The sequence below is a fragment of the Enterobacter cloacae complex sp. AR_0002 genome (assembly GCF_001922365.1).
Classification (GTDB): domain Bacteria; phylum Pseudomonadota; class Gammaproteobacteria; order Enterobacterales; family Enterobacteriaceae; genus Enterobacter; species Enterobacter hormaechei_C.
This window is the reverse complement of sequence record NZ_CP018814.1, coordinates 1,381,555-1,438,256: the sequence shown is the minus strand read 5'-3', so window position 1 is coordinate 1,438,256 and position 56,702 is coordinate 1,381,555. Positions and strand designations below refer to the sequence as shown.

The following is a 56,702-nucleotide window of genomic DNA, read 5'->3' as shown; positions in this document are numbered from 1 at the left end:
CTGACGATCTGGAGCGTGGCACGCTTATACGCGTTTTACAGCGCTATAGCCTGCGGATGGACGGACTGTACCTCTATTATCCACACCGCAACGTGTCCCCGGCGCTGAGAGCGGTGATTGATACGCTGAAAATTTAGAGTGCCTCTGCGCTACGGTCTATACAGCCCCTGCGTTTGTGATACGCTACTATTTTATATAGCGCAGCTCAACTAAGGCTCTGAAATGACAAAAATAACGCCAGAATATACGGTAGTTGACTTATCACGTTGGGCAAGAAAGGAACACTTTGAAGTATTTCAGGGCTTTGCTCAATCTACATTTAACCAAACGGTTCAGCTGGACATTACCGTGCTGCTAAAGCATATCAAAGAGGTTGGCTGGAAATTTTATCCTGCGATTATTTCCCTTATTTCTCACGTCGTAAACCGGCATCCGGAATTCCGTATGGCCATAAAGGATGATGAGCTTGTAATATGGAATGAGGTTCATCCAAGCTATACCCTTTTCCATAAAGAGACGGAGACGTTTTCATCATTATGGAGTCACTTCGACGGGAATATTCATCACTTTCAGAACGTTTATGCAGAAGACGTTTCTCGCTATGGTGATAATCTTGCCTACTGGCCCAAAGAAGAGTCCCGGGAGAATATATTTTTCATATCTGATATTCCGTGGGTCAGTTTTAGCAGTTTTAACGTCAACGTCGCTAACATGCGGAATTTTTTTGCGCCCATGTTCACGTTTGGAAAATACTATAACCAGGATGAAAAAGTCTTGTTGCCTTTCGCCGTTCAGGTCCATCATTCTGTTTGTGATGGCTTCCATGTAGCCAGGATGATCAACGAGTTGCAAGAGTTATGTGATAATTTACCACACCATTCAGAGGCGCCGAACGTGTGATTCACGTGTTTTTAACATACGTCTGACGAGAGGAAATGCTGTAACCAAATTTTACGCCAGAACAGATTAAAATATTCAATCGCATTGTTTTCGAGAAGATCGAAATAATGCATGATTAAGCCGCGAGCCGTTTCCGGCCCGCGGCGGCAGGACAGGTGATGAGACGTTCTGACGATCAGGCGGCTTTGACGGCCCGGATTTTTTTGGTGCTGTCCGCATCTGATGCTGTTTTATCCGTTTCAGCATTGAGCTCGGGAAGCTTGCTGGTACGCAGGATATGCTGCACGGACTCTTTCTGCTCGGCGAGATAAAGACCTAGGTTCTCCGCCTGCGTTTCATCCATCTGCATTCCGCTTTGCAACAGCCAGTCGGTAAACGCTTCTGCCATATCGAGCAGTTTGTCGTGAGCGTCAGCCTCTTTCTTACTGGCAAATGTCATTTTTTCTTCACCTTTTCTTACGACAACAAATTTTGTTTCAACAGCCATTGTGCACCCCCGTATACTGTAATTATATACAGTATAGCAGTTGTGACGTTGTGTTGCAGCAAAAATGTGCGAGCCTGGCCTGCACAACGGGTGGACAAGCCAGGTGCTGTTATCGGTACAGCGTTTTTTCGGCAATCGGGATCAGCAAAGTGGACTGCCATTCCGCCAGCGTCAGCTGGGCAAGTTTACCCAGCGCGGTGTAGAACGGATGGGCCGCGTTTTCAACGAATACGCTAAGGAAACGCGTGCTCCATGGCAGCAGATGCCAGGCAAGAAGCTGGTCGCGTTCTGTTTCGCGACCGTTCTCGGCAAGCCATGCCGCCAGCATCAGCAACGTTCCGAAATGATCTTCAGGCTCATTCTGCTGCATCTCAAAGGCGATATGGTTTTCACGCATCCACTGACGCAACGCGAGGGTCGAATCGCCAAACAGCACTGACTCGCGATCAAGCCAGACCGAGCCCCACGGGGGGGCGGGCAGGGCATACGGGCCAATAAACAGACGCTGCCAGGCGTCTTTCAACGCTTCATCCGATGGGGTCTTAAACATACTGGCGACAGGCAGCAGGTTTTCCTCCGCCAGCGGCCAGTCCTGAACCCAGTCACCTGCGGTCAGGGCACTCACCAGCGGCGCGATCTGCTCGCTGTCTGGGGCGAAATAAAACAGCGCGCCCAGTACCCGGGCGCTGAACGCGAACGATTCGCGGTGTGAGACATCATTCATTACAACTTTCCTTACTTGCGCGCGGGTAGCCCCGCGCACCTGTGTTAACCTGCAATTGCTAACCCTGCGGTCATATGCAGACCATAAAATAGCCCACGGCCAATCAGTTCACCCAGCGCCACCAGAACGACACCTGCAAACAGGCCGAGTGTTTTTGGCTCCTGACGACGAATAAGCGGGCAGATCCAGCAGCCTAAACCCGCCGCCAGCAACGCGATGCGCCATACCTGAAGCGAACCATAATCTGGCAGCAGGGCGCTGGCCTGCTGGATGGAACTCTGTATCGTCCCCAGCGTATTGCTTTGCAACACGACGACCGCCACGCAGACGATAATTGCCAGTACGCTGACAGACGCGGCAAGAGTACCTTTGAATGTCACGTTTGCGACGCGTAGCAGCAGTGCGGCCAGCAGAGGACCAGCAAGGACCATCGTCAGGAAGAAGCTCAGCGTGGTGTAACCCGTATACCAGGTCGGGACAGTCTCTATCTGATAGACCCGGGTCATCGCCCAGACAAAAACGATACCCAGAAGCTGGCTGACAACCAGCCAGATTTTGCCCAAAGCTGGGGGCATTTTACCGATAACCGACACCAGCCACCAGAAACCGCCCACGGCAAAGAAGAGCGAACCCGCCGCGATCTCATTACTCAGCGCTGACGCGCCCACGCGGTTAAGCGAGTTGAAGGCACGCAGCGGGGAGCCAAGATGCAGCACCGAAGCCATAAACCCAATACCCATTACCAGCCAGAGAAAAAACAGGCTGCGCACGATGCGCATTCTGGCCTTGTCATCATTTTCCTTAAGCCAGACGAAGCCCATCACGATTAACGCGCCGGCCACGCACTGCCCGAAAACGGTGAAGATCATCAGCGGCCATTCATGCCATCCACTTCCCATCTCACACCTCCTTCGGGTTTGCCAGGTAGCCGGTGGTGTCCCCCGTCGGACGGCTGTTGGCGTTAGGTTTAATCACAATACTCGGCTTTGTGAAGTGCGCAGACGGCAGCGGCGCGACGGCAGCAAGCTGGCCGTGTTTTTTGCGCAGCTCCTCAATCGGGCCAAAGTCCAGCGCGCGCAGCGGGCAGGACTCGACGCAGATGGGCTTTTTGCCGTCCGCCACCCGGCTGTGGCAGCCGTCGCACTTGGTCATGTGGCCTTTGGCGGCATTGTACTGCGGCGCGCCGTACGGGCAGGCCATGTGGCAGTAGCGACAGCCGATGCAGACATCCTCGTCCACCACCACAAAACCGTCGTCGCGCTTGTGCATTGCCCCGCTCGGGCAGACCTTGGTGCAGGCCGGATCTTCGCAGTGGTTGCAGGCAATCGACAGGTAATAGGCGAAGACATTCTGATGCCAGACGCCGTTATCCTCCTGCCAGTCGCCGCCCGCATATTCATAAATACGACGGAAGCTAACGTCCGGGGTCAGGTCTTTGTAATCCTTGCAGGCCAGCTCGCAGGTTTTGCACCCGGTGCAGCGGCTGGAATCAATAAAAAATCCATACTGGGTTGTCATCGGTTAATCCTTATGCCTTCTCGATCTGCACCAGGTTCGTGTGCTGCGGGTTGCCTTTCGCCAGCGGTGACGGGCGGTGCGTGGTCAGGGTATTGATGCAGGAGCCGTGATCGACACGATCGCCGTTCATGTTGGCGTCATGCCAGGCGCCCTGGCCCATCGCGCTTACGCCGGGCATGATGCGCGGGGTGACTTTCGCAGCAATGCGCACTTCGCCGCGGTCGTTGAAGACGCGCACCATATCCCCAGTTTGATACCTCGTTGCTCTGCATCCACAGGGTTAAGCCACACCTCCTGGCGACAGGCGGCCTGGAGCACATCTACGTTGCCGTAACTGGAGTGGGTACGGGCTTTAAAGTGGAAACCGAACAGTTGCAGCGGGAATTTGCTGCGCTCGGGCGCGTCCCAGCCTTCAAAGGTTGAGGTATAGACCGGCAGCGGGGTGATGGTTTCGTCTTTTTGCAGTTCCCAGGTTGCCGCAATATCCGCCAGCTTGCTGGAGTAGATCTCGATTTTGCCCGACGGGGTTTTCAGCGGATTGGCATCCGGATCGTCACGGAATTTTTTATAGGCCACAAAATGTCCATTTGGATCTTTGCGCTTATAAATACCCATTTTTTTCAGCGCGTCGTAGGACGGCAGCAGCGGATCTTTGGCGACCATTTTGGCGTACAGGTAGCGCAGCCACTGCTCCTGCGTACGGCCTTCGGTGAATTTCTGATGGATATCCGGTCCGAGGCGTTTCGCCACTTCGCTCATGATCCAGTAAATGGGCTTGCGCTCGAACTTCGGGGCGGTAACCGGCTGGAGGAAAATCAGGTATCCCATGTTGCCGGCGTAATCGTTGGGGATGATATCTTCCTGCTCGACGGTCATCAGATCCGGCAGAACAATATCGGCATACTTCGCAGACGAGGTCATGAAGTTATCAATGACGACGATCGTTTCGCACTTGCTCTCATCCTGCAAAATGTCGTGAGTTTTGTTGATATCGGAGTGCTGGTTGATGATGGTATTACCCGCGTAGTTCCAGATGAACTTGATCGGCACATCGAGCTTATCTTTGCCGCGTACGCCGTCGCGCAGGGCGGTCATCTCCGGTCCACGCACGATGGCATCCGTCCAGCTGAAGCAGGAGATTTGCGTTTTCACCGGATTTTCCGGCAGCGGCATGCGTTCGATGGTGATGGTGTAGGTCGATTCGCGTGCGCCGCTGTTACCGCCGTTAATGCCGACGTTGCCGGTCAGGATCGGCAGCATGGCGATGGCGCGGGACGTTTGCTCCCCGTTTGCCTGACGCTGCGGGCCCCAGCCCTGGCAAATGTAGGCCGGTTTCGCCGAACCGATTTCACGGGCCAGCTTAATGATGCGTTCGGCAGGGATGCCCGTTATGCGAGACGCCCAATCCGGAGTTTTCGCGGTTTTGTCATCACCCTGGCCGAGAATATAGGCTTTGTAATGACCATTAGCTGGTGCGCCTTCCGGCAGGGTTTTTTCGTCATAACCCACGCAGTATTTATCGAGGAAAGGTTGATCGACCAGATTTTCATTAATCAGCACCCACGCAATACCTGCCACCAGCGCGGCATCGGTGCCCGGACGAATCGGGATCCACTCGTCTTCACGCCCTGCGGCAGTGTCGGTATAACGCGGATCGATAACGATCATCCGCGCGTTTGACCGTTCGCGCGCCTGCTCAAGGAAGTATGTGATCCCGCCGCCGCTCATGCGCGTTTCCGCCGGATTATTGCCGAACATCACCACCAGTTTGGTGTTTTCGATATCCGATGTGCTGTTGCCGTCGTTGCTGCCGTAGGTGTAGGGCATTGCGCAGGCGATCTGCGCGGTGCTGTAGGTGCCGTAGTGGCTGAGGAAGCCGCCGTAGCAGTTCATCAGGCGCGCGACCAGCGAGGCGTAAGGGGAGGAACGGGTGATGTTGCCGCCTACAATTCCGGAGGAGTAGTTAATGTAGACCGCTTCGTTGCCGTATTTTTCGACCACGCTTTTCAGACTCGTGGCGATGGTGTCCAGCGCTTCTTCCCAGGTGATACGCTCAAACTTGCCTTCTCCGCGTTTGCCCACGCGTTTCATCGGATAGTTCAGACGGTCTGGGTGATTGATGCGACGGCGAATTGAACGGCCTCGCAGGCAGGCGCGAACCTGATGGTTGCCGTAAACATCCTCGCCGGTATTATCCGTTTCAACCCAATAGACTTCGTCATCGCGAACGTGCAGACGCAGCGCACAACGGCTACCGCAGTTTACCGAGCAGGCGCCCCAGACGACTTTGTCATCTGCGGGCTGAATAGCGGACTGCACAGCGGCGGCGGCGCTTTTTAGACCAAAAGGTAATGCGATCCCACCGGCGGCAAGCGCCAGAGATCCTATGGCAGTAGATTTAACCAGAGTTCGACGGCTTATCCCGCCGTGATGTTCAACTTCGGACATGACTCACCCCATCATTGTTAATAATTATTTTCACCCGTGACTACAACCGGGCTAATGATGGGGGGAGTGTTACTTATTTAGAGGTATTAAATATTAATCCTCGTCAAATCAGGTGAATTGAGTGGGGAAATCATTGCGGCTCAGCGGGCGCATTCTCCTGCGTACCTGCGCCGCTCACCGGGTAGTTGCCGCTACTGGTGCGGGTATACAAAATTTTGAAAGTATCGTTGGCACAATGCCCAACGACCTGCGCATCCGGCTGATCGGCCTGATCGTTCGGGACGATGTTCAGGGTAAAGCCAGACTCCGGTACGCCGTTGTTGATAATCTTCTGCTGAATGTCGCTTTTCACGCGCTCGCAGGAATCCGGGGCCGCAAGAAGAGCGGGTGAAGCACTCATTAACAGCAGGGCGGTAATCCAGGGTAACCGTTTCATCTGTAGCTCCTTTTCACTGTGTAGACTGTAAGCATAGCAGGGCTAGGGTAAGCTTTTGTTTTTGGGTCTGTCTTTCTGAATTGTCCTGGTGGTGCTGAAACGCGCTGTAATCAAAAAGAATAATAAGCTTACCCTTTCCCTTGATTAATTATTGTATTGAACAGTGGCGTAATCGCGCGTCGATAACGGTGGCGAAGCTTTGCAGCTAAAGGTCTTTCCCGCATCAGCAACTCCCAGATTTCTTTCTTTTTGGCATCTAAAGCAGCATCGCCTTTCGATTCATTAATAGTCGAGGCGTTCGCTTCTTCGGAAAGACGTACTGGAAAAGGCACGATTGAATGAATTTTCGCTAAAGATAAATCTTCAAACAAGGTCCATTTGTCAGAAACCATCCACACAGGATATAGGTTTTGAAGGAGATTACTGGCAGCTTTTTGATTAATAATATAAGCGTGAGCAGTCGTGGCTTGTTGAGTTTTATGAATGCTATATGAGCCGCTTATGCTTTTAAGAGGCTTTTTGTAATATTTATTAACTCGACTAAGAAGTATAATCTCAGGTTTAGTCGCGCTAAGCGTTACGTTGTCGAGTATTTCACGTAAATCATTATTTATTACAACATCATCTTCGAGGATGAGAGCTGCGTCGATATTTTCATATATTATTTTTTTATATATTTCCTGATGACTTAATGCGCAACCAACTTCACCCGGGAGAAAAGCATAATTTACCTCGCGCGTAACATTTTTGCGTTCAGCTTCAGCCATTTTCCGACCATCAATTGCTTCGATAAATTCGTGTGCTATGTTCAGCTTTAATAGTTGAGATTCCATTTTTGCACGACGTTCGAGCGAGTGTTTGAGATTGATTATAAAAGTTCTCATCCTTTGAACGTTCCTTAAAGACTGTTTGACTGGACTACATCTACATTCTTACATTTTACCAGTATTTGAATCAATTCAACATCGTTACCATACTATTTGCTACTATAAGTGCCACTATCCTTTCATCCTTTTGGTAAATGATGTGAACAAATACGCAGCGATAACGCTACTGGCAACGGTACTGGTGGGATGCGACAACAACACCGCGCCGCTGTCATTTACGCCGGAGATGGCGAGCTTTTCGAACGAGTTTGACTTTGATCCTCTGCGCGGGCCGGTGAAGGATTTTACCCAGACGCTGTTTAACGATAAGGGTGAAGTCTCTAAACGTGTGACCGGCACGATGTCAACGGAAGGGTGTTTCGATACGCTGGAACTGCACGATCTCGAAGCGAATACGGGCGTTGCGCTGGTGCTGGATGCTAACTACTACGTCGATGCGGAAACCCAGCAGCAGAAGGTAAAGTTGCAGGGGAAATGCCAGCTGGCGGAACTGCCGTCTGCCGGCCTGACGTGGGACACCGACGATAACGGGTTTGTGGTTGCAGCGCACAGTAAAGAGATGGAAGTGAAGTACCAGTATGACGCCGACGGCTACCCGCTGGTTAAAACTACGGTTTCCGGCGACCAGCGTTTATCGGTCAAGTCGGTGCCTTCGGAAGATCTGCGCAAGCGCATGGATTATACGGCGGTAAGCCTGTTGAACGATAAACCGATGGGCAATGTAAAGCAGAGCTGTGATTACGATCGCCACAACAACCCGGTGAACTGTGAGCTGCTGATAACAGATGACAGCGTCAAACCTGCCGTTGAGCGCAAGTACACCATCAAAAACAGCATTGAATATTATTGAGAATAAAACCGCGCAGGTTACTGCGCGGTGGGTTTAAGCAGGCTGGCGGAGGAGGACTTATGCCCGGCCAGATGCTGATGCTGGAAAATGCACATGCGTATGGTGTTACGGTATTCGCCGTTAATAAAGAACTCATGGATCAGTTCACCTTCCACCATAAAGCCCAGCTTACGGTAGATATGAATCGCTTTTTCGTTCTCTTTGTCGACGATAAGGTAAAGCTTGTAGAGATTCAGGACGTTAAACCCGTAATCCATCGCCAGCTTTGCCGCTCGCGACGCAAGACCTTTCCCCTGGTGCTCCGGTGAAATAATGATCTGAAATTCCGCCCGACGGTGAACGTGGTTGATCTCAACCAGTTCAACCAGCCCGGCTTTTTCACCTTCGCACTCCACCACAAACCGGCGTTCACTCTGATCGTGGATATGCTTATCGTAGAGATCGGACAGCTCGACAAACGCCTCATAAGGCTCTTCAAACCAGTAGCGCATCACGCTGGCATTGTTGTCGAGCTGGTGAACAAAGCGTAAATCTTCGCGCTCCAGCGGACGGAGCTTAACGTCACACGGCGTCGACATTACGGTGCTACCGTGCGGCCAGTGCGACGATCGAGACAGCGCAGGGTGTTAGGCTCCCAGTAAGCGTTGACGTTGGCACTTTGCTGGCATTTGTCGCGGGCATCAAACGCGACGTCTTCTTTATCCCACTCTTTCTCCACGCGCTTATTCACTTTCTGACGCAGGCTGCGGGTGTCATTCCATTGTTCTTTGTCCATGGCAGCATTCTGGCGGCTTTGCGCGCTGTCACCAGACTCAATGATGAGTTTGCTGGTTTCGGCTGATGCCGTTGCGGCGAAGGCGAACGAGGACAGTGCCAGTGCGGCTGTCAGACAAAGGCGTTTGCTTAATGTAGTCATAGCGTTTCCTTTAAACGGGTGCAGACAATCGGATTACCCCGTTGGATTCTACACCAATCCGAAAGGGTGTCATACCCGCGCGGCAGGTATGGGAACGATGTGAACATTATCGCGTATGATGTCTAAATCAATCCTCACGAAACGAGAAAAATGTTCAAAACGACGCTGCTTTTTTTCGCGACCGCGCTGTGCGAAATCATCGGATGCTTTTTGCCGTGGCTCTGGCTAAAGCGGGGCGCTTCCGCGCTGCTGCTGATCCCGGCGGGTGTGTCCCTGGCCCTTTTTGTCTGGCTGCTCACCCTGCATCCGGCCGCCAGCGGGCGGGTATATGCGGCCTACGGCGGAGTGTATGTCTGTACCGCGCTGCTGTGGCTGCGCGTTGTCGATGGCGTCAGGCTAAGCCTGTATGACTGGGCAGGCGCGCTGATTGCCCTGTGCGGCATGTTGATCATCGTGGCCGGTTGGGGACGCGCATAAGCGTCCTTATAGTGTGATCGCCCGCTGATTTTACGATCATTATACTTGTATGGTAGTAGTGTAGTTGCGTAAATTTCCTCCATCACAACGAGCGATGTAAGGAAATGGATTATGAAGATTGTCGGGGCTGAAGTATTTGTCACCTGCCCGGGGCGTAACTTTGTCACCCTTAAAATTACGACCGATGAAGGCATTGTCGGCCTGGGTGATGCCACGCTGAACGGACGCGAACTTTCCGTTGCCTCTTACCTGAAAGATCACCTGTGCCCTCAGCTGATTGGCCGCGATGCGCACCGCATCGAAGATATCTGGCAGTTCTTCTATAAAGGCGCTTACTGGCGTCGTGGTCCGGTCACCATGTCAGCGATTTCTGCCGTGGATATGGCGCTATGGGACATTAAGGCGAAAGCCGCGAACATGCCGCTCTATCAGCTTCTGGGCGGGGCTTCCCGGGAAGGGGTGATGGTTTATTGTCACACCACCGGGCACACCATTGACGACGTGCTGGAAGATTATGCCCGTCATAAAGAGATGGGCTTCAAGGCAATTCGCGTGCAGTGCGGCGTGCCGGGAATGAAAACCACCTACGGCATGGCCAAAGGCAAAGGGCTGGCGTATGAACCTGCGACCAAGGGCGCCTGGCCGGAAGAGCAGCTGTGGTCCACCGAGAAATACCTCGACTTCACGCCCAAACTGTTCGACGCAGTGCGCAGCCAGTTCGGTTTCAGTGAACATCTCCTTCACGACATGCACCACCGTCTGACGCCCATCGAAGCGGCGCGGTTCGGCAAAAGTATTGAAGATTACCGCCTGTTCTGGATGGAAGATCCGACTCCCGCTGAAAACCAGGAGTGTTTCCGCCTGATCCGCCAGCACACCGTCACGCCAATTGCGGTGGGGGAAGTGTTCAACAGCATCTGGGACTGCAAGCAGCTGATTGAAGAGCAGCTCATTGACTATATCCGCGCCACCATAACCCATGCGGGCGGCATCACCGGGATGCGTCGCATTGCGGACTTTGCCTCACTCTACCAGGTGCGTACCGGCTCACACGGCCCGTCGGATCTGTCGCCGATTTGCCACGCCGCGGCGCTGCATTTTGACCTGTCGGTACCGAACTTTGGTGTGCAGGAGTATATGGGTTATTCAGAGCAGATGCTGGAAGTGTTCCCGCACAGCTGGCGCTTCGATAACGGCTATATGCACCCGGGCGACAAGCCAGGGCTGGGCATTGAGTTTGATGAGAAGCTGGCAGCGAAATACCCGTACGATCCGGCTTATCTGCCGGTGGCCCGTCTGGAAGACGGCACTCTCTGGAACTGGTAAACGAGGAGCGAATGATGAAAAGCGTAGTGATCCAACAGCCGAATGCGCTGGAGATTGAGGAGCGTCCTCTCCCGTTGCCGGGGGCAGGCGACGTCCGCGTCAAAATTAAGCTCGCCGGTATCTGCGGTTCAGACAGCCATATCTATCGCGGGCATAACCCGTTTGCAAAATATCCGCGGGTAATCGGTCACGAATTCTTTGGCGAAATAGACGCGGTTGGCGAAGGCGTGGAGGGCACCCGACTGGGTCAGCGCGTTTCGGTGGATCCGGTGATCAGCTGCGGGCACTGCTACCCCTGTTCCGTTGGTAAACCGAACGTTTGCACCTCGCTGGTGGTGCTGGGCGTCCATCGCGACGGTGGTTTCAGCGAATACGCCGTCGTGCCGGCGAAAAATGCCTGGCACATTCCGGATGCGATCCCTGACAAACACGCGGTGATGGTTGAGCCATTCACCATTGCCGCCAACGTGACGGGGCAGGCGAAACCCACCGAACAGGACGTGGCGCTGATCTACGGCGCAGGCCCGATGGGGCTGGTCACCGTGCAGGCGCTGAAGGGCGTTTACAAGGTGAAGCAGGTCATCGTGGTAGATCGCATTGATGAGCGGCTGGAGATGGCGCAACGCAGCGGCGCAGACTGGGTCTTCAACAACGGCGAGCAGTCGTTACAGACTGCGCTGGATGAAAAAGGCATCAAGCCGACATTAATCATCGATGCTGCCTGTCATCCGTCCATTTTGCAGGAAGCGATTACGCTGGCGTCTCCGGCGGCGCGCATCGTGCTGATGGGATTTTCCAGCGACCCGAGCCAGATCGTGCAGCAGGGGATCACCGGCAAAGAGCTGTCGATCTTCTCTTCGCGCCTGAATGCCAACAAATTCCCGGTGGTCATTGACTGGCTGGAAAAAGGGCTGATCGACCCTGAAAAACTGGTCACCCATACATTTGACTATCACCACGTTACAGACGCCATCGAACTGTTTGAAAAAGACCAGCGGCAGTGCTGCAAAGTCTTGCTCACGTTCGACCAATAATAATTCACGCGGTTAAGAGCCTGCGAAGACAGGCTCTAAGTGGTACGCATCTTACCTTTCAGAGATAGCCATTATGACTCAAGCACAACCTCAAAGAAGTACGTCAGATTTGGTGAAAGCCGCCGTATCTGGCTGGCTGGGCACCGCCCTGGAATTTATGGATTTCCAGCTCTACTCCCTTGGCGCCGCGCTGGTGTTTCATGAAATTTTCTTCCCTGAGCAATCGGCGGCCATGGCGCTGATCCTGGCGATGGGCACCTACGGCGCAGGCTACATCGCGCGTATCGTCGGGGCATTTATCTTCGGCAGAATGGGCGACAGAATTGGCCGTAAAAAAGTGCTGTTTATCACCATCACCATGATGGGGATCTGCACCACCTTAATCGGCGTGCTGCCGACCTACGCGCAGATCGGGATTTTCGCACCGGTGCTGCTGGTGACGCTGCGTATTATTCAGGGGCTGGGCGCGGGGGCAGAAATCTCCGGTGCGGGCACCATGCTGGCGGAGTACGCGCCGAAGGGTAAACGCGGCATCATCTCCTCGCTGGTGGCCATGGGCACCAACTGCGGAACGCTGAGCGCCACGGCGATCTGGGCCGTGATGTTCTTTGCCCTCGATCGTGAAGAACTTATTGCCTGGGGCTGGCGCGTGCCATTCCTCGCCAGCGTGGTGGTGATGATCTTCGCCATCTGGCTGCGTATGAACCTTAAAGAGAGCCCGGTGTTTGAGAAGGTTAACGACGCCGAAACCGTTGCGCCAGCGGCGGCGCAGGATACCTCATTAGGCGCGATGTTTAAGAGCAAATCGTTCTGGCTGGCGACGGGGCTGCGCTTTGGCCAGGCCGGTAACTCTGGGCTTATCCAGACCTTCCTTGCCGGGTATCTGGTGCAGACGCTGTTATTTGATAAGGCGATCCCAACCGATGCGCTGATGATCAGTTCGATTCTCGGCTTCCTCACCATCCCGCTGCTGGGCTGGCTGTCCGATAAAGTGGGGCGCCGTCTGCCGTATATTCTCCTTAACATTTCAGCCATTATTCTGGCTTACCCGATGCTGTCGATTATCGTCGATAAGAGTTACGCGCCGGGCGTGATTATGCTCTCTATCATCGTTATTCATAACTTTGCGGTCCTCGGGCTGTTTGCGCTGGAAAACATCACCATGGCAGAGATGTTTGGTTCGCGGAACCGCTTTACCCGCATGGCAATCTCGAAAGAGGCGGGAGGGCTGGTGGCCGTAGGCTTTGGTCCGGTGCTGGCGGGGATCTTCTGCAATATGACCGGGTCCTGGTGGCCAATTGTGGCGATGCTGGTGGCGTACTCGCTGATTGGGCTGGTCTCCGCTTTGCTGATGCCGGAAGTGCGCGACCGCGATCTGAGTGAAGCCGAAGATGCAGCCGAAGCGCCGCGTAAAGAAGCGGTAGCCTACGGCGCGCTCTCTTCACGGCGTTAATGGTTTATATCTTGCGCTACCTGTCACACAACTTTTCACTGATGTCACACCACATGGCGAAAAGTTAATGTAAATCAAGATCTGAAAACGACGTATCAGTATGGTTAATGGCAGCGTTTTTGACTCCGACTGCCATTCTAGTTGGTATAGTCAGCAGGCGCTGCCGCTCTTAAAAGGAAGCGGCAGCGGATCACAGCTTTCATTAATTAACGAGTCTCAATCATGGAAAACCAGTTATTACAGGCGAAGGCAACGCGTCCTCAGTACGATCGCGACAGCCTCAAGGCACGCATTGTTCATTTAGGGTTTGGCGCGTTTCACCGCGCACACCAGGCGGTGTACACCGATATACTCGCCGCAGAACAGGGCAGCGACTGGGGTTACTGCGAAGTTAACCTGATTGGCGGCGAACAGCAGATCGCCGATCTGAAGGCACAGGATAACCTTTATACCGTGGCAGAGATGTCTGCCGATGCGTGGACAGCGCGCGTGGTCGGCGTCGTCAAAAACGCGCTGCATGCGCAGGTCGACGGGCTGGAAACCGTGTTGGCGGCGCTGTGCGAGCCACAGGTCGCCATTGTTTCCCTGACCATCACCGAGAAAGGGTATTGCCATTCCCCGGCAACAGGACAACTGATGTTCGATCATCCGTTAATCGTTGCCGACCTGCAAAACCCCCATCAGCCGAAATCTGCGCCGGGCGTTGTGGTTGAAGCGCTGGCGCGGCGTAAGGCGGCGGGGCTGCCAGCATTCAGCGTGATGTCATGCGATAACATGCCGGAGAACGGCCACGTGATGCGCAATGTCACCTGCGCCTACGCGCGCGCTGTTGACGGCGAACTGGCCGACTGGATTGAAGCGAACGTCACCTTCCCGTCAACCATGGTGGACCGTATTGTGCCCGCCGTCACGGCTGACACGCTGGATAAAATCGAACAGCTGACCGGCGTACGCGATCCGGCAGGTGTCGCCTGCGAGCCGTTCCGCCAGTGGGTGGTGGAAGATAATTTCGTCGCCGGACGTCCAAAGTGGGAAAAGGCCGGTGCGGAACTGGTTTCTGATGTCATTCCGTTTGAAGAGATGAAGCTGCGAATGCTTAACGGCAGCCACTCGTTCCTGGCCTATCTCGGCTACCTTGCCGGTTATCAGCACATTAACGACTGCATGGAAGATGAACATTATCGCGCAGCCGCGCATGCGCTGATGCTGAAAGAGCAGGCGCCGACTCTGAAAGTAAAGGGGGTGGATTTAGCTCACTATGCTGACCTGTTGATCGCGCGCTACAGCAATCCGGCCCTGCGTCACCGCACCTGGCAAATCGCCATGGACGGTAGCCAGAAATTGCCGCAGCGGATGCTCGATTCCGTGCGCTGGCACCTGGTCCACCAGAAACCCTTCCCGCTGCTGGCCCTCGGTGTGGCGGGCTGGATGCGTTATGTCGGCGGTGTGGATGAGCAGGGTAACCCGATTGAGGTGAGTGACCCGCAGCTGGCGGTGATTCAGGCGGCGGTAAACGGTAGCGCTGAAGGCGAAAGCCGCGTTAATGCGCTGTTGGGCATTGAGGCTATTTTCGGTAACGAGCTGCCGAAGAACGCGGTGTTTGTGGCGGCGGTCAAGCAGGCTTATCAGACGTTGCTGCAAAAAGGCGCGAAGGCCACGGTTGCTGAGTACGCCACCCGGCTTTAACGCTATGACATGCCGCCGTCCGCGGCGGCATGTCGGGGCGCAGCTTAGTGCATCCCCAGGCGAATCAGCTCAATCGGTTCGAACTTACCTTCGCATCCTTCCACTTCAACCGTTTTACCACGACGCACCTGCTCGGCATTAAGGCCGTCGCTGTGGATCGCTTTAATCACGCCGAACTGACCTGTGCCGCTAATCATGACGCGGCTGCCAGTGGTGATTGCATTTCGGTTACGGTCGTATGTCATCATGGTATTTTCTCCTCTCGTACTTATCCGCTACGGCGCTAATTCGACGGCTGCCGTTCACGGGGCACTATTAATACGCCTCTCTTTAACGAAATTATTTGCTTTTGATCAAGCTCACACTTTTTTCTTATTTCATGCAGGCGTTGACGGTTCAGGACACCACTTTACAAAGCGGACAGTTATTTTCCTTAATTGATAGTTTCCGGATGCAAGTGTTTAGGCTTTGTTTATATCCACAATGTCATTCTGGAGACAGAAAATAACCCTTCATCGGAAAAGGAGTCAGGCTTATGTATAAGAAAATTTTGATGCCTGTTGACGTGTTTGAAATGGATTTGAGCGATAAAGCGGTACGCCATGCGGTCAACCTCGCGAAGGCGGAAGGCGCGACGATCACCTTGGTCAACATTCTCCCTAACAGCAGCCGTTCATTACTGCGGGGGTTCAATGCCGATATTAAGAAGTTCGAAGAGTATATGACCGCCGAGTCTGATAAGAAGATGAAGGCGCTGAAACGGCTCTTTGATATGTCCCCGGAAAATATTGATTGTGAAGTTCGCTTCGGCAACGTACGCGATGAAATCATCAAGCTCAGCAAAGAGGGGAAATATGACGTTATTGTTATTGGATCAAGAAATCCGAGCATGACAACCCATCTGCTGGGTTCAAATGCTGAAACTATCCTGCGCTACGCCACTATTCCGGTGTTAGTGGTCCGCTAATTACTTCGCCGCAACCGAAAGGGGGCGGCGAGGTTTTATTCTTCGCTGAACCACTCGCGGTTTTCCTGACGAATTAACTGAACTGACTCACTAATTTCCTGAAGGTGAAGCGTCATCGCTTTATCTACGGCTTCCACGTCGCGTTTTTCCAGCGCGCTGAAAATATCATGATGCTGGCGCAGCAACATCTCTGGCGGAGAAACATGGTCGAGGCTCATGTAGCGCACGCGGTCGATGGTCGCTTTGATGTTTTCAACGGTATCCCACGCGAGCTGGCACTCGGCGATCTGCGCCAGTTTCTGGTGAAACTCGTCGTCCAGCTGGAAAAAGTCGTTTAACTGTTTGCGGTCGATGGCGATTCGTTGCTGATGCAGGTTTTGCTCCAGCAGGTAGCACTGGTTATCGTTGATGAGCGACGCGGCGCGACGCACCACGGCGCACTCGATGGCCTGGCGAACAAAACAGCCATTCCGTACCTGCGAAAGCGAAATTTTATTTACATAGCTGCCGCGCTGTGGGCGGATCTGAATAAGGCCGTTTTCTGCGAGTTTAATAAACGCCTCGCGCACGGGCTGACGGGAAACGTCAAAACGTACCGAAACCTCTTTTTCTGAGAGTGGCGTTCCTGGTGGGATCAGGCAGCGAACAATATCACGGCGTAAGATGCGATATATTTGCTGATTAACGGGCTGGGTAGGATTAAGTTGCGATTCAGCGGCCATGGGTTGTGATTTCTCAGAGAGTTAACCTGAACATACTACCATTCTTTTCCCTGCCATCACATACCCGGCCCGCAGGCCGGGAAGGGTGAATTACCCGCGATGCACGCTGAGTCCGGCATAGGTCTGGCTGACGGGCATCATCTCAACCGTGTTGATGTTGACATGCTTCGGCAAATTCGCGACCCACCAGACGGTTTCGGTGATATCTTCCGGCGTCAGCGCATTCGCGTTTTCATAGGTTTTATCCGCTTTCGCGTCATCGCCTTTGAAACGCACGTTGGAGAATTCGGTTCCGCCTACCAGACCCGGCTCAACATCGGTCACGCGGATCGCAGTTCCGTGCAGGTCGGTGCGCAGGTTCAGACTGAACTGGCGGACAAAGGCTTTGGTCGCGCCATAGACGTTGCCGCCCGCGTAAGGCCAGCTTCCGGCGGTGGAACCGATGTTAATGATATGACCACGGTTACGTTCAACCATGCCCGGCAGCACGGCGCGGGTCATGTACACCAGGCCTTTGTTGTTGGTGTCGATCATGTTCTCCCAGTCTTCCACGCTGGCTTTGTGGGCAGGCTCCATACCCAGCGCCAGGCCAGCGTTATTGACCAGCACGTCAATTTCACGCCATTCGGCAGGCAGGTTGGCAATCATCTCTTCAATGGCGGCGCGGTTGCGGACGTCCAGCTGTGCGGTCAGAATGCTGTCACCCAGCTCGTCTTTTAGCTCCTGCAAACGCTCCTGACGACGCCCCGTTGCAATCACTTTGTGTCCGTTGGCGACGAAGCGACGCGTGATGCTTTCACCAAAACCCGCTGTCGCCCCGGTAACTAAAATAATCATCTCACTGTTCCTCAACGCTTTTTGTGTTGTACTAACATAGCACGCTCTCCGGCACGTCGTTAAGGCAACATTTGTATGACGCCATTGCAGGCTGGCGCAGGCTGGCCTACTCTGGGGAGAAATACCGTGCTCAGGAGTAAACGATGTCGGTCAACAATCCTTTTTTTGAAATTAGCCTGTTGCCTTATCAGGCGCCACGTTTTGATGCGATCAACGACAGCCATTACCGCCCGGCGTTTGATGAAGCAATGCGCCTGAAGCGTGCAGACATTGACGCGATTATCGCGCAGCGCGCCGCGCCGGACTTCGATAACACCGTGCTGGCGCTTGAAAAAAGCGGGGCCATGCTGTCGCGCGTGAGCAGCGTATTCTTCGCCATGACGTCCGCACACACCAACGATTATCTTCAGGCACTGGACGAGCAGTTCTCCACCGAACTGGCCGGGCTGGCGAACGATATCTGGCTAAACGATACGCTTTTCGCCCGCGTGGAAGCCGTCTGGCAGGATCGCGAGGCGCTGGATGCCGAATCCCGCCGACTGACGGAGGAGACGTATCAGCACTTTGTTCTTGCGGGCGCGCGTCTGAACGCCGATGAAAAAGCCGAGCTGAAATCTCTGAATACCGAAGCCGCCACCCTGACCAGCCAGTTCAACCAGCGCCTGCTCGCGGCGAATAAGGCGGGAGGGCTGGTGGTGGACGATGTTCACCAGCTTGACGGGCTCAGTGCGGAGGAGATGGCTGCCGCGGCTCACGCTGCCGCAGAAAAAGGGCTGAAGGAACGCTGGCTGATCCCGCTTTTGAATACCACGCAACAGCCCGCGCTGGCGGCGCTGGCGTTGCGCGAGACCCGTAAAAAGTTGTTCAGCGCGGGCTGGGAACGCACTCAGAAAGGCGACGAAAACGATACGCGCGAGCTGATCCGTCGGCTTACCGCGTTACGGGCAAGACAGGCGCAGCTGCTCGGCTTTGACAACTATGCGAGCTGGAGCATTGCCGATCAAATGGCGAAAACGCCGGAAGCCGCGCTCGAATTCATGCGCGGAATAGTGCCTGCGGCGCGCGGCAGGGCTGCGCTGGAGCAGGCGGATATTCAGAAAGTCATCGACGACGAGCAGGGCGGTTTTACGGTGCAGGCCTGGGACTGGGCGTTTTATGCCGAACGCGTGCGCTCAGCGAAATACGCGCTGGATGAGTCGCAGATCAAACCCTATTTCGCGCTCAATACCGTGCTTGAAGATGGCGTATTCTGGACCGCCACGCAGCTGTTCGGTATCCGTTTTGTCGAGCGTTTCGATATTCCGGTTTATCACCCGGATGTTCGCGTGTGGGAGATTTTCGACCATACGGGTGAAGGCATGGCGCTGTTCTATGGCGACTTTTTCGCGCGTGATTCCAAAGCGGGCGGTGCGTGGATGGGGAATTTTGTTGAGCAGTCTTACGAGTTTGCTGCGCGTCCGGTGATTTATAACGTCTGCAACTATCAAAAACCGGCGAACGGGCAAACCGCGCTGATCTCCTGGGATGATGTGATTACCCTGTTCCACGAGTTTGGCCATACCCTGCATGGTCTGTTTGCCAGCCAGCGCTATGCCACGCTTTCAGGCACCAACACGCCGCGTGATTTCGTTGAATTTCCGTCGCAGATCAATGAACACTGGGCCAGCCATCCGCAGGTGTTTGCGCACTTTGCTCGTCATTATCAAACCGGCGAACCGATGCCGGATGCGCTGCGGGAAAAAATGCTCAATGCGACCCAGTTTAACAAGGGTTATGACATGACGGAGCTATTGAGCGCCGCGCTGCTGGATATGAACTGGCACGGCATTCAGGAGCCCGTTGAAGACGTGGAAGCCTTTGAAGCCGCCGCGTTGAAAAAAGAGGGGGTGGATCTTCCAGCCGTACCGCCGCGCTATCGCAGCAGCTATTTCGCCCATATCTTCGGCGGCGGGTACGCGGCGGGGTATTACGCTTACCTGTGGACGCAAATGCTGGCGGACGATGGCTATCAGTGGTTTGTCGAGCAGGGTGGTTTGACCCGCGAAAACGGACAGGCATTCCGCGAGGCGATTTTGTCCCGCGGCAACAGCACTGATCTAGCTGAACTTTACCGGAACTGGCGCGGGCACGATCCGAAGATCGAACCGATGCTGGAGAATCGCGGATTGAGTGCGTAAGGCTTTTTTAGTGTGTAAACAGAACCGGGCGCGAGGCCCGGTTTTTTGTACGCTTTGGTCCGCTTTGTGTCTGAAAGGAACATTGAGACAAGTATAATTACGGGCCATTAGTCGCTTAAAAGAGGGTTACTGAAATAGCATCGCCAGTAACACCAGGAACAGCAGCATGACATAGATTCGTGCGTGCCAAATATCAGGTACAGCAGGTATAACCCGACGGCTAAAAACTATTCCTGCCCAGCCTGTTAGTACCAACATACCTAAAATTTTCAGGTTGATAAAACCGAGAAATCCATTCACAGGTATAGTTTGCCAGCCAATAACTGCATACGTCACGGCACCACATAGCGCGACGGGCAGGGAAAGCGGATTAGAAGCACTAATGCATTCACGCATCGCATAACCATGGCGCCGTAACAGGGGTACCGTCATTACGCTTCCGCCCACGCCAAGCAATGCGGCTATCATACCAATGGTCACTCCGCCGCCCGTTACTACAGGAAATGACAAGCGACGCAGAGAACTTCCTCCGAGAAAACCCTTACGCAACAAACAATCGCTGATTGTTGCCAGCATGTAGAAAATGAACAGCGCGCGAACAACACTCTCACTAAATATTCCTGCCAGACAGGAACCCACGATAGCCCCAATGGCTATAAACCATAGTAACGGGAATAACATTTGCGATGAAAGCTCGCAAGCTCGCCAGTTTCGATAGGTGACCCAGCCCGCGTTAAATATCATCACCGATGTAGAGGTAGCAACCGCGATATGCATGGCGTTTAGTGCCAGTTCGGTCTGCCGTAGCATTAGTTGATAAACGAATGGTACTACGACAAAGCCGCCGCCAAAGCCAAAAAGCACGGTGGTAATACCGGTAGTAAAGCCTGCCAGCGCAATGATTGCGATATCATTCAAAATCATACCCTCGACCTGAAAATGATTTCGCAGCTTATACCGGTAGCATCCTGCTTCCCATTCGCGCCGCGCTCAATTACCTTTGTAAATCGGTCATAAGGAGACGGGTGTGCGCAACGTAAAGATTGAAGAGGTCGAGCAGCTAGATCGTGAAGTGGTAGCGATAGGCAATGACTATGTGCAGGGATTTATGCTGCCACAGCACAAACATCGCCGCGCGCAGCTGCTATATGGCGCGACCGGATTAATGCATGTCATAACTAAGGATGGAGAGTGGATTGTTCCTCCACAACATGCTGTTTGGATCCCACCCGAAACTATGCACGCCGTCAAATTTGTTGGCGTGACCACTCGCAGTCTGTATATAGAACCAGAGTTCGTGAATGCCTTCTTAAAATATCCTCGTTGTGAAGTTATTAGCGTATCGCCATTATTACGTCAGCTATTGCTTGAGTCAGTGGATTTACCGCCACTGTATGAAAGCACGCGTGACCGTGCACTGATAAATCTGATGATATTGGAGCTGGCGGCTATGCCGGTTCGCGAATTCGATATTCCGCTGCCGCGACATCCGGCCCTACTGGCTCTTTGTCAGGCGTTTTTACTCAATCCCTCAATCCATGATCCAGCAGAGCGCTGGGCAAATGCGCTGTTCATGAGCGACAGCACCTTTCGTCGCCATTTCCTTACGCAAATGGGCATGTCATTTTCTGTCTGGCGCCAACGAGCATGCGTGGTTAGCGCGCTGGCATTGTTGATAACGGGAAAACCCGTAAATGAAGTAGCCTTGACTCTTGGATACGATAATGCATCATCCTTCGCAACGATGTTCCGCCGTGTCACAGGACAGCCACCTTCGTATTATCACCCGGCATTATTCAAAAAGTTCCACGGGACAGGGCACCGATCATAGCGTCAGCTATGTACCAGCTAAAGACGCTGCCACGTCAAATTCTTTAATTCATGAGAAGGGTTAAGGTGTTAAAGTCGTAGGCGTTTTGGATCTTAATACTATTAAACAATGATAAATAAAATACTGGTCAGTGCCTGCCTGATGGGCCTTAAAGTCCGTTATAACGGGAAAGAGAAAGCGCAGATGACTCATCAACTTGCTCGCTGGCAACAGGAGCAGCGCCTGGTGATCCACTGCCCTGAGTTGGCTGCGGGGCTACCTGTTCCGAGACCACCCGCTGAGATTATGTCTGCTGAGGGTAAAGACGTAATGCGTGGACAAGCCAGAATAATTGAAAACACCGGAACAGATGTTACCGGGCATTATCAACTTGCAGCCTGGCTGGCACTGCGAGCAGCACAAGAAGCAGGATGTACTGCTGCTTTGTTAACTGATGGTAGTCCAACGTGCGGAACTCAGTTTATCTACAACGGTTCTTTCAGTAATCAGCGTAAATCGGGTATGGGAGTGGCAGCGTCATTACTCTCCGAGCATGGTATTGCGGTATTTTCAGAAACTCAGTTTGCGGAGCTTGTGAACTGGATTGAAGAAAGGGAATGAACGATTCTCCAGGATTAACGCCGAGCGGCATTGCTTCCTAGTCATAATGGGTATGCAGCTCATTTTTCCATTTTATGAGCCACCTCGATTAACTCCGCCCCCTGATTCTTCACGTTCCCCACGGCGCGAGTTACAGCATGCCAAATAAACTCGTCGGCGGGTACTGTACCGTCGGCAATGATCTCTTCCGCTTTTTTCCCGCCAACATCCTGTCGCATCCATTCTCTTGCTGCTTCTGGCGACAGAACCAGCGGCCGTCGATCGTGTATATCAATGAGGCCTTTATCCGCAGCAGAGGTCACTATGAGAAATCCCTCGGCTTCATCGCCGCGCTCAAACGGCGTACTGCCGATCGCCGCCATGAATATCGGCTGCCCGTCGGCCCGATGAATAAAATACGGCTGTTTCTTGTCGCCTTCCTTTTTCCATTCGAACCACCCATCGGCAAAGCAGATCGCCCGGCCATGCTGCCAAAGAGGTTTAAACATTCTGCTGGTGGCTGCGGTTTCTACACGCGCGTTAATCAGTGGTGCTTTGTCCCACCATCCAGGCGCGTAGCCCCAGAATACCGGATCGAGGTGCAGTTGTTTGTCACGTTCGCTTAACAGCAGCACTTTGGTACCGGGCGCAACGTTGTAGCGGCCAATGGGTTCAGGGTCATATGCGATATCGCGTTCGCCTTCGTCGGCCAGGTAAGCCAGATATTCTTCACGGGTTTGGGCTTGTGCAAAACGTCCACACATAGAAACCTCCAGTCAGTCAGACTGAAAGTATAGGGCAGGGAGAAAAAGTCGCGCGGGCATGCTTCTGAGATTGAACCGATGCTGGAAAATCGCGGCCTGAATACACAGGGGTATTGTTAGTTGAAAACAGAGCCGGGCTTTGCGCCCGGTTACTCTTGTATCAACCACATATCCGACTCTTCGAACATCTCCTCGAGCATGCGGTTAAGCTTTTCACGGTCGCTTTTGCTGGCGTCGCTGTTCAGGCCGTTCGCTTGCATTGGCTTAACCGTCACGCTGGCATCAGGAAAAATCCGGTGCACGCGTTTTGTCAGCTCGGCCAGGATGATTTCCCTGGCTCCCTCCAGCCCCTGTACGTTTCGCTTGTCATAAACCAGTTCCACAAACATGATTGTTTACCTTATGGATATTACGCATGTGATTCAGCCTGAACGTAAAATACTACTGTATATGGGTACAGTCAAACGGCGTTCAGGCTAAAGCATTGTCCAGAGCAATGCAGACAGCGTTGCCAGTCCGCCCAGAACAACCAGAAACACCGTCACGCCGCGAAGCTCCGCCAGCGAGGGGCGGGTGTATATGAGGTACGCAGGGATAAGGAACAGGATCACCGCGATCAGTGGTCCGCAGAACATTTCAATCAGGCTGAGCACATCCGGATTGGCATAAACAATGCCATAGGTCAGCAGGAACAGCGCCAGAGAGGCCAGCCGCTTGCTGGCGCTGGCCTTTTTGCCGGATACGCTGGCAGCCAGCTGACCAAACGTTTGTGCGACCGACAGGCCTACGCCGAGAAAGGATTTCGTCATACCGATGATAGCGATGAGCGGGGCAATGTGGTAAATCAGGCTGACATCACCGTTTCCTTTCATCACGGACAGCACATTCAGGTTTTCCGCCTTCGCCCGTACAAAGTTGTCATGCGGGATCCCCAGCACGCAGCTCAGCACGAAAAAGAGGATACTGGCGAAGATGGCTAAATAGGCGATGCGGATCACGAACAGTGCCTTTTTCTCGCCCTCCGCTTTCCTCTCCCGGTAGTAAGAGCTCAGCGGGGAGACCATAGGCGCACAGCAAAACGAGAAGGTAATAAGCGGCAGCGTCAGCCAGATATTTTTCAGCGTTACCGGCAGCGGCGTGGCGTTCATTTCAGCGGCCGTATCGGTCAGGTTAGACAGATGCCATCCCGGGATAAGTGATACGGCGATCAGCAGTACAGATGCCGCGAACGGCAGCGCCAGCGCGCTCATAATGGCCACGACTCTGTCCCGGCCCTTGCTAAGCACCACATAAAGTGCGGCAACCACGATAAACGACAATGGCCCACGGCTGAGGGCGGTAATATGCAGATGCTCCACCAGTAAATTACTCAGCGCATTAATCAGCGCCACCCCGTAAACCAGGGTTACCGGGAAGAAGGTCACACAATAGAACAGGGTGATCAGCTTTTCACCCCGTCCGCTGAAGAAGGAGCCGAAGATCGGCAACGTGCCGTTTTCATTCTTCTCTTCTCGCATATACACACGACAAAGGAGTAAATGGGGGATCAGGGATAACGGCAGCCCCAGCAGGAGCATGACCAGGAAAATAACCGGACCACGGGTGCCGATTTCCACGGGCAGGAACAGCGTTCCCGCCCCGACGGCTGTACCGTAGAGGCCCAGCGTCCAGATGTTATCCTGCCAGTGCCAGTTAGAGCGTGTTGTAATATTAGCTGAGAGAGTGGTGGCTTTATTCATCATATTTACCGCGTTGTTAGAGGAGCGACGACTTATTTAGTTTTTATCTGCCTGTAGTCGTTGCTGCGCCATTACACCACGGGTGGGAGGGGTTTGATTTCGCATACCGTAAACCTTATGTGTATGCCTGCAATAACTATCGTTATTCTTTGACGATGCTTTAACAGGCGGTTAATTAAGAAGGGGATTTGTTAAATTAACGAACAAATAACGACTGACTTTCCCTGCCTGCACGTCTGTTAATTAAAAAATAAAAACCCTGTTTTATTAAGTAACATAAGGCGCCATCATATTGAAGGGGGGCTTATTTAATTATTTTATTGGATGGAAAATTATCCCGTTATGCCTCAAATTAAAAAACAGGATATAGACAATCACGTAACCTGCTCGTAGCTTTCGAACTGTCTTGTAACATAACGCTATCTTTATGGTGGCGAAGGGGCACAAGGCGTCGTATGCCTGCTATTAAACGCCCCATAAAAAAATCCTCTTCTATACTCAGTTACGTTTAGTGAAATATGCCGCCGCTCCACACGTCGCGTTGCCTTAATAGCGGCGGGCAGCAGGGGCATATATCCACGAAAACGCCTTAATAATGGTCAATTTTGCATTTTTAGAGGGGGATTCCTGGTATGTTGCATTCTCAATCCTCGCGGGTCGGCAGCATGTTGCTGCTGCTGACCGCGATAATAGCCTTCGCGGTGGCGCTATACGCCTGGTGGACGCCGCTTACCGGCGTCACTGGCACCATTGGCGCACTGGGCGTGGTCATTGCCAGCGTAGTGCTGGCGATCCTGACCGTTATGCTACGCGCGGCATCGCGCCGCGGGGCGCGCGTTTTCCTGATTATTGTCACCCTGGTGGTGTTGGCGGGTATTGGTTTTGCCGCCGCGCTGCTGCACCAATACATCATAACGGCAGCCATGGTGGTCGGCCTGATTGGTCTGATTATGCTGAGCAGCCATTCCGCCCGTTACAACCATCGCGTCAGAAGCTGAGGAGCCGCCCGTGCACAACGATAAGCATTATCCCTTCATAAAAGTCAGCATGACGGCGCTGGCGCTGCTGGTCGCTCCGCTCGCGCTACAGGCGCAGGATAAGGCCACTGAGGCCTCTCAGGGGACCCAGGAATCACTTAACATTGATGCCGCCGATCAGCAGGCACCCGGAACCACAAAAACCACCGACGATGCCTCAACCGGCAGCGGTGACGGAAAGAAAGTCGCCTCGGCCAGCCAGCCCGCGACGCCGCTGGTGCCCGGCACGCCCACCTGGGACAGCTTCCACGGCCAGCTTAACGCGCAGAAATACAGCCCCCTGACCCAAATTACGGCGGATAATGTCGGGAAATTAACGAAAGTCTGGGAATTCCATACCGGCGACGTCTCGGATGGTAAAGGCGATACGCCAGCTACCGTCTGGTCCGCAACGCCCATTTTCGCCAACGATACGCTCTACATTGGCACGCCATTCGATCGCCTGATTGCGCTGGATCCGGGGACGGGTAAAGAGAAGTGGCATTATGACACGAAATCGTCGCGCAAGGCGCTGACCCAGCCAGTGCTGAAAAACCGCGGCGTTTCCTACTGGCAGGCCAAAAATCCGGTGAGCGGAGAGGCATGCCAGAAGATGGTTTATATGGGCACCGTTGACGGCAAGCTCTTTGCGCTGGACGCCGATTCAGGCAAACCTTGCAGCGGCTTTGCGAATAACGGCGTGTTGGATCTGAACCAGTGGAATACCGTTAACGCGAAGTATCCGCTCTCTGTCCTGCAACCGCCAACCGTTGTCGGCAACCATCTGCTGGTGGGCTGGGCCGGGAAGGACTGGGCCTATGCCGAAGCCCCTCCGGGCACCGTATTTTCAGTCAACGCCCAGACCGGTAAGCTTGAATGGACCTTTGAGGCGATCCCGGCAGAGATCCGCAAGCGTACCGGTACCGCCAACGTCTGGACGCACATGTCCGCCGATGAGGCCAACGGGCTGGTCTATCTCCCGGTTTCATCGCCATCTCCCAACTATTGGGGCGGCAACCGCGTGGACGCTATTCCGCTTGGCACCTCGACCACCGCGCTGGACATCAACACCGGTAAAGTGGTCTGGTCCCGTCAATGGGTACACCACGACGTCTGGGATTACGATATTAACTCCGCCCCGACGCTGATGGACATCACCGTAGACGGCAAGCAGATCCCGGCGCTGATTCAGGCCACCAAGCAGGGTTTCCTGTTCGTGGTTAACCGCCTGACGGGGGAGGACGTATGGCCAATCGAAGAACGTCCGGTTCCGCAGGGTGATGGTTCGGTTCAGGGTGAAGTTCTCTCGCCCACGCAGCCGTTCCCGACCAAACCCGCGCCGCTGCTCGACCAGTCGAAAAAACCGGAAATCTGGAAGCTGGCGGATATCGTCGGTGGCGGCCAGTGCTCCCGTCTGTGGGATAACCTGACCTATGAGGGAATGTATACTCCGCCGACCACAAAGGGCGAAGGCACGCTAACCTATCCTGATAGCGCTGGCGGCGTACAGTGGGGTGGGGTGGCGTTCGATCCGCAAAAACAGATCGCCATCGTCAACACCTCGCATATCGTCCAGTACGTGAAGCTCTACAGCCGCGAAGATTACGATAACGCAGACAAAGACTCCGGTAACGAAAGCGGCTTTGCCCCACAGGAAGGCGCCCCGTACGGTATGCGTCTGCTGGTGGCGAGCAACTGGCTGGGCATGCCGTGCTGGCAGCCGCCGTTTGGCGAAATCGTGGCGCTGGACATGCATACGGGCGATGTGAAATGGCGTCGTCCGGTTGGCGCCTCCCAGCAGTATGGCTTCTTCATGCCGGAGAGCTGGGGTTCACCTACCATTGGTGGCCCGGCAGTGACGGCGGGTGGCGTGATCTTCATCGGTGCTTCAATGGATGCCAAAGTGCGTGCCTACTCGGTCGAGAGCGGTGAAGAGCTGTGGTCCGATCAGGCAGAAGCGCCGGCAGTAGCGAACCCGTCAGTCTATGAATATAAAGGTCGCCAGTATGTGGCCTTTGTGGCTGGCGGGAATACGATCCTGAAGGATCAGGTGGGCGATCAGGTGGTGGTCTACGCCTTGCCGGAATAATTCATCAGGAAGGGGAAATAAGCGTGGGGCCTGCGGGCCCCACTTTGTTTTGCAATTGTCGTTTTACCGACGCGTTATTTATCGACTGATGCGCCGGAGTGGGTTGACATCTGCTCGGCGGACTTCAGATGCTGCTCAACGACCGGCGTGTGCTCGTTGGCCAGAGCCTTCACATCCGGATCGTCGATTTTACTGGCGTCGCTCTTAAGCTTCGACAGCACCTTCTCGTGGTCCTTCACGCCAGCATATTCCATATACATTTTGTCAAAAGCGTCACCACGCTGGTTTTCCAGCCTTGAGTTCAGGGCTTTATGCGCGGCGTCTGGTTCGGTCGGCAGCTCCACGCCCTTTTTCTGGGCAACGGTCTGGACTTTGGTCAGCGCGGCGCCGTGATCGTCGACCATTTTCTGAGCGAATATTTTCACTTCACTGCTTTGGGCCTTGTCCAGGGCGAGCCTGGCGGCGGCGACTTCGTTGATATTGGCCTGCGCCATGTCCTTCAACGCTTTCTCGTCGCCGGAGCTGAGTTTGGCGTCCGGTTGAGCCTTGCCCGCAGTTTGAGTTTGTGCGGCGCTTGTCGTCTGGGCTTGTACGCCAACGGTGCTGAACATTGCTGCAACTGCTGATACGGCTAGCAGCCTTTTCAGGGTTTTACTCGTGTGCATATTGTTCTCCTGATGGTCATGGTACAGGTAAGTTTCGGTTGCTTCAGGCGCAACCGGACAGATAAATGCTCACTACAAGGGTCAGTATAGTAGATGAAACTGCTGCACCCGCTGTTCAGGTCAGTGATGGCTGGTCGTGATGCTCAATCCTTCTACAATATTGATACGGATCATTTACATATTTGGTGCTAATGTTAAATATATAGATTCATCAACAGGAGGAATGATATGAAAAAAGCACTATTAGGGAGTGTATTGGCTTTAACAGTAGCAAGCTTCGGCGCATCTGCGGCAGATATGATTTCCAAGGATGAAGCGCACCACTTCAAACTTGAATACCTTGGTAATGTATCTGTAGGGGCTTCAGGTGGACAAATTTCTTCACCTTCAGATCTTCATCAAAAACTCTCAAAACTGGCAGACGAGAAGGGCGGGAAATACTACGTCATTATCGCTGCCCGCGAGCATGGCCCTAACTTCCAGGCCGTCGCAGAAGTCTTTAAATAATTTTCTCGAATACCACAAAAACCCGCTTCTGGCGGGTTTTTTGCTTACAGACAGCCAAAAAAATGCCCCTGATGCGGGGCGAGTTTAAGTCAAAACTTTTCTTATGTTTATGTGCTCTAAGGCTTTGGGACAATAACAGCTTGTTCAAATAATGCAACATAAATGCATGTTTAAATGTGACGGCTCCATCAGGCTGCTCATCTCAAGGTTAATGCAGCATACGTAACGCAGATAGTCTACGCTTTACATAGGGTTATGGTTAAAACCATTTAGAGAATGGATACAGTTAACGGTCGTAAGAGGTAAAGATGAAAGTTGACGCACTGACACAAAAAGCAGAGGAAGAGATTTCAGCGCTTATAGCCAAAAAAATTGCAGAGTTACGAAAAAAAACAGGGCAGGAAGTTTCTGAAATAGAGTTTATCGCTCGTGAGGCCATGACGGGCCTCGAGGGGTATGAAGTAAAAATCAAACTCCTGTAAGCGTTTCTTCCTGAAATGGTCGCTCAATTCTTGCCGCAAAAGAGAACCGGGCGTGATGCCCGGTTGTATTATGGATAATCATCGTCTTTATGAGCGAATAAATGTCAGTATATCGGCGTTTATGGTATCTGCATGCGTGGTATGCATCCCATGCGGGAAGCCTGGATAAATTTTGAGTTCGCTGTTTGCGAGCAGCTTATCCTGTAGAAGGGCGGCATTTTTATAGGGGACGACCTGATCGTCATCACCCTGCAACACAAGGACGGGAACCGTAATGGCTTTAAGATCGTCCGTCTGGTCGGTCTCTGAAAACGCCTTAATGCCTTCATAGTGGGCTTTGGCGCTACCGATCATTCCCTGACGCCACCAGTTCTGGATTGTGCCCTGCGAAACCTCTGCTCCGTCTCGGTTAAATCCATAGAAAGGACCGCTGGCGACGTCGAGGTAAAACTGGGCGCGGTTAGCGGCCAGCGCCTGGCGGAAGCCGTCAAACACCTCAATGGGCGTTCCGCCGGGGTTCGTGTCTGATTTTACCATCAGCGGAGGAACGGCGCTGACCAGTACCGCTTTGGCCACCCGCCCCTGAGGCTGGCCGTACTTCGCAACGTATCTGGCGACCTGGCCTCCGCCGGTGGAGTGGCCGACGTGCACTGCATTACGCAAATCAAGGCTTTCGACCACGGCCGAGGCGTCGGAGGCATAATGATCCATATCATGACCTTCACTTACCTGATCGGAACGACCATGACCACGACGGTCGAGGGCGATGACGCGGAAGCCTTCTGCAAGGAAAAAGAGCATCTGGTTATCCCAGTCATCGGCGCTCAGCGGCCAGCCGTGATGGAAAACGATCGGCTGCGCATCCTTCGGACCACAGTCTTTGTAATAAATACTGACACCATCTTTCGTTGTTACGAATGCCATATTTCAGACTCCTCTGCTAATGGCAAAAACGTGTGAAGGCTAAGTAAATAGCCCAGCATTTAGGGACGTAATAAAACTGACTTATATTAATCTTATTACTGATATATCCGCTTAAAGTGTAGAAGGGTTCCTGAAAACAGTTATAGATTAAATTTGTATGGTCATTATTTATTTTTAAACGAAATATCCCCTAAACCAGCCGGGGCACTGTGTTATTTTTCTCGCGTGGTGAATCCCCCTGTGCGGAGGGGCTAAACAGCACGTGTAGCTTAGGCAATCAGTAGCGGGTCAAGGTGGCTGACCAACGACTCACCGGGAGGCACCCGGCACCACACATACGTTAAAGCTTGTATCTCGCTGAATTTATTAGGGAAGGTATACGAAGTTGGGCTTTTTGGCTGGAGCAGTGCTGGCAACCTGGTTGTCTTTAACCTACCCGACGCAAATGAGAGCTGTTTTTGAACAACTGGTTACGATAGTGCAGCAAATCACGCAGCCTTCATCAGAGTCTCATTCTGATATGGTCACACCGGAACAGTCATATCCTTGATTGTTATATTTACGATGAACGTTACCCATCTTAATAGTTAACCTGTGCTTATTTTTCTGATGGGCTTGTTATTGGCCGGGCAGAGGTTACCGCCACCCGGCCTGACGGTCTTAAACGATCGCGTTAGGGCACGCTTCGCCCTTATCAAGCTGCTGTAAATTCCCCAGCGTGGTTTCCGATATACTAATCAGCGCTTCGGCGGTCAGAAACGCCTGGTGGCCGGTGAACAACACGTTGTGGCAGGCCGACAGGCGACGGAACACGTCATCCTGAATCACGTCGTTAGATTTATCCTCAAAGAACAGGTCGCGTTCGTTCTCATACACGTCCATACCCAACGCGCCAATTTTTTGCGTTTTCAGCGCTTCGATAGCGGCCTGAGAGTCGATCAGTCCACCGCGGCTGGTATTGATGATCATCACGCCGTCTTTCATCTGGTCGAACGCCGACTGGTTAAGCAGGTGATAGTTTTCCGGGGTCAACGGACAGTGCAGGGAGATAACATCAGACTGCGAGAAGAGCGTTTTCAGATCGACATACTCCACGCCCAGCTCCAGCGCAGCGGCGCTAGGGTACGGATCAAACGCCAGCAGGCGCATGCCAAATCCTTTCAGGATGCGAAGGGCGGCCACACCAATTTTGCCGGTACCGATCACGCCTGCGGTTTTACCATACATGGTAAAGCCGGTCAGCCCTTCCAGAGAGAAGTTAGCATCACGGGTACGCTGATAGGCACGGTGAATACGACGGTTGAGCGACATCATCATCCCGACGGCATGTTCAGCCACGGCTTCCGGAGAATAGGCTGGGACGCGAACGACCTTCAGACCCAGCTCTTTGGCGGCATCGAGATCGACGTTGTTAAAGCCCGCGCAGCGCAGGGCAATGTATTTCACGCCCTGTTTTTTCAACTCTTCCAGCACCGGTCGGCTACCGTCGTCGTTAACGAAGATACACACGCCTTCGCAGCCGTGAGCGGTTTTAGCCGTCTTTTCTGTCAGCAGAAAGTCGAAAAATTCAAGATCGAAACCGTACGTCTCGTTAACATGTTGCAGATACTTTTTGTCGTACTGCTTTGTGCTGTATACCGCGAGTTTCATAAGACTTTCTCCAGTGATTTTGGAACCACGTTAGCATGTTTAAAATTATCTTACAATTTTTCAAAATTCATTGAAATCAATAAGTTCTATGAATTATTGTAGAGCATCTACTCTTAAAAATGGCATTACCTTCAACTGACTGGCTAAACATGCGACAATGAGCGGCAAGTACGGCTTATTTTTTTCGCAAAATCAGGATATTAACTGCCCATGAAGGGTAAATACAAAGCCGCAATCGCGCTATTACTGCTGCTATTACTCGTGCCGCTGACGCTGCTGATGACGCTCGCCCAGTGGGTACCCACGCTCGCCGGGATCTGGCTCCCTGTTGGAACGCGCATCGCGTTTGAAGAAAGCCCACGGCTCACGCGCCACGCCCTGATCGTCCCCGATCTCCGCTATCTGGTAGAAGAGTGCGAAATTGCCCGCGTGGAAAACGTGACCCTGTCACACCCCAGCCGTTGGGATCTGGATATTGGCGCACTTGAACTTAATTCTGTCTGCCTGAGCAAATTACCGCAGTCAGCGTCCTCAACGGTGGCGCCGAAAACGCTGGCGCAGTGGCAGGCCATCCTGCCCAACACCTGGCTGACCATCCACCGCTTTACCCTTTCTCCCTGGCAGCAGTGGGAGGGTGAGCTGCATGCTTCACTCACGCCAGCCCGCCAGGACATCACTTATAACGGCGAGCAGGTGAGCATTAAGGGGCAGTTGCGCGGCCAGACGCTCTCCATCAGCCAGTTCGATGTGCAACTGCCGGATCAGCCGCAGCCCGTGAAGCTGATCGGTGAATTTACCCTGCCGTTGGTACCGGACGGCGTGCCGGTGAAAGGGCATACGGTCGCGACCTTTAACGTGCCACAGTTATCCTCGCTGGTCGATGCCGATCTGGACTGGGAGGACAATCAGGGCCAGCTGGTAGTCATGGCGCGGGACAACCCCGATCCACTGCTCGATTTACCGTGGCAGATCGCCGCTCAGCAGTTAACCGTCAGCGACGGACGCTGGAACTGGTCAGCCTCCGGTATGCCGATGAGCGGTCGCGTCGGGCTGAAAGTGGATAACTGGCAGCAGGGGCTAGAGAAAGCCACCTTCACAGGGCGGCTCAATGTGCTGACCCAGGGGGATGCGGGGAAGGGCAACGCGGTGCTGAATATCGGTCCCGGCTCGCTCAGTATGGAAAACAGCGCTATGCCGCTGCACCTGAGCGGGGAAGCCAAGCAAAACGATCTGATCCTGTATGCCAGACTCCCGGCGAAGCTGACCGGCAGCCTTTACGATCCGCAGCTTACGTTTGAACCCGGCGCATTATTGCGCTCGCGCGGGCGCATCATCGACTCGCTGGATATCGATGAGATCCGCTGGCCGCTGGCAGGCGTGAAGCTCACGCAGAAGGGCGTGGACGGCCGCCTGCAAGCCATTCTGCGGGCGCATGAAAACGAGATGGGCGATTTTGAGCTGCATCTGGACGGCCAGGCTAACGACTTTTTACCGGACAACGGTTTGTGGCAGTGGCGCTACTGGGGTAAAGGGAATTTCACGCCGATGAATGCGCGCTGGGATGTCCGGGGAACCGGGGAGTGGCGCGACAACGTTATCGAACTGACCGATCTTTCCACGGGGTTCGACAAATTGCAGTACGGTACGATGCTGGTCAGCAAGCCGCGCCTGGTGCTGGATCACCCGGTGCGCTGGTCGCGGGACCCGGATAACCCCACCTTTAGCGGCGCGCTCGCGCTCAATGCCGGGCAAACAAGCTTCTCGGGCGGAAGCGTGCTGCCGCCGTCCGTTTTGACCTTCAGCGTTGACGGGACAGACCCGACGGTGTTCCAGTTTAAAGGGAACCTGCATGCGGACGACATCGGCCCGGTCCAGGTGAATGGACGCTGGGATGGCGAACGCCTTCGCGGTCAGGCCTGGTGGCCAAAACAGTCTCTTACGGTGTTCCAGCCGCTGATCCCGCCAGACTGGAAACTGACCCTGCGCGGCGGCGAAATGTACGCACAGGTGGCTTTCTCAGCGGCCTCCGATCAGGGGTTTGAGGCCGGGGGGCACGGGGTGCTGAAAGCGGGCAGCGCGTGGATGCCGGATAACGAAATCAACGGCGTTGATTTTGTTCTGCCGTTCCGCTTAAGCCAGGGTACCTGGTCGCTGGGCACGCGCGGGCCGGTAACGTTACGAATCGACGAGGTAAAAAACCTGGTCACAGCCCGAAATATCACCGCGGATCTCCAGGGCGATTATCCCTGGACCGAAGCGAACCCGCTCCTGCTCACCAACGTGAAGGTGGAAGCGCTCGGCGGGAAAATCACCATGCAGCAGTTGAGAATGCCGCAGCACGATCCGGCTTTACTACGCGTGGATAATATTTCCTCCAGCGAACTGATAAGCGCGGTGAATCCGAAGCAGTTTGCCATGTCCGGCCCGGTGAGCGGCGCGCTGCCGTTCTGGCTGGACAATGAAAAATGGATCATTAAAGATGGCTGGCTGACCAACCCGGGGCCGATGACGCTGCGCATCGACCAGGACACGGCGGATGCCATTGTGAAAGACAACGTGGTTGCCGGGGCGGCGATCAACTGGCTCCGCTATATGGAAATTTCGCAGTCGTGGACAAAACTCAATGTGGATAATCTGGGTGTGTTAACCATGCAGGCGGCCATTAAAGGCACCAGCCGCGTCGAGGGCAAAAGCAGTTTCGTAAACCTGAATTACACCCATGAAGAGAACATTTTTACCCTCTGGCGCAGCCTGCGCTTTGGGGACAATCTGCAAACATGGTTTGAGCAACATGCGGCGATACCCCTTCTCCGCGGTTCGACAGGCAAGGAAAGTGAGGAACAACAATGAAAAAGAGGGCTGGTGTACTCACCGTGGCCGTCGTCGCGCTGCTGTCAGGCTGCACGCCGCGCATTGAAGTGGCGGCGCCCAAAGAGCCGATCACTATCAACATGAACGTGAAAATTGAGCATGAAATCCATATCAAGGTGGATAAAGACGTTGAAGCCCTGCTGAAATCCCGCAGCGATCTGTTCTGAGGATGCCATGAAACGATTAGCTCTGATGTTACTGGCGCTGGGGATGAACGTTCACGCCGCCACGCTTACGCTCAACGATGCACGTGCCCAGGGGCGCGTAGGGGAAACCCTGAGCGGCTATCTTGCGCCCGTTCAGCACGACGCTGAAACCCTGGCGCTGGTGAGCCGTATCAACGCCGCACGCACGGAAAGTTACCAGCAGTTAGCTGACAGCAATAATTTGCCCGTCGACGAGGTGGCGAAAATGGCGGGACAAAAGCTGGTGGCGCGCGCCCAGCCGGGTGAATACGTGAAGGGGATTAACGGCAAGTGGCTAAAAAAGTAACTAGCGGTAACGCTTACGGTATTCGCCCGGCGAAACCCCGAAACGCTGCTTAAAGGCGGTGGAAAAATGGCTATGGTCGGTAAAGCCCCGGCTGTAGCCAATGCCCGCGAGCTTTTCGTCATCGCTGATGGAACGCAGCGCCTGAGCGCATAAATCGAGGCGACGGTTCTTAATATACTGCGCCACCACCAGCCCTTTCCCGGCAAACATGCGGTACAAGCTCCGCACGGACATGCCGCTCTCTGAGGCTATCCACTCCGGTCTTAACGCCTCCGACTGAATATGATCATCAATCAGGGACAGAACGTGGCGGAACTGACGCTCCTTGCGCGGCAGCACCTCGTGTTGCTGCTGGAAGGCCGGACGCAGCAGACACACCATCGCCTCCAGCGCCGCTTCGCTTTCGCTGGCGCTGAGATCGGCATTGCCCATGCTCTCCTGTAGCAGCCGGTAGCTCAGCTGTACGGTAGGCAGACTGCGGGAGAGGGGCAGCGCGCACCTCACTTCCTGAAAACGCGCGTGTTGCTCAATGATTTGTCGCGGGAGCAGCAGCGAAATCTGGCGGGAACGCTCCTGCCAGTAAATGGAGCACGGGCGGGAGGCGTCAATCAGCGTGATATCCCCGGCTTTCAGCATCGCGCGCTGGTTGTTCTGTTCGATTCCGGCGCTGCCTTCCAGCTGAAACACGGTGTAGAACCAGGCGTCGTTGCCGTTTTTGATCTCCTGACGGGTGCGAAAAAGGTTAACGCCTGCGGCGGTCACCGTGCTCAGCTTCAGACTTTGGGTATAGCTGGTTTCCAGTTCGCCGAGAAACGCCCCCTCTAACGGACGTGCCGCAAAGCGCCCACAAACCTGGTTAATTTGCGCCAGCCACTGCTGAAAATTGTCCTGTTCGCTTGCACACGCCATTGATGTTCTCGCTGCACCGTCACTGTTTTCGCATTGTTGCATTTATGTTGCATTTTGTCAGGGCTACGAGGCTGACTATAGGAAAGAACACTCAACGGTTACAGCAATATAAGCGGGAATTATCACGATTTGCGGAGCCTGTCACAGCTGACAAAGCGAATGTCACACAGACAAAAGCAGGAATGCGATTCCCCTCTTAGACTGCATACACACCCTGCGAAGCATAACGAAGGAGTATCCTATGTCCGAATCACACGTCGCCATCCTGCCAGGCGTGCAGCAGTTTTTAGATCGCCAGCACGGCCTGTGGATTGAAGGGCGTCAGGCGGCATCCGACAGCGAAAAGCGCCTGAACGTCTACAACCCGGCGACCGGAGAGGTTATTGCCTCCACCGCCGATGCCAGCGTCGATGATGTCGATCGTGCGGTGATGTCTGGCTGGCGCGCCTTTGTCGCCCGAAGCTGGGCAGGGCGTCTGCCGGCAGAGCGGGAACGCATCCTGCTGCGGTTTGCCGATTTGGTGGAACAGCATGGCGAAGAGCTGGCACAGCTCGAAACCCTGGAGCAGGGGAAATCCATTAACATCTCCCGCGCCTTCGAGGTGGGATGCACCCTGAACTGGATGCGCTACACGGCAGGGCTGACCACCAAAATTGCCGGTAAAACCCTCGATCTCTCGATTCCACTGCCGCAGGGCGCGCGTTATCAGGCGTGGACGCGTAAAGAGCCGGTGGGAGTCGTGGCGGGGATTGTGCCGTGGAACTTCCCGCTGATGATTGGCATGTGGAAAGTAATGCCCGCGCTGGCGGCAGGTTGCTCCATCGTGATCAAACCCTCGGAAACCACGCCGCTCACCCTGTTACGGGTGGCGGAACTGGCGAGCGAGGCGGGGATCCCGGATGGCGTGTTCAACGTGGTGACCGGTAGTGGCGCCGTCTGTGGCGCGGCGCTAACCTCGCACCCGCGCATTGCCAAAGTAAGCTTTACCGGTTCGACGGCGACGGGCAAGCAGATTGCCCGCGTGGCTGCGGATACGCTAACGGGCGTGACGCTGGAGCTGGGCGGCAAAAACCCGGCCATCGTGCTGAAAGACGCCGATCCGGCGTGGGTAATTGAAGGGCTGATGACCGGCAGCTTCCTGAATCAGGGGCAGGTCTGCGCGGCCAGCTCGCGTATTTATATTGAGGCTCCGCTGTTCGACACGCTGGTCAGCGGCTTTGAACAGGCCGTGAAATCTCTGAGCGTCGGGCCGGGCATGTCGCCGGATGCGTTTATCAACCCGCTGGTGTCGCGCGCCCATTGCGATAAGGTTCAGGCGTTCCTGGATGAGGCGAAGGCGCACAATGCGGAGCTGATCGCCGGGAACCGGGGGCCAGACGGCAAAGGCTATTACGTTTCGCCAACGCTGGTGGTCAACCCGGATAATCATCTGCGACTGACGCGTGAAGAGGTCTTCGGGCCGGTGGTGAACCTGGTTCGTGTGGACGACGGGGAAGAGGCGCTTCAGCTGGCGAACGACACTGAATACGGCTTAACGGCCAGCGTCTGGACGCAGAATATCAGTAAAGCGCTAGCGTATACCGACAGGTTACAGGCAGGAACCGTGTGGGTGAACAGCCACACGCTGATAGACGCCAACCTGCCGTTCGGCGGCATGAAGCAGTCTGGCACCGGGCGCGATTTCGGTCCCGACTGGCTGGATGGCTGGTGTGAAACCAAGTCGGTGTGTGTGCGGTATTAATAAAACGCCGGGTAAGGCGAAGCCGGCACCCGGCATTATTTAACGCGACCACCTATCCCGCCCGGACTCCTTCGCCCTGTACAGCGCCGCATCGGCGCGGGCGATGATTTCCGGGCCGGCCAGTCCTGGGGTATAGCCGGCAATGCCCATACTCACCGTCACACATTCACTCACCTTCGACGCGCTGTGCGCAATGGCTGCGGTGCGCAGGCCAGCCTGGATCCGCGCGGCGACTTTCTCAGCAACGCTTTCTTCACAGTCAAAGAGGATCACCACAAACTCCTCACCACCGTAGCGCGAAACCACATCCTCTGGCGTGCGCACCGAGGTGTTCAGCACCTCTGCCACCCTCGCGAGACACGCGTCTCCTGCCTGGTGACCATAGGTGTCGTTATACAGTTTGAAGTAGTCGACATCCAGCATCAGCACCGCGAAGCGTTTGCCTTGCTCCACGGCGTTTTCCAGCACCAGCTCCATCGCCCGCCGGTTGGCCGTTTTCGTCAGCGGATCCTGATGGGCCAGCGCATCCAGCCGCGAAATTAAACGCTGATTCTGCTGGTTGCGACGCCACGCCTCTTCAAACCAACTCAACAGGATATAGCGCCCGCACACGAGAATGAAGGTGAACACCACCCACAGCCCGGCGAAGCGATAATTAATTTCCTGATTCAGCAGCATGCTGGCAACGGGCAGGCTTATCCATAGCGGAACGGTGAAGCAGAGCAGTGCCACCGGGTGAAAATAGAGCGCGGTCATACCGGCCATCAGCAGGGTAACGAATATAGGCCAGGGATGCGGAAGATGTAACACGTTGATAAACCAGTAACAACTTATCGACCACAGCAGACTGCACATAAACAAAACGGCGCTGACGCCGCGGATGTGGCGCCAGGCCATGATCACCAGCGCCACGGAAAGGATCACCACGCCCAGCATGGAGGCGTCTATCATCTGCCGCAGAGGCGGGCTGATGTGCAGGAGGGCATCGATATGGCCGAACAGCGAATTGCGCAGCAGGACCATAAGGGCAAAGCTGGCATTCACAAAGGCGAGCCACGGCAGGTTCACGGCCAGCCCGTGAACAACCATTGATTTACGGGTAGGCCATGTCGCGGGTTCGGGTGTGGCTGGATGTCTTTTTTCCATTGAAGAGAATTTTCCTTGAGCGGGCGGAACCTCCGCCCGCGAGTGCTGCCTTTACGGGGTCACAATGTTAAACCAGAATTCAAATTTATCCATGTAACCGAGCATGGCATCGAGTTTTGCGGCATCGCCGGTCACTTTGATATCGCCATTATCCTGCGCCTGTCTAAGCGTCACTTCTTTCAGGATGATTTTATTCAGCGTATCGCGGTTGAGGGTCACGGTCGCGTCAGCGTCTTTCGCTTCGGCGTTCGCCGTGTGGTTCAGCACGCCATTTTCCAGTTCCAGCTTGTATTTACCGCCGTCGCTGCCGAGGTCGATGTTAAACACCGATTTTGCATCCGCCGCTTTTTCACCGTTAATGTGCACCGCCAGATAGTCAAAGAACATTTCTGGCGTCATCGCGCGCACGGTGTCCGGGCTGGCGGTGTTCGGGGTCGGTCCTTTCACCACGCCGTTACGCAGCTCCTGGGCGCCGGTCAGGTAGAAGTTACGCCACGGGCCTGATTCAGCCTGATAACCCAGCTGCTCCAGCGCATCCGCTTCCAGGTTTCGCGCGGCCTGATTATTTGGATCGGCAAAGACCACTTTGCTGACCACCTGAGCCACCCAGCGGTAGTTCCCCTGGTCAAAATCGGTTTTAGCTTTGCTCAGGATGGCATCCGCGCCTCCCATATACTCCACAAATTTCTTCGCGGCTTCTTCAGGCGGCAGTTCATCCAGGGTCGCGGGGTTGCCGTCAAACCAGCCTAAATAGAGCACGTAGGTGGCTTTGACGTCATGGCTGACTGAACCGTAATAGCCTCGGTTGGCCCAGGTATTGGCCAGGGAGTTCGGCAGCTTGAAGTTGGCGGCGATCTCGTCACGCGTCAGCCCTTCATTCGCCATGCGCAGGGTCTGGTCGTTAATGTAGCGATACAGGTCGCGCTGGCTTTTCAGCAGGTTAACCACATTCTCGTTGCCCCAGGTCGGCCAGTGGTGCTGCGCCATGATAACTTCGGCCTTATCACCCCAGCGTACAATTGCCTGGTTGATGTATTTCGACCATGGCAGCGGTTCACGAATTTTCGCACCGCGCAGGGAGTAGGTGTTGTGAAGGGTATGGGTGACATCTTCCGCAGACTCGATCAGCTTTTTCTCTTCGATATACCAGAGCATCTCAGAAGGCGCTTCCGATCCCGGCGCGAGCATAAAATCATAGGTCAGGCCGTCGATCACCTCTTTCTGACCATCTTTCTCGATGATATTGGTCGGTGCGATCAGGGTCACCGTCCCGGCGGAGGTGGTGGTGCCGAGACCCGCGCCGACCTGGCCCTTCGCATCCGGCTTCAGCAGGTTGCCGTACATATAGCTGGCGCGGCGGCTCATGACGTTACCCGCCATGATATTCTCCGCGACGGCGGCCTCCATAAATCCGGCGGGCGCGTAGACTTTCACCTTGCCGGACTTCACATCTGCTTCATCCACCACGCCGCGCACGCCGCCATAGTGGTCAACGTGGCTGTGGGTGTAAATAACGGCGACCACAGGCTTGTTACCGCGATTTTTATAGTAAAGATCCATCCCGACTTTGGCCGTTTCTGCCGACACCAGCGGGTCGACCACGGTAATGCCTTCTTTACCTTCAATAATAGTCATGTTTGACAGGTCGAGGTTACGGATCTGGTAGACGCCTTCGGTCACTTCAAACAGACCGCTGATGTTGATCAGCTGGGACTGACGCCATAAGCTCGGGTTAACCGAGTCGGGCGCCTTATCGCCTTCTTTGATAAAAGCGTACTGCTGAGGATCCCAGACGGTGTTGCCTTGCTCCCCTTTGATAATTTCCTGAGGCAGCGGGGCAATAAACCCTTTGTGGGCGTTGGTAAAATCGGTGTTATCGGAGAAAGGAAGCTGGTTGAAGAGTGCGTTGTTGGCCTGTTGCGTTGCTGCGCTGGCATCCTTAGGTGCTTCTGCGGCCCAGGCGGAACTGGTAGAAATAAAACATCCCGCCAGCGCGAGACTCCTGACGGTCTCATTGATTCTCATCCTAAAACCTCTCAGTAAACTGTGACGTTGTTTGTGGAGACTTCGAATCCTGGTGAAAGTGTGTCAAGAAATGCAAAAGGATTAAGCGAGGTAACAATAACTATAATCGGGGAGAGTAATTCAGCAAGTAAGCGGATGAAAAACCGGGCATTACGCCCGGTCGGTGGGTTATTTCTGCTCTTTTTTCTTGCCGAGCGTTGGCGTCTCGTCAAAGAAATTCCACGGCTTGAGCAACGTGTGCACCCATTCCGTCGGCATTATTGGCCACTCCTCGGCACGGGCGACATGGGTGGTGCCGGTGGTCATCCAGATGACGTTATCCTGGTCGTTCAGCGACTCGTTATCTTTGCTGTACTGGCCGAGGCCGGTATCGTGCGTGGAACGGTTCGGGTATTTTCCCTCCGGGTACATCTCGTCGGGATGGTAACGCGTTACCCACAGCTGTTTATCCATAAAGCTCAGGCGGTGATAAATCCACTCGTCCGGGGCAAACTTCGCGCCGGACGCTACCGGGTGTGTACCGCCCGCGTAAGGGATGATCTGATATGAGACCGGGTTGCCCATGCGGTTCTCTTTGCTGGTATTGCTCAGCAGGCGGATGGTGCCCGGGTCAAACTTCTGCGCCGCCTGCTGTTCGGTATCAATATCATACTGATTAACCTGCATGGTGCTGGTGCGCGGTCCGCCAGCAGTGTTCGGTTTGACGTCCGGATCCATGGCCACCAGCTTGTTGTTGATGCCGTCCACGTCCATATCCAGACGGAAGTTGTAGATGTGCTGGTGGGTGGTACCGACAATATTATGGTCGATCAGCGTTCCGTATCGGGTGTCATCCTTCGCGGTGGCATCATGCATGGTTTTCGTCTGCACGCCTTTCACCGCTTCAATGCCCGTAGCCCCTGCATCAATGCCGATAGTGCCGTTTTCGTGGAATACCCAGTCGAAGATGTAATCGTAGTTACCCACGGTGCTGACCCAGCGCACCACCAGCTCGCGGCGTTCGGTGCTGACGTTGGGTTTTCCTAATTCCTGATGCTTATATTCCGGCCCGGCGTAACGCTCGAAAATGGCGATCGCCCGGGGGATCTCCATTGGCGCGCCGGTGTAATCCGGGATGGTTTCGTTGAGCATCACGGCGTTAGACGGAACATCCTTGCCGCGCACGAGCGGGGAGGTCAGGGTACCCATGCCGTAATCGCCGGAGTCCAGGTAGGCTTTAAAGTACCAGCCGATATCCGGGTCGCCGTACGGCACAATCATGCCGCCGAGCGACCCCTGATACATCACCTGTCGCTTTTTGCCGTTGTCGTTATAGGTCACGGTGGAGATTATCGGGCCGACGCGTGAGTCCAGGCTCAGATGAAAATCCCAGTTCTGCCAGTGCACCCTATCCCCGGTGATGGTGTAGTTCTTGCCTTCCGGCTCGATAATCTCCAGCGGTTTTTTCACCGTTTCAACGCGGTCACGGCCATCATAAGGGCGCGGCGTGAGCGGCACCGGCACGACCGGGCCTTCCTCAATCTTCTGGATTTTCTTCTGCTCGAGATCCACCACCGCAACCAGGTTTTCGATCGGGTGCGCCCAGTAGTTACCGTCGCCCACGTCGAGATAGCTGATCACTTTCAGCAGGCGGTCTTCCTGTTTCAGCCCATCCTTGCCGTCAAAAAAGCCGACGGTAAGCGGGGTGGTGATCACTTTCTTCGGGTCGGTAATGCCGCGCTTTTTCAGCACGGCGGCAAACTCCGGGCTTTCATTGATGATCTGCTGCACGGTATTGAAGTCATCCAGCAGCACCATGCCGTGCGCGTCTTTGATCGGCTCCCAGCGGAGGATCTTTTTCTCCTTCAGATCCACCCGGCTTTCGATGATGTGTTTACCATCAAGCATGATGATATTGGCCTGGCGGGGCGCATCCACCGCCGTGCCGTTAAGCACAAAGTCCCAGACTTTGGCCTTTTCTGGCTCCGCCAGCGCAATCTGGGTAAAGCGGGTATTGGGTTTAAAATCCGCTGAGGCTTTCACGATTGCTACGGCCTGGTTGATTTCATCAGCCGTCAGCGCGTTTAACGGGTGGGGGCTTTTTTCAACCTGGAATGTCTGATCAAGACCGGACTGAAAGACATCGTTGATAAAGGTCTCCGGGATATACGCCTTATTGTTCTTCATCACCACGGGCACCTGGAGCGTCAGCGGTTTGCCGTTAACGATGGCGGTATTTGCGCCGGGTTTGACCTTCACAAAGGCACCGTCTTTGACGATGGTGAACATCTGGGCGTAATCATCCCACTGCACGTCCGCGCCAAACGCCTGAAGCGTTTTGTCCATCGGGACCATATGCGCCTCGCTGCCGTGAGCGTAAACAGGGGATTGCCAGGCGCAACAGAGCGCAACGGCCATGGCCAGTGCCGTTCTACGGGCAGAAAAAGAAGAATTGCTTCCCATCGCAGACCTCATCTTGTTGTGTTTATTGTGTAGTGTCAGCGTTATCCTGACAGGCGCGCACGAAAAGCGTTTGCCTGCATCTGCCAGGTTGTTTGTCAGTCTTGCCAGGTTAAAAAAGAGCGGGGGTGCATCACACCCCCGGTCAGGTAGTTGTAGGCCGGGTAAGCGGAGCGACACCCGGCAAGAAAGAGGTGTGTCAGAAGTCACCCTGCTGGCGCGCCACCAGCGTCAGGATGGAGTAGAGCGCCACGGCCTGCTGGTGCTGGTTGAAGATCTCCACAGCCCATTCCACCACGCCGGTGGGTTTTTCCTCGGCAGTGCGCTGTTTCTTCAGCGTTTTACGTTTACAGGTCAGGCGCACCTGAATGGTATCACCCGGCTTGACCGGCTCGATAAAGCGCAGGTTTTCCATGCCGTAGTTGGCAATAACCGGCCCAACCCCGGCATCGACAAACAGCCCCGCCGCGGCGGAAATCAGGAAATAACCGTGTACCACGCGCTCACCAAAAATCGACTCCGCCGCGCCAATTTTGTCCATATGGGCGTAGAAATGATCCCCGCTCAGGCAGGCAAAATTCACGATATCCGCTTCCGTCAGGGTACGACGCGGGGTCAGCAGGCTGTCGCCCGGCTGTAACTCCTCGAAGTATTTACGGAACGGATGAACGCGATCTTCCTGCACCTCCGCGCCACGGACCCACTGTTTACCGATCGCGGCGAGCATGGACGGGCTGCCCTGAATGGCCGTGCGCTGAAGATAGTGCTTCACAGCGCGCAGGCCGCCCAGCTCTTCGCCGCCGCCCGCACGTCCGGGACCACCGTGCACCAGCTGCGGCAACGGTGAACCGTGGCCGGTAGATTCTTTCGAGGATTCCTGGTTGAGGATCTGAATGCGTCCGTGGGCGCGCGCGGCACCGGCAATAAACTGCCGCGCCACGCGGGTATCTGCCGTAACCAGCGTTCCCGCCAGGCTGCCGCCGCCCGCCCGCGCCAGCTGCATGGCGTGCTCGGTGTTACGGCAGGGCATCAGGGTTGCGACGGGGCCAAAGGCTTCGGTGGCGTGAACGGCCGGGGTTTCGTCCGGCTGCGGGCAGAACAGCAGGGTGGGTGGGAAGAATGCGCCAGGCGCCTGCAAATCAGCTTTACCACCCAGACGGATCTGGCAGCCCGAGGCCAGCAGATGATCGACTTTTTCCTGCACGTCAGCACGTTGCTCACTGTTGACGAGAGCCCCCATCTTCACCCCTTCCTGGGCCGGATCGCCGACGACCACGTTCACCAGCCGCGCAATCAGCGCCTGGCTGACGGCTTCAACCTGCGCTTCCGGCACGATGATGCGGCGGATGGCGGTACATTTTTGCCCGGCTTTGGCGGTCATCTCGCGCACCACTTCGCGGATAAACAGCGTAAACTCCGGCTGTTCCGGCGTCACGTCCTCACCCAGCACGCAGCAGTTAAGAGAATCTGCTTCCATGGTAAACGGAATGGAATGTGCGACGATATTCGGGTGGACGCGCAGGCTCTGCCCGGTGCTGGCCGACCCGGTAAACGTCACCACGTCCTGGCTGTCGAGGTGGTTCAGCAGATCGCCCGCGCCACCGCAGATCAGGCTGATGGCGCCGTCCGGCACCAGTCCGCTCTCCACGATCGCTTTCACCATCGCCTGAGTCACCTGCGCGGTGGCGGTGGCGGGCTTGATGATGGCGGGCATCCCGGCAAGCCAGGTGGGCGCGAGCTTTTCCAGCATCCCCCAGCACGGGAAGTTGAACGCGTTGATATGCACCGCCACGCCGGATTTCGACGTTAACACGTGACGTGCCGCAAAGCCGCCTTCCCTCGACAGTGGGATCAGCTCATCCTCCGGCCACAGGGTATCGTCCGGCAGCTCACGGCTGCCGAGGCTTGCGTAGGTGAAGAGGGTGCCGATACCGCCTTCAATATCCACCCAGCTGTCAGCCTTCGTCGCGCCGGTCTGGGCTGACAGGGCATAAAACCGATCCTTCTGGCTCAGCAGATGTTTGGCCACCGCCTTCAGCATGGCGGCGCGCTCGATAAAGCTCATTGCGCGGAGCGCTTCTCCGCCGTGTTCAATGGCGTAACGGCGCGCGGCCGCCATATCCAGCCCTTCGCTTGTGACTTGATATAGCGTTTCCCCGCTGATGGCGTGGGTGATGGTGCGCTCGCGGCCCCGGCCTGATTGCCAGATGCCGGACAAGAAGCTGGCTAACTGCTGCATTTCTTCTCTCCAGATGTTTCGTGATTTCACTATAAATAGTTTGATCTCGAATCATAAAAATCAAGCTGAGTTTTAATGAATTGTTAACGTTGTGATCTGTATTGCTTGGCCTGACCAACAGAAAGCCTTGCGCCATCGGCCTTTCATGAAAAGGCTTGCGAGCGTCGTCACAAAATAAACAAACGCTTCTTGGGGTTATATTTAACCTTTGTGTAACTTTTAAGAAACCAAATGATTCACCATTTTGCTATTTGTGGTGATTTAACGAATCACAAAGGTGGTTATGTGACGCAAGAACAACGCTTTGAGCAACGCATCGCACAGGAGACGGCCATCGAGCCGCAGGACTGGATGCCGGATGCCTACCGCAAGACGCTGATCCGCCAGATTGGACAGCACGCCCACTCTGAGATTGTCGGCATGCTGCCGGAAGGGAACTGGATCACCCGCGCACCGACGCTGCGCCGGAAAGCCATTCTGCTGGCGAAGGTGCAGGATGAAGCCGGACATGGCCTGTACCTTTACAGCGCGGCGGAAACGCTGGGCTGCGCCCGGGAGGACATCTATCAAAAGATGCTCGACGGCAAGATGAAATACTCCTCCATCTTCAACTATCCAACCCTGAGCTGGGCCGATATCGGGGTCATTGGCTGGCTGGTGGACGGGGCGGCCATTGTGAACCAGGTGGCGCTGTGCCGTACATCTTACGGCCCGTATGCCCGGGCGATGGTGAAGATTTGTAAAGAAGAGAGCTTTCACCAGCGTCAGGGTTTTGAGGCCTGCATGGCGCTGGCGCAGGGTAGCGAAGCCCAGCGGCAGATGTTGCAGGACGCCATCAACCGCTTCTGGTGGCCCGCGCTGATGATGTTCGGACCCAACGACGACAACTCCCCAAACAGCGCCCGCAGTCTGGCCTGGAAGATCAAACGCTTTGGCAACGATGAGCTTCGCCAGCGCTTCGTGGACAACACGGTGCCTCAGGTGGAGATGCTCGGCATGACCGTGCCGGATCCCGACCTGCGTTTCGATGAAGAGAGCGGTCACTACCGCTTCGGCGAAATCGACTGGCAGGAATTTGACGAGGTGATCAACGGGCGCGGGATCTGCAACCACGAACGTCTGGCCGCAAAACGTAAAGCCTGGGACGACGGCGCATGGGTGCGTGAAGCCGCTCTGGCCCACGCGGAAAAACAACGCGCCCGCCAGGCCGCATAAGAGGAATCAACCATGAGCAACGTTTACTGGCCGTTATACGAAGTTTTTGTCCGTTCGAAGCAGGGGCTGTCGCACCGGCATGTAGGCAGCCTTCACGCTGCCGACGACCGCATGGCGCTGGAAAACGCGCGCGATGCCTATACCCGCCGCAGCGAAGGCTGTTCTATCTGGGTGGTGAAGGCGAGTGAAATCGTCGCTTCCCAGCCGGAAGAGAGCGGGGAGTTTTTCGATCCGGCGGAAAGCAAGGTCTACCGCCATCCGACGTTTTACACCATCCCTGATGGTATCGAGCATATGTGAGGTTGGGGATGAACAACGTATCTGCTTATGCCCTGCGTCTGGGCGACAACGGTCTGGTGCTCTCACAGCGTCTGGGCGCCTGGTGCGGCCACGCGCCGGAGCTGGAAATTGACCTGGCGCTCGCCAATATCGGCCTTGATCTGCTCGGGCAGGCGCGCAATTTCCTGACCTACGCCGCTGAACGTGAAGGTAAGGGTGATGAAGATACCCTGGCCTATGGCCGCGATGAGCGTCAGTTCCGCAATTTGCTGCTGGTGGAACAGCCAAACGGCAGCTTCGCCGACACCATTGCCCGTCAGTATCTGATGGATGCGTTGAACGTGGCGCTCTACGAGCGGCTGATCCACAGCAGCGACAGTCAGCTTGCCGCCATCGCGGCAAAAGCCATTAAGGAGACGCGCTATCACCTGCGCTTTAGCCGCGGCTGGCTGGTGCGGCTGGGGGACGGAACAGAAACCTCCGCACAAAAAATGCAGCAGGCGGTGGATAGCCTGTGGCGCTTTACGGCTGAACTGTTCGACGCTGACGAGGTCGAGCTGGCGCTAATTGATGACGGCGTGGCGGTTGATCCGCGCGACCTGCGGGACCCGTGGGAGCGCGAAGTGTTTGCTGGCCTGGCGGAAGCCACCCTCCGCGTGCCCGAAGAGGTGGCGTATCGCACGGGCGGTAAGAAGGGGCTACATACCGAACACCTCGGGCCGATGCTGGCAGAGATGCAGTATCTCCAGCGCGTTTACCCCGGCCAGCAGTGGTAAAGGAGGACGCCATGCAACGCCTCGTCGACATCGCGCCTGCACAAATCCCGCAGATTTGGGCGCTGTTAAGCCAGATCCCCGACCCGGAAGTGCCGGTGCTGACCATCACCGACCTGGGCATGGTGCGCAGCGTGAAGGCACAGGGGGAAGGCTGGGTTATCGGCTTCACGCCAACCTATTCGGGCTGTCCGGCAACGGAGCATCTGCTGGGGGCGATCCGCGAAACCCTGACCGGAAACGGCTTTAGCCCGGTACATATTGTGCTGCAACTGGAGCCCGCCTGGACCACCGACTGGATGACCGACGATGCCCGCAGGCGCCTGCGTGAATATGGCATCAGCCCGCCTGTTGGTCATAGCTGCCATGCCCACGTTCCCGCGGAGGTGAGCTGCCCGCGCTGTGCGAGCACCGATACCTCGCTTATCAGTGAATTTGGATCCACGGCCTGCAAAGCGCTCTACCGCTGCAATACCTGCCGTGAGCCCTTCGACTATTTCAAATGTATTTGAGGCTGCCATGACAACGTTTCATTCATTAACAGTGGCAAAAGTGGAACCCGAAACCCGCGACGCGGTGACCATTACCTTCGCGGTGCCGCAGGCGTTACAGGAGGCGTACCGCTTCCGTCCCGGTCAGCATCTGACCCTGAAAGCCAGCCCTGGCGGGGATGAACTGCGCCGCTGCTACTCCATCTGCCGGAGCACCGCGTGCGGTGAGATCAGCGTGGCGGTCAAAGCCATCGAGGGCGGACGTTTTTCCCGCTATGCCCGGGACGAGATCAAACCGGGCATGGCGCTGGAGGTGATGGTGCCCCAGGGGCATTTTGGCTACCAGCCGCAGGCCGAACGCGAAGGCCATTATCTGGCGATTGCCGCCGGGTCCGGGATCACCCCGATGCTGGCGATTATGTCCGCTACGCTGGCCACTGAAGCCCACAGCCACTTCACCCTGATTTACGGCAACCGCAGCAGCCAGAGCATGATGTTCCGCCGGGCGCTGGCGGACCTGAAAGATAAATACCCGCAGCGTTTGCAGCTGATCGCCATCTTCAGCCAGGAGACGCTCGACAGCGATCTGCTCCATGGCCGCATTGACGGGGAAAAGCTCCAGGCGCTGGCAAAAACGCTGGTGAATTTCCGTCAGTACGATGAAGCCTTCATCTGCGGCCCGTCGGCGATGATGGATGAGGCCGAAGCGGCGCTGCAAGCGCTGGGTATGCCGGAAAAAGCGATCCATCTTGAGCGCTTTAACACGCCGGGTACCGCCGTTAAACGGACAGCCAGCGTGCAGGCCGATGGCCAGAAGGTCACCGTCCGTCAGGACGGGCGCGACAGGGAGATCACCCTGACGGCGGACGACGAAAGCATTCTTGACGCGGCCCTGCGTCAGGGGGCGGATCTGCCTTACGCCTGCAAGGGCGGCGTATGCGCCACCTGCAAATGCAAAGTGCTGCGTGGGAAAGTCGATATGGCGACCAACTACAGCCTGGAGCCGGACGAGCTGGCCGCAGGCTATGTGCTGAGCTGTCAGGCGCTGCCGTTAACCGCCGACGTTATCGTCGATTTTGATGCGAAGGGGATGGCATGAGCGAACTGATTGTTACCCGTCATGGCCGCGTGTTGCAGCTAACGCTTAACCGTCCGGCGGCGCGCAACGCGCTCAACAATGCGCTGCTCCTGCAAATCGCGGAGCAGCTTGAGGCCGCCGCCGCGGATGCTGAGATCGCCGTCTGCGTGATGTACGGCAACGAACGCTGCTTTGCCGCCGGGGCCGATCTCAACGAAATGGCGGAGAAAGACCTGCCCGCCACCCTGAACGATATCCGTCCGCAGCTGTGGGCGCGGATCAACGCCTTCACCAAACCGCTGATTGCCGCCGTAAACGGCTTCGCGCTGGGGGCAGGCTGTGAGCTGGCGCTGCTCTGCGATGTCGTGATTGCTGGCGATAACGCCCGTTTTGGCCTGCCGGAAATCACCCTCGGGATCATGCCGGGCGCAGGCGGCACCCAGCGGCTGATCCGCAGCGTAGGCAAATCGCTGGCCAGCAAAATGGTGCTGACGGGCGAAAGCATCACGGCGGTGCAGGCGCACAGCGCCGGGCTGGTCAGCGACGTCTATCCGGCCTCGCTGACGCTGGAGTACGCCCTGAAGCAGGCAGCGCTGATGGCGCGCCATTCGCCGCTGGCGCTACAGGCGGCGAAGCAGGCGCTTCGCCAGTCGCAGGAAGTCCCGCTTCAGGCCGGGCTGGCGCAGGAGCGTCAGCTGTTTGCGCTGCTCGCGGCCACCGACGATCGCCGGGAAGGGATCAACGCCTTTTTACAAAAACGCACCCCAGACTTTAAAGGACGCTAATTGTGGAATCTATTCTGAGCCATGTTGAGCAGGGCGTAATGACCATTACGCTGAACCGCCCGGAGCGCCTGAACAGCTTTAACGACGTCATGCACCAGCAGCTTTCCGAATGCCTGAAGCAGGCCGAGCGCGATGACGCCATCCGCTGCCTGCTGATCACCGGGGCAGGACGCGGTTTCTGCGCCGGGCAGGATCTCAACGACCGTAACGTCGACCCGAACGGCCCGGCGCCCGATCTGGGCATGTCCGTTGAGACTTTTTACAACCCGCTGGTGCGCCGCCTGGCAAAACTGCCGAAGCCGGTGATTTGCGCGGTTAACGGCGTGGCGGCGGGCGCGGGGGCGACGCTGGCCCTCGGCTGCGACATGGTGATTGCGGCGCGCTCCGCCAGTTTTGTGATGGCCTTCAGCAAGCTCGGCCTCGTCCCGGACTGCGGCGGCACCTGGCTGCTGCCGCGCGTGGCCGGACGCGCCCGCGCCATGGGGCTGGCATTGCTGGGCGATAAGCTCAGCGCTGAGCAGGCACAGGCCTGGGGAATGATCTGGCAGGTGGTGGACGACGAGCAGCTCTCCGCCACCGCACAGCAGATGGCGCTGCATTTTGCCTCGCAGCCGACCTTTGGCCTGGGCTTGATCAAGCAGGCGATCAACGCCGCCGAAACCAACACCCTCGACGCCCAGCTTGATCTGGAGCGCGACTATCAACGCCTGGCCGGACGCAGCGACGACTACCGGGAAGGCGTCAGCGCGTTCCTGGCAAAACGCGCGCCGAACTTTACGGGGAAATAATATGGTGAATATCCATACGGTCGCCGTCATTGGCAGCGGCACCATGGGCGCCGGGATTGCCGAAGTGGCAGCCAGCCACGGTCATCCGGTTCTGGTGTACGACATTGACGCAGCGGCGATTTCCCGCGCCGTCGACGGCATTCGCCAGCGGCTGTCCTCACGCGTTGCGCGTGGAAAACTCTCTGCCGACGCCGGGGAGCAGATCCTCGCCCGCCTGACGCCGGTGACGAATATCAGTGCTCTGGCGAAAGCCGATCTGGTGATCGAGGCGGCCTCCGAGCGGCTTGAAGTGAAAAAGGCGCTGTTTACCCAGCTGGCAGAGGTTTGCCCGCCGCAGACGCTGCTCGCCAGCAATACCTCGTCCATTTCCGTTACCGCGATTGCGGCGGAGATAAACCACCCTGAACGCGTCGCCGGGCTGCACTTCTTCAATCCTGCCCCGGTGATGAAGCTGGTGGAGGTGGTCAGCGGGCTGGCGACCTCACCAGAAGTGGCCGATGCGCTGTGCGAGCTGGCGCTGAGCTGGGGAAAGCAGCCGGTACGCTGCCAGTCCACGCCGGGGTTTATCGTCAACCGCGTGGCGCGCCCGTTCTACTCGGAAGCCTGGCGCGCGCTGGAAGAGCAGGTGGCAACGCCCGAGGTGATTGACGCCGCCCTGCGAGACGGCGGAGGCTTCCCGATGGGGCCGCTTGAGCTGACGGACATGATTGGTCAGGATGTCAACTTTGCCGTGACCTGCTCCGTGTTTAATGCCTTCTGGCAGGAGCGTCGTTTTCTGCCGTCGCTGGTGCAGCAGGAGCTGGTGCTGGCGGGGCGTCTGGGTAAGAAAAGCGGGCAGGGCGTTTACCGCTGGCTGGAGGACAAACCCGCCGTCAGATGGCTCGCCCCGGTCAGCGATAGCTTCAACCCCATGCGCGTACAGCGAAGAAGTGACGGTGTCACGGAAATTGACGATCTGTTGCTGATCGAAACGCAGGGTGAAACCGCGCAGTCGCTGGCGCTGCGCCATGGCTGCCCGGTGGTGGTGGTCGACCGCATCGAGCGGGATGTGGCCGTGATAGCCGCCGCACCCGGCAACCCGCACGCCGCCACGCAGAAAGCCATTTACTGGTTGCAGCACCAGCAGAAACGGGTGGTCCAGATTGCGGATTACCCCGGTCTGCTGGTCTGGCGCACGGTAGCGATGATTGCCAACGAAGCGCTGGACGCCCTGCAAAAAGGGGTCGCCAGCGAGCAAGACATCGATACCGCCATGCGCTTAGGGGTCAACTATCCCTGCGGGCCCATCGCCTGGGGCGAGCGCCTTGGCTGGCAGCGTCTGTTAACGCTGCTGGAGAACCTGCAACGTCACTACGGCGAGGAACGCTATCGCCCCTGTTCACTGCTGCGCCAGCGTGCGCTTCTGGAGAGTAGCTATGAGTCATAACGCCTGGCATAACGCCCGTGCGATGTACGAACGGGACGCCTGCGCGCAGGCGATGGGGATGGACATTCTCGACATGGGCGAGGGCTACGCGGTGGTGACCATGACCATCACCCCGCAGATGCTCAACGGGCATAAAACCTGCCACGGCGGACAGCTGTTCTCGCTGGCCGATACCGCCTTTGCCTACGCCTGCAACAGTCAGGGGCTGGCGGCGGTGGCCTCAGGCTGCGCCATCGATTTTCTGCGTCCGGGCTTTGCCGGCGATAAGCTGACCGCTACCGCGTGGGTGAAGCATCAGGGCAAACTGACCGGCGTATACGACATTGAAATTCAGAACCAACAACAGAAAACCGTCGCTCTTTTTCGCGGGAAATCGCACCGCACCGGCGGCAGTGTGACAGGAGAAGCCTGATGCGTGACGCATTTATTTGTGAGGGTGTGCGTACCCCGGTCGGTCGCTACGGTGGAGGATTATCCAGCGTGCGTGCCGATGACTTAGGGGCCGTGCCGCTGCGTGCGCTGCTGGCGCGTTACCCGCAGCTCGATCTGGAGCGCATAGATGATGTGATCTTCGGCTGCGCAAATCAGGCCGGAGAGGATAACCGCAACGTAGCGCGCATGTCGTCGCTGCTGGCCGGGCTGCCTCAGACCGTTTCCGGTACCACCATTAACCGCCTGTGCGGCTCCGGTCTGGATGCCCTTGGCTTTGCGGCACGCGCCATTAAGGCCGGGGATGGCGATCTGCTGATCGCCGGTGGCGTCGAATCCATGTCCCGTGCGCCGTTCGTGATGGGCAAAGCCACCGCGGCGTTTCAGCGTCAGGCGGAGATCTTCGACACCACCATCGGCTGGCGATTTGTGAATCCGCTCATGCATCAGCAATACGGAACTGACAGCATGCCGGAAACGGCAGAGAATGTAGCGGAATTGTTAAATATAAGCCGTGCCGATCAGGATGCATTTGCCCTGCGCAGCCAGCAGCGCACCGCGCGGGCGCAGCAGAATGGCGTTCTGGCGCAGGAGATTATCCCGGTACAGTTGGCGGGGAAAAAAGGTGCCGTAACGGAAGTGAGCGTGGACGAGCATCCGCGCGCCGAAACCACCCTTGAACAGCTTGCCGCGCTGAAAGCTCCGTTCCGCAAGAACGGTGTGGTGACGGCGGGGAACGCCTCCGGCGTGAACGACGGGGCGGCGGCGCTGATTATCGCCAGCGAGCCGATGGCGCTTGCCCAGGGGTTAACGCCGCGCACACGCATTGTGGCCATGGCGACCGCGGGCGTCGAGCCGCGCCTGATGGGATTAGGCCCGATTCCCGCCACCCGTAAGGTGCTGGAACGTGCCGGACTCAGTATCACCGATATGGACGTCATTGAGCTTAACGAAGCCTTCGCCGCACAGGCGCTGGGCGTGCTGCGTCAGCTGGGTTTGCCGGATGACGCGGAGCATGTGAACCCGAATGGCGGGGCGATCGCGTTAGGTCATCCGCTGGGAATGAGCGGTGCCAGACTGGCGCTGGCCGCGAGCAATGAATTGCACCGACGCGGCGGGCGCTACGCGCTGTGTACGATGTGCATCGGTGTGGGTCAGGGCATTGCCATGATCCTTGAGCGTGTTTGAGCGAACAATAATGTGAGTACCCTGCGATGATAAATACAACAAAGCTTGATCCGATCGAAACCGCGTCCATTGATGAATTGCAGGCGTTGCAGACCGCGCGCCTGAAGTGGACGCTGAACCACGCCTACAACAACGTTCCGATGTACAAACGCAAGTTTGACGCCGCGGGCGTTCACCCTGACGATTTTAACGAGCTGGCGGACCTGCAAAAATTCCCGTGCACCACCAAGCAGGATCTGCGCGACAACTACCCGTTCGATACCTTTGCGGTGCCGATGGAGCAGGTGGTGCGCATCCACGCCTCGTCGGGCACCACCGGAAAGCCGACCGTGGTGGGATATACCCAGAATGATATCGACAACTGGGCCAATATAGTTGCCCGTTCCCTGCGCGCCGCCGGGGGCAGCGCGAAGGATAAAATTCACGTGGCCTACGGCTACGGGCTATTCACCGGCGGGCTGGGGGCGCACTACGGTGCCGAGCGTCTGGGTGCGACGGTGATCCCGATGTCCGGCGGCCAGACGGAGAAGCAGGCGCAGCTGATCCGCGATTTTCAGCCGGATATGATCATGGTGACGCCCTCATACTGCCTGAATTTAATTGAAGAGCTGGAGCGTCAGATGGGCAGTGACGCCAGCGCCTGTTCCCTGCGCGTCGGCGTGTTTGGCGCCGAGCCGTGGACGCAGGCGATGCGCCGCGAAATTGAAAAACGGCTGGGCATTACCGCGCTGGATATCTATGGTCTCTCCGAAGTGATGGGGCCGGGCGTGGCGATGGAGTGTCTTGAAACCGCTGACGGCCCGACCATCTGGGAAGATCACTTCTACCCGGAGATCGTCAACCCGAATGACGGCACGCCGCTGGCTGACGGCGAGCAGGGCGAACTGCTATTCACCACCCTGACCAAAGAGGCGCTGCCGGTGATCCGCTACCGCACCCGCGACCTGACGCGCCTGCTGCCGGGCACTGCACGCACCATGCGCCGGATGGATCGCATCAGCGGGCGCAGCGACGACATGCTCATCATTCGCGGCGTGAACGTCTTCCCGTCACAGCTGGAAGAGGAGATCGTTAAGTTCGAACATCTTTCGCCACACTATCAGCTGGAGGTGAACCGCCGCGGGCATCTTGATTCACTTTCGGTGAAGGTCGAGCTGAAACAGAGCAGCTTAACGCTGACCCATGAGCAGCGCTGTCAGGTCTGCCATCAGCTGCGTCATCGGATTAAATCGATGGTGGGGATCTCGACCGACGTGATGATCGTTAACTGTGGCAGCATACCGCGCTCCGAGGGTAAAGCCTGCCGGGTGTTTGATTTGCGTAAAGTGGCAGCCAACAGTTGAATTCCCCTCACCCCAGCCCTCTCCCAAAGGGAGAGGGTGTATTGAGTTCCCTCTCCCTTTGGGAGAGGGTACACCCCAGATTCGTATGCTATGATTCATCCAGGAAAAAAATAACAACAGAATGAATCACATGAATAAACTTGATGCCTTTATCCAGCATGCAGTCAGCTCTGTTCCCGTCAGCGGAACGTCGCTTATCTCCTCACTGTATGGCGACGCGCTTTCGCACCGCGGCGGAGAGATCTGGCTCGGCAGCCTGGCGGCCCTGCTGGAAGGGATGGGATTTGGCGAGCGCTTTGTGCGCACCGCGCTGTTTCGCCTCAACAAAGAGGGCTGGCTGGACGTGTCCCGCATTGGCCGCCGCAGCTTTTACCGTCTCAGCGACAAGGGGCTGCGTTTGACCCGCCGCGCGGAAAATAAAATCTACCGTGCGGAACTGCCGGCGTGGGATGGTAAATGGCTGCTGCTGCTCTCCGAGGGGCTGGATAAAACCACCCTCGCGGACGTGAAAAAACAGCTCATCTGGCAAGGGTTCGGCACGCTGGCGCCGAGCCTGATGGCCTCGCCGTCGCAGAACCTGGCGGACGTGCAGTCTCTGCTGCATGACGCGGGCGTGGCGGAAAACGTCATTTTCTTTGAGGCCCATTCACCGCTGGCCTTATCACGTGCGGCGTTACGAGCCCGCGTGGAAGAGTGCTGGCAGTTGACCGAACAAAACGCGATGTACGAAACGTTTATCAGCTCGTTCCGTCCGCTGTTGCCGCTGCTGAAAGAAGCGCCGCCTGAGGCTTTGACCCCGGAACGCTGCTTCCAGATCCAGCTGTTACTCATTCATTTTTATCGTCGCGTGGTGCTGAAAGATCCGCTGTTGCCGGAGGAGTTACTTCCTGCGCACTGGGCGGGACAGAGCGCGCGACAGCTGTGCATTAACATCTACCAGCGCGTGGCGGCGGG

Annotated in this window: 54 protein-coding genes and 2 pseudogenes (2 of these 56 only partly in view); 32 read left to right on the top strand and 24 right to left on the bottom strand. The window is 55.9% G+C overall.

What is annotated here, in order from left to right; genetic code table 11:
- Together AM329_RS25435 and catA are read left to right on the top strand one after the other, a co-directional pair.
- A pseudogene (locus AM329_RS25435) lies at positions 1 to 137 on the top strand (LysR substrate-binding domain-containing protein); its annotated part reaches 311 nt to the left of the window's first position; the annotation flags it as partial.
- A gap of 85 nt (positions 138 to 222) precedes the next feature.
- Positions 223 to 900: a type A chloramphenicol O-acetyltransferase gene (gene catA, locus AM329_RS07035; RefSeq protein ID WP_032609100.1), complete on the top strand. Its 678-nt coding sequence runs from the start codon at positions 223 to 225 to the stop codon at positions 898 to 900.
- Between the two features lie 175 nt (positions 901 to 1,075).
- On the opposite strand, the gene AM329_RS07030 is transcribed toward catA, so the two are convergent.
- The 7 genes and pseudogenes from AM329_RS07030 to AM329_RS07000 form a co-directional block, all read right to left on the bottom strand.
- A complete protein-coding gene (locus AM329_RS07030) occupies positions 1,076 to 1,387 on the bottom strand; it encodes a YebG family protein (protein WP_032609101.1) in 312 nt (103 codons plus the stop codon).
- A gap of 109 nt (positions 1,388 to 1,496) precedes the next feature.
- Positions 1,497 to 2,111, bottom strand: a complete 615-nt coding sequence (dmsD, locus tag AM329_RS07025) for a Tat proofreading chaperone DmsD (RefSeq protein ID WP_003857435.1) — start codon at positions 2,109 to 2,111, stop codon at positions 1,497 to 1,499.
- Between the two features lie 44 nt (positions 2,112 to 2,155).
- The gene (locus AM329_RS07020) at positions 2,156 to 3,010 is read right to left on the bottom strand and encodes a dimethyl sulfoxide reductase anchor subunit family protein (protein ID WP_032609102.1); all 855 of its coding nucleotides are present in this window, start codon (positions 3,008 to 3,010) and stop codon (positions 2,156 to 2,158) included.
- A gap of 1 nt (position 3,011) precedes the next feature.
- A complete protein-coding gene (locus tag AM329_RS07015) occupies positions 3,012 to 3,629 on the bottom strand; it encodes a DMSO/selenate family reductase complex B subunit (protein WP_017384545.1) in 618 nt (205 codons plus the stop codon).
- A 10-nt stretch (positions 3,630 to 3,639) separates the two neighbouring features.
- Positions 3,640 to 6,077, bottom strand: a pseudogene (gene ynfE, locus AM329_RS07010) (selenate/tellurate reductase subunit YnfE).
- Positions 6,078 to 6,207: 130 nt separating this feature from the next.
- Positions 6,208 to 6,513 (bottom strand): DUF1161 domain-containing protein, encoded by a 306-nt coding sequence (locus AM329_RS07005; RefSeq protein ID WP_003857424.1) that lies wholly within the window; start codon positions 6,511 to 6,513, stop codon positions 6,208 to 6,210.
- A gap of 128 nt (positions 6,514 to 6,641) precedes the next feature.
- Complete coding sequence (locus tag AM329_RS07000) at positions 6,642 to 7,397, bottom strand: glycosyltransferase family 25 protein (protein ID WP_023300004.1); 756 nt, start codon at positions 7,395 to 7,397, stop codon at positions 6,642 to 6,644.
- 142 nt (positions 7,398 to 7,539) lie between these two features.
- Between AM329_RS07000 and AM329_RS06995 the strand changes: the two genes are divergently transcribed.
- On the top strand, positions 7,540 to 8,250 hold the full coding sequence (locus AM329_RS06995) for a YnfC family lipoprotein (protein WP_044596272.1): 711 nt from the start codon (positions 7,540 to 7,542) through the stop codon (positions 8,248 to 8,250).
- 17 nt (positions 8,251 to 8,267) lie between these two features.
- On the opposite strand, the gene speG is transcribed toward AM329_RS06995, so the two are convergent.
- Positions 8,268 to 8,828, bottom strand: coding sequence for a spermidine N1-acetyltransferase (speG, locus tag AM329_RS06990; RefSeq protein WP_003857416.1), 561 nt, complete (start codon positions 8,826 to 8,828; stop codon positions 8,268 to 8,270).
- Positions 8,828 to 9,166 (bottom strand): DUF1283 family protein, encoded by a 339-nt coding sequence (locus AM329_RS06985; RefSeq protein ID WP_023300007.1) that lies wholly within the window; start codon positions 9,164 to 9,166, stop codon positions 8,828 to 8,830. The genes speG and AM329_RS06985 overlap by 1 nt, the downstream gene beginning before the upstream one ends.
- A 150-nt stretch (positions 9,167 to 9,316) precedes the next feature.
- Here AM329_RS06985 and AM329_RS06980 point away from each other — a divergent pair, with 150 nt between their 5' ends.
- The 5 genes from AM329_RS06980 (at position 9,317) to AM329_RS06960 (ending at position 15,142) form a co-directional block, all read left to right on the top strand.
- Positions 9,317 to 9,643: a YnfA family protein gene (locus AM329_RS06980; RefSeq protein ID WP_003857412.1), complete on the top strand. Its 327-nt coding sequence runs from the start codon at positions 9,317 to 9,319 to the stop codon at positions 9,641 to 9,643.
- Positions 9,644 to 9,754: 111 nt separating this feature from the next.
- The gene (gene manD / locus AM329_RS06975; RefSeq protein ID WP_032609103.1) at positions 9,755 to 10,969 is read left to right on the top strand and encodes a D-mannonate dehydratase ManD; all 1,215 of its coding nucleotides are present in this window, start codon (positions 9,755 to 9,757) and stop codon (positions 10,967 to 10,969) included.
- Positions 10,970 to 10,983: 14 nt separating this feature from the next.
- A complete protein-coding gene (locus AM329_RS06970; RefSeq protein WP_003857408.1) occupies positions 10,984 to 12,003 on the top strand; it encodes a Zn-dependent oxidoreductase in 1,020 nt (339 codons plus the stop codon).
- Between the two features lie 73 nt (positions 12,004 to 12,076).
- Positions 12,077 to 13,456, top strand: coding sequence for an MFS transporter (locus AM329_RS06965; protein WP_032609104.1), 1,380 nt, complete (start codon positions 12,077 to 12,079; stop codon positions 13,454 to 13,456).
- Between the two features lie 222 nt (positions 13,457 to 13,678).
- Entirely contained in the window at positions 13,679 to 15,142 is a 1,464-nt protein-coding gene (locus AM329_RS06960) for a mannitol dehydrogenase family protein (protein ID WP_032609106.1), read from the top strand.
- A 44-nt stretch (positions 15,143 to 15,186) separates the two neighbouring features.
- Here the strand turns inward: AM329_RS06960 and ydfZ are convergent, their stop codons facing one another.
- On the bottom strand, positions 15,187 to 15,390 hold the full coding sequence (gene ydfZ, locus AM329_RS06955; RefSeq protein WP_003857405.1) for a putative selenium delivery protein YdfZ: 204 nt from the start codon (positions 15,388 to 15,390) through the stop codon (positions 15,187 to 15,189).
- Between the two features lie 287 nt (positions 15,391 to 15,677).
- On the opposite strand from ydfZ, the gene AM329_RS06950 reads away from it, so the two are divergent.
- Positions 15,678 to 16,109: a universal stress protein gene (locus AM329_RS06950; protein WP_003857404.1), complete on the top strand. Its 432-nt coding sequence runs from the start codon at positions 15,678 to 15,680 to the stop codon at positions 16,107 to 16,109.
- Between the two features lie 35 nt (positions 16,110 to 16,144).
- Here the strand turns inward: AM329_RS06950 and AM329_RS06945 are convergent, their stop codons facing one another.
- Together AM329_RS06945 and ydfG are read right to left on the bottom strand one after the other, a co-directional pair.
- Positions 16,145 to 16,831 (bottom strand): GntR family transcriptional regulator, encoded by a 687-nt coding sequence (locus AM329_RS06945; RefSeq protein WP_003857403.1) that lies wholly within the window; start codon positions 16,829 to 16,831, stop codon positions 16,145 to 16,147.
- 90 nt (positions 16,832 to 16,921) lie between these two features.
- Positions 16,922 to 17,668 (bottom strand): bifunctional NADP-dependent 3-hydroxy acid dehydrogenase/3-hydroxypropionate dehydrogenase YdfG, encoded by a 747-nt coding sequence (ydfG, locus tag AM329_RS06940; protein ID WP_015570609.1) that lies wholly within the window; start codon positions 17,666 to 17,668, stop codon positions 16,922 to 16,924.
- A gap of 143 nt (positions 17,669 to 17,811) precedes the next feature.
- On the opposite strand from ydfG, the gene dcp reads away from it, so the two are divergent.
- Positions 17,812 to 19,845 carry a peptidyl-dipeptidase Dcp gene (dcp, locus tag AM329_RS06935; protein ID WP_032609107.1) on the top strand — a complete coding sequence of 678 codons (2,034 nt, stop codon included), beginning with the start codon at positions 17,812 to 17,814 and terminating at the stop codon, positions 19,843 to 19,845.
- 126 nt (positions 19,846 to 19,971) lie between these two features.
- Here the strand turns inward: dcp and AM329_RS06930 are convergent, their stop codons facing one another.
- Positions 19,972 to 20,763, bottom strand: a complete 792-nt coding sequence (locus AM329_RS06930; protein ID WP_032610216.1) for a sulfite exporter TauE/SafE family protein — start codon at positions 20,761 to 20,763, stop codon at positions 19,972 to 19,974.
- Between the two features lie 109 nt (positions 20,764 to 20,872).
- Between AM329_RS06930 and AM329_RS06925 the strand changes: the two genes are divergently transcribed.
- Positions 20,873 to 21,676: a helix-turn-helix domain-containing protein gene (locus AM329_RS06925; protein WP_032609108.1), complete on the top strand. Its 804-nt coding sequence runs from the start codon at positions 20,873 to 20,875 to the stop codon at positions 21,674 to 21,676.
- 108 nt (positions 21,677 to 21,784) lie between these two features.
- Complete coding sequence (locus AM329_RS06920) at positions 21,785 to 22,276, top strand: DUF523 domain-containing protein (protein WP_003857394.1); 492 nt, start codon at positions 21,785 to 21,787, stop codon at positions 22,274 to 22,276.
- Between the two features lie 59 nt (positions 22,277 to 22,335).
- On the opposite strand, the gene AM329_RS06915 is transcribed toward AM329_RS06920, so the two are convergent.
- From AM329_RS06915 to AM329_RS06905, 3 genes are all read right to left on the bottom strand, one after another.
- Positions 22,336 to 23,019: an SOS response-associated peptidase gene (locus tag AM329_RS06915; RefSeq protein ID WP_032609110.1), complete on the bottom strand. Its 684-nt coding sequence runs from the start codon at positions 23,017 to 23,019 to the stop codon at positions 22,336 to 22,338.
- A gap of 149 nt (positions 23,020 to 23,168) precedes the next feature.
- Positions 23,169 to 23,408: a DinI family protein gene (locus AM329_RS06910; protein ID WP_003857390.1), complete on the bottom strand. Its 240-nt coding sequence runs from the start codon at positions 23,406 to 23,408 to the stop codon at positions 23,169 to 23,171.
- An 87-nt stretch (positions 23,409 to 23,495) separates the two neighbouring features.
- On the bottom strand, positions 23,496 to 24,758 hold the full coding sequence (locus AM329_RS06905) for an amino acid permease (RefSeq protein WP_077870388.1): 1,263 nt from the start codon (positions 24,756 to 24,758) through the stop codon (positions 23,496 to 23,498).
- 632 nt (positions 24,759 to 25,390) lie between these two features.
- Between AM329_RS06905 and AM329_RS06900 the strand changes: the two genes are divergently transcribed.
- On the top strand, positions 25,391 to 25,756 hold the full coding sequence (locus AM329_RS06900) for a hypothetical protein (protein ID WP_022651139.1): 366 nt from the start codon (positions 25,391 to 25,393) through the stop codon (positions 25,754 to 25,756).
- A gap of 10 nt (positions 25,757 to 25,766) precedes the next feature.
- Complete coding sequence (locus AM329_RS06895; protein ID WP_023314079.1) at positions 25,767 to 27,863, top strand: pyrroloquinoline quinone-dependent dehydrogenase; 2,097 nt, start codon at positions 25,767 to 25,769, stop codon at positions 27,861 to 27,863.
- Positions 27,864 to 27,937: 74 nt separating this feature from the next.
- Here the strand turns inward: AM329_RS06895 and AM329_RS06890 are convergent, their stop codons facing one another.
- Entirely contained in the window at positions 27,938 to 28,528 is a 591-nt protein-coding gene (locus AM329_RS06890; RefSeq protein WP_032609112.1) for a DUF4142 domain-containing protein, read from the bottom strand.
- A gap of 228 nt (positions 28,529 to 28,756) precedes the next feature.
- On the opposite strand from AM329_RS06890, the gene AM329_RS06885 reads away from it, so the two are divergent.
- Complete coding sequence (locus AM329_RS06885) at positions 28,757 to 29,035, top strand: DUF1471 domain-containing protein (RefSeq protein ID WP_003857380.1); 279 nt, start codon at positions 28,757 to 28,759, stop codon at positions 29,033 to 29,035.
- 308 nt (positions 29,036 to 29,343) lie between these two features.
- A complete protein-coding gene (locus AM329_RS06880; protein ID WP_003857379.1) occupies positions 29,344 to 29,517 on the top strand; it encodes a GnsA/GnsB family addiction module toxin in 174 nt (57 codons plus the stop codon).
- 87 nt (positions 29,518 to 29,604) lie between these two features.
- Here the strand turns inward: AM329_RS06880 and AM329_RS06875 are convergent, their stop codons facing one another.
- Entirely contained in the window at positions 29,605 to 30,441 is an 837-nt protein-coding gene (locus tag AM329_RS06875; protein ID WP_032609113.1) for an alpha/beta fold hydrolase, read from the bottom strand.
- Between the two features lie 660 nt (positions 30,442 to 31,101).
- Positions 31,102 to 32,091: a 2-hydroxyacid dehydrogenase gene (locus AM329_RS06870; protein WP_003857375.1), complete on the bottom strand. Its 990-nt coding sequence runs from the start codon at positions 32,089 to 32,091 to the stop codon at positions 31,102 to 31,104.
- 210 nt (positions 32,092 to 32,301) lie between these two features.
- Here AM329_RS06870 and AM329_RS06865 point away from each other — a divergent pair, with 210 nt between their 5' ends.
- The 3 genes from AM329_RS06865 to AM329_RS06855 are packed head-to-tail and all read left to right on the top strand — an operon-like array spanning position 32,302 to position 35,454.
- A complete protein-coding gene (locus AM329_RS06865; RefSeq protein WP_032609116.1) occupies positions 32,302 to 34,941 on the top strand; it encodes a YdbH family protein in 2,640 nt (879 codons plus the stop codon).
- Positions 34,938 to 35,129 (top strand): YnbE family lipoprotein, encoded by a 192-nt coding sequence (locus tag AM329_RS06860; protein ID WP_003857369.1) that lies wholly within the window; start codon positions 34,938 to 34,940, stop codon positions 35,127 to 35,129. The genes AM329_RS06865 and AM329_RS06860 overlap by 4 nt, the downstream gene beginning before the upstream one ends.
- 7 nt (positions 35,130 to 35,136) lie before the next feature.
- Positions 35,137 to 35,454 (top strand): YdbL family protein, encoded by a 318-nt coding sequence (locus AM329_RS06855; protein ID WP_022651144.1) that lies wholly within the window; start codon positions 35,137 to 35,139, stop codon positions 35,452 to 35,454.
- On the opposite strand, the gene feaR is transcribed toward AM329_RS06855, so the two are convergent.
- On the bottom strand, positions 35,455 to 36,363 hold the full coding sequence (gene feaR / locus AM329_RS06850) for a transcriptional regulator FeaR (protein WP_032609118.1): 909 nt from the start codon (positions 36,361 to 36,363) through the stop codon (positions 35,455 to 35,457).
- A 241-nt stretch (positions 36,364 to 36,604) separates the two neighbouring features.
- Between feaR and AM329_RS06845 the strand changes: the two genes are divergently transcribed.
- Positions 36,605 to 38,104 (top strand): aldehyde dehydrogenase family protein, encoded by a 1,500-nt coding sequence (locus AM329_RS06845; RefSeq protein WP_022651146.1) that lies wholly within the window; start codon positions 36,605 to 36,607, stop codon positions 38,102 to 38,104.
- Between the two features lie 39 nt (positions 38,105 to 38,143).
- Here the strand turns inward: AM329_RS06845 and AM329_RS06840 are convergent, their stop codons facing one another.
- The 4 genes from AM329_RS06840 to paaZ all read right to left on the bottom strand — a co-directional run bounded on the left by AM329_RS06840 (position 38,144) and on the right by paaZ (position 45,953).
- Positions 38,144 to 39,250, bottom strand: a complete 1,107-nt coding sequence (locus AM329_RS06840; protein ID WP_032609119.1) for a GGDEF domain-containing protein — start codon at positions 39,248 to 39,250, stop codon at positions 38,144 to 38,146.
- A 51-nt stretch (positions 39,251 to 39,301) separates the two neighbouring features.
- On the bottom strand, positions 39,302 to 41,275 hold the full coding sequence (locus tag AM329_RS06835; protein WP_032609120.1) for an alkyl/aryl-sulfatase: 1,974 nt from the start codon (positions 41,273 to 41,275) through the stop codon (positions 39,302 to 39,304).
- Between the two features lie 168 nt (positions 41,276 to 41,443).
- The gene (tynA, locus tag AM329_RS06830) at positions 41,444 to 43,717 is read right to left on the bottom strand and encodes a primary-amine oxidase (RefSeq protein WP_032609121.1); all 2,274 of its coding nucleotides are present in this window, start codon (positions 43,715 to 43,717) and stop codon (positions 41,444 to 41,446) included.
- 196 nt (positions 43,718 to 43,913) lie between these two features.
- Positions 43,914 to 45,953 (bottom strand): phenylacetic acid degradation bifunctional protein PaaZ, encoded by a 2,040-nt coding sequence (gene paaZ / locus AM329_RS06825; RefSeq protein WP_032609122.1) that lies wholly within the window; start codon positions 45,951 to 45,953, stop codon positions 43,914 to 43,916.
- A 285-nt stretch (positions 45,954 to 46,238) separates the two neighbouring features.
- On the opposite strand from paaZ, the gene paaA reads away from it, so the two are divergent.
- From paaA to paaX, 12 genes are all read left to right on the top strand, one after another.
- Positions 46,239 to 47,168, top strand: a complete 930-nt coding sequence (gene paaA, locus AM329_RS06820; protein WP_003857355.1) for a 1,2-phenylacetyl-CoA epoxidase subunit PaaA — start codon at positions 46,239 to 46,241, stop codon at positions 47,166 to 47,168.
- Positions 47,169 to 47,180: 12 nt separating this feature from the next.
- The gene (gene paaB, locus AM329_RS06815) at positions 47,181 to 47,468 is read left to right on the top strand and encodes a 1,2-phenylacetyl-CoA epoxidase subunit PaaB (protein ID WP_003857353.1); all 288 of its coding nucleotides are present in this window, start codon (positions 47,181 to 47,183) and stop codon (positions 47,466 to 47,468) included.
- Positions 47,469 to 47,476: 8 nt separating this feature from the next.
- Positions 47,477 to 48,223 carry a 1,2-phenylacetyl-CoA epoxidase subunit PaaC gene (gene paaC, locus AM329_RS06810; protein WP_032609123.1) on the top strand — a complete coding sequence of 249 codons (747 nt, stop codon included), beginning with the start codon at positions 47,477 to 47,479 and terminating at the stop codon, positions 48,221 to 48,223.
- 11 nt (positions 48,224 to 48,234) lie between these two features.
- Positions 48,235 to 48,732 (top strand): 1,2-phenylacetyl-CoA epoxidase subunit PaaD, encoded by a 498-nt coding sequence (gene paaD, locus AM329_RS06805; RefSeq protein ID WP_003857347.1) that lies wholly within the window; start codon positions 48,235 to 48,237, stop codon positions 48,730 to 48,732.
- A gap of 7 nt (positions 48,733 to 48,739) precedes the next feature.
- A complete protein-coding gene (gene paaE, locus AM329_RS06800) occupies positions 48,740 to 49,810 on the top strand; it encodes a 1,2-phenylacetyl-CoA epoxidase subunit PaaE (RefSeq protein WP_003857345.1) in 1,071 nt (356 codons plus the stop codon).
- Entirely contained in the window at positions 49,807 to 50,574 is a 768-nt protein-coding gene (gene paaF, locus AM329_RS06795) for a 2,3-dehydroadipyl-CoA hydratase PaaF (protein ID WP_003857343.1), read from the top strand. The genes paaE and paaF overlap by 4 nt, the downstream gene beginning before the upstream one ends.
- Positions 50,574 to 51,362 (top strand): 2-(1,2-epoxy-1,2-dihydrophenyl)acetyl-CoA isomerase PaaG, encoded by a 789-nt coding sequence (gene paaG, locus AM329_RS06790; protein WP_026080707.1) that lies wholly within the window; start codon positions 50,574 to 50,576, stop codon positions 51,360 to 51,362. The genes paaF and paaG overlap by 1 nt, the downstream gene beginning before the upstream one ends.
- Before the next feature lies 1 nt (position 51,363).
- Complete coding sequence (gene paaH, locus AM329_RS06785) at positions 51,364 to 52,788, top strand: 3-hydroxyacyl-CoA dehydrogenase PaaH (RefSeq protein WP_032609124.1); 1,425 nt, start codon at positions 51,364 to 51,366, stop codon at positions 52,786 to 52,788.
- Positions 52,778 to 53,200 (top strand): hydroxyphenylacetyl-CoA thioesterase PaaI, encoded by a 423-nt coding sequence (gene paaI / locus AM329_RS06780; RefSeq protein ID WP_032609125.1) that lies wholly within the window; start codon positions 52,778 to 52,780, stop codon positions 53,198 to 53,200. Before paaH ends, paaI begins: the two co-directional genes overlap by 11 nt.
- Entirely contained in the window at positions 53,200 to 54,405 is a 1,206-nt protein-coding gene (gene pcaF, locus AM329_RS06775) for a 3-oxoadipyl-CoA thiolase (protein ID WP_032609127.1), read from the top strand. Before paaI ends, pcaF begins: the two co-directional genes overlap by 1 nt.
- Before the next feature lie 26 nt (positions 54,406 to 54,431).
- On the top strand, positions 54,432 to 55,748 hold the full coding sequence (gene paaK / locus AM329_RS06770; protein WP_032609128.1) for a phenylacetate--CoA ligase PaaK: 1,317 nt from the start codon (positions 54,432 to 54,434) through the stop codon (positions 55,746 to 55,748).
- Between the two features lie 121 nt (positions 55,749 to 55,869).
- Positions 55,870 to 56,702, top strand: the 5' portion of a protein-coding gene (gene paaX / locus AM329_RS06765; protein ID WP_032609129.1) for a phenylacetic acid degradation operon negative regulatory protein PaaX. It continues 103 nt past the right edge of the window; the window shows 833 of its 936 coding nt (coding positions 1–833); it begins with the start codon at positions 55,870 to 55,872; its stop codon lies beyond the right edge, outside the window.

What these genes read in the sequence shown, in the direction of transcription:
- ydfG (WP_015570609.1), bottom strand. Translation starts at nt 17,668, where the DNA reads ATGATTATTTTAGTTACCGGGGCGACAGCGGGTTTTGGTGAAAGCATC.
- AM329_RS06950 (WP_003857404.1), top strand. Translation starts at nt 15,678, where the DNA reads ATGTATAAGAAAATTTTGATGCCTGTTGACGTGTTTGAAATGGATTTG.
- paaE (WP_003857345.1), top strand. Translation starts at nt 48,740, where the DNA reads ATGACAACGTTTCATTCATTAACAGTGGCAAAAGTGGAACCCGAAACC.
- AM329_RS06845 (WP_022651146.1), top strand. Translation starts at nt 36,605, where the DNA reads ATGTCCGAATCACACGTCGCCATCCTGCCAGGCGTGCAGCAGTTTTTA.
- manD (WP_032609103.1), top strand. Translation starts at nt 9,755, where the DNA reads ATGAAGATTGTCGGGGCTGAAGTATTTGTCACCTGCCCGGGGCGTAAC.
- AM329_RS06980 (WP_003857412.1), top strand. Translation starts at nt 9,317, where the DNA reads ATGTTCAAAACGACGCTGCTTTTTTTCGCGACCGCGCTGTGCGAAATC.
- catA (WP_032609100.1), top strand. Translation starts at nt 223, where the DNA reads ATGACAAAAATAACGCCAGAATATACGGTAGTTGACTTATCACGTTGG.
- paaK (WP_032609128.1), top strand. Translation starts at nt 54,432, where the DNA reads ATGATAAATACAACAAAGCTTGATCCGATCGAAACCGCGTCCATTGAT.
- AM329_RS06835 (WP_032609120.1), bottom strand. Translation starts at nt 41,275, where the DNA reads ATGAGAATCAATGAGACCGTCAGGAGTCTCGCGCTGGCGGGATGTTTT.
- AM329_RS06915 (WP_032609110.1), bottom strand. Translation starts at nt 23,019, where the DNA reads ATGTGTGGACGTTTTGCACAAGCCCAAACCCGTGAAGAATATCTGGCT.
- dmsD (WP_003857435.1), bottom strand. Translation starts at nt 2,111, where the DNA reads ATGAATGATGTCTCACACCGCGAATCGTTCGCGTTCAGCGCCCGGGTA.
- AM329_RS06970 (WP_003857408.1), top strand. Translation starts at nt 10,984, where the DNA reads ATGAAAAGCGTAGTGATCCAACAGCCGAATGCGCTGGAGATTGAGGAG.
- speG (WP_003857416.1), bottom strand. Translation starts at nt 8,828, where the DNA reads ATGTCGACGCCGTGTGACGTTAAGCTCCGTCCGCTGGAGCGCGAAGAT.
- AM329_RS07000 (WP_023300004.1), bottom strand. Translation starts at nt 7,397, where the DNA reads ATGAGAACTTTTATAATCAATCTCAAACACTCGCTCGAACGTCGTGCA.
- AM329_RS06880 (WP_003857379.1), top strand. Translation starts at nt 29,344, where the DNA reads ATGAAAGTTGACGCACTGACACAAAAAGCAGAGGAAGAGATTTCAGCG.
- AM329_RS06985 (WP_023300007.1), bottom strand. Translation starts at nt 9,166, where the DNA reads ATGACTACATTAAGCAAACGCCTTTGTCTGACAGCCGCACTGGCACTG.
- AM329_RS06860 (WP_003857369.1), top strand. Translation starts at nt 34,938, where the DNA reads ATGAAAAAGAGGGCTGGTGTACTCACCGTGGCCGTCGTCGCGCTGCTG.
- tynA (WP_032609121.1), bottom strand. Translation starts at nt 43,717, where the DNA reads ATGGGAAGCAATTCTTCTTTTTCTGCCCGTAGAACGGCACTGGCCATG.
- feaR (WP_032609118.1), bottom strand. Translation starts at nt 36,363, where the DNA reads ATGGCGTGTGCAAGCGAACAGGACAATTTTCAGCAGTGGCTGGCGCAA.
- AM329_RS07030 (WP_032609101.1), bottom strand. Translation starts at nt 1,387, where the DNA reads ATGGCTGTTGAAACAAAATTTGTTGTCGTAAGAAAAGGTGAAGAAAAA.
- AM329_RS07015 (WP_017384545.1), bottom strand. Translation starts at nt 3,629, where the DNA reads ATGACAACCCAGTATGGATTTTTTATTGATTCCAGCCGCTGCACCGGG.
- AM329_RS06855 (WP_022651144.1), top strand. Translation starts at nt 35,137, where the DNA reads ATGAAACGATTAGCTCTGATGTTACTGGCGCTGGGGATGAACGTTCAC.
- AM329_RS06875 (WP_032609113.1), bottom strand. Translation starts at nt 30,441, where the DNA reads ATGGCATTCGTAACAACGAAAGATGGTGTCAGTATTTATTACAAAGAC.
- AM329_RS06960 (WP_032609106.1), top strand. Translation starts at nt 13,679, where the DNA reads ATGGAAAACCAGTTATTACAGGCGAAGGCAACGCGTCCTCAGTACGAT.
- AM329_RS07020 (WP_032609102.1), bottom strand. Translation starts at nt 3,010, where the DNA reads ATGGGAAGTGGATGGCATGAATGGCCGCTGATGATCTTCACCGTTTTC.
- paaB (WP_003857353.1), top strand. Translation starts at nt 47,181, where the DNA reads ATGAGCAACGTTTACTGGCCGTTATACGAAGTTTTTGTCCGTTCGAAG.
- paaC (WP_032609123.1), top strand. Translation starts at nt 47,477, where the DNA reads ATGAACAACGTATCTGCTTATGCCCTGCGTCTGGGCGACAACGGTCTG.
- AM329_RS06865 (WP_032609116.1), top strand. Translation starts at nt 32,302, where the DNA reads ATGAAGGGTAAATACAAAGCCGCAATCGCGCTATTACTGCTGCTATTA.
- paaH (WP_032609124.1), top strand. Translation starts at nt 51,364, where the DNA reads ATGGTGAATATCCATACGGTCGCCGTCATTGGCAGCGGCACCATGGGC.
- AM329_RS06910 (WP_003857390.1), bottom strand. Translation starts at nt 23,408, where the DNA reads ATGTTTGTGGAACTGGTTTATGACAAGCGAAACGTACAGGGGCTGGAG.
- ydfZ (WP_003857405.1), bottom strand. Translation starts at nt 15,390, where the DNA reads ATGATGACATACGACCGTAACCGAAATGCAATCACCACTGGCAGCCGC.
- AM329_RS07005 (WP_003857424.1), bottom strand. Translation starts at nt 6,513, where the DNA reads ATGAAACGGTTACCCTGGATTACCGCCCTGCTGTTAATGAGTGCTTCA.
- AM329_RS06890 (WP_032609112.1), bottom strand. Translation starts at nt 28,528, where the DNA reads ATGCACACGAGTAAAACCCTGAAAAGGCTGCTAGCCGTATCAGCAGTT.
- dcp (WP_032609107.1), top strand. Translation starts at nt 17,812, where the DNA reads ATGTCGGTCAACAATCCTTTTTTTGAAATTAGCCTGTTGCCTTATCAG.
- AM329_RS06965 (WP_032609104.1), top strand. Translation starts at nt 12,077, where the DNA reads ATGACTCAAGCACAACCTCAAAGAAGTACGTCAGATTTGGTGAAAGCC.
- AM329_RS06900 (WP_022651139.1), top strand. Translation starts at nt 25,391, where the DNA reads ATGTTGCATTCTCAATCCTCGCGGGTCGGCAGCATGTTGCTGCTGCTG.
- AM329_RS06905 (WP_077870388.1), bottom strand. Translation starts at nt 24,758, where the DNA reads ATGAATAAAGCCACCACTCTCTCAGCTAATATTACAACACGCTCTAAC.
- AM329_RS06885 (WP_003857380.1), top strand. Translation starts at nt 28,757, where the DNA reads ATGAAAAAAGCACTATTAGGGAGTGTATTGGCTTTAACAGTAGCAAGC.
- AM329_RS06840 (WP_032609119.1), bottom strand. Translation starts at nt 39,250, where the DNA reads ATGGAAAAAAGACATCCAGCCACACCCGAACCCGCGACATGGCCTACC.
- AM329_RS06920 (WP_003857394.1), top strand. Translation starts at nt 21,785, where the DNA reads ATGATAAATAAAATACTGGTCAGTGCCTGCCTGATGGGCCTTAAAGTC.
- paaD (WP_003857347.1), top strand. Translation starts at nt 48,235, where the DNA reads ATGCAACGCCTCGTCGACATCGCGCCTGCACAAATCCCGCAGATTTGG.
- paaI (WP_032609125.1), top strand. Translation starts at nt 52,778, where the DNA reads ATGAGTCATAACGCCTGGCATAACGCCCGTGCGATGTACGAACGGGAC.
- pcaF (WP_032609127.1), top strand. Translation starts at nt 53,200, where the DNA reads ATGCGTGACGCATTTATTTGTGAGGGTGTGCGTACCCCGGTCGGTCGC.
- AM329_RS06870 (WP_003857375.1), bottom strand. Translation starts at nt 32,091, where the DNA reads ATGAAACTCGCGGTATACAGCACAAAGCAGTACGACAAAAAGTATCTG.
- paaZ (WP_032609122.1), bottom strand. Translation starts at nt 45,953, where the DNA reads ATGCAGCAGTTAGCCAGCTTCTTGTCCGGCATCTGGCAATCAGGCCGG.
- paaF (WP_003857343.1), top strand. Translation starts at nt 49,807, where the DNA reads ATGAGCGAACTGATTGTTACCCGTCATGGCCGCGTGTTGCAGCTAACG.
- AM329_RS06945 (WP_003857403.1), bottom strand. Translation starts at nt 16,831, where the DNA reads ATGGCCGCTGAATCGCAACTTAATCCTACCCAGCCCGTTAATCAGCAA.